46 protein-coding genes and 1 pseudogene (1 of these 47 running past the window's edge) are annotated in these 57,671 nt (G+C 38.0%); 21 read left to right on the forward strand and 26 right to left on the reverse strand.

Going from position 1 to position 57,671, the window contains the following annotated elements; genetic code table 11:
* Positions 1 to 370: 370 nt before the first annotated feature.
* A pseudogene (locus C9J46_RS21960) lies at positions 371 to 579 on the reverse strand (phage integrase N-terminal SAM-like domain-containing protein); the annotation flags it as partial.
* Between the two features lie 149 nt (positions 580 to 728).
* On the opposite strand from C9J46_RS21960, the gene C9J46_RS17620 reads away from it, so the two are divergent.
* From C9J46_RS17620 to C9J46_RS17630, 3 genes are all read left to right on the forward strand, one after another.
* Complete coding sequence (locus tag C9J46_RS17620) at positions 729 to 1,502, forward strand: GNAT family N-acetyltransferase (protein WP_107291293.1); 774 nt, start codon at positions 729 to 731, stop codon at positions 1,500 to 1,502.
* A 123-nt stretch (positions 1,503 to 1,625) separates the two neighbouring features.
* Complete coding sequence (locus C9J46_RS17625) at positions 1,626 to 2,264, forward strand: hypothetical protein (RefSeq protein ID WP_045127031.1); 639 nt, start codon at positions 1,626 to 1,628, stop codon at positions 2,262 to 2,264.
* A gap of 328 nt (positions 2,265 to 2,592) precedes the next feature.
* Positions 2,593 to 2,991, forward strand: a complete 399-nt coding sequence (locus C9J46_RS17630; RefSeq protein ID WP_146147685.1) for a hypothetical protein — start codon at positions 2,593 to 2,595, stop codon at positions 2,989 to 2,991.
* A gap of 294 nt (positions 2,992 to 3,285) precedes the next feature.
* Here C9J46_RS17630 and C9J46_RS17635 read toward each other — a convergent pair whose 3' ends face one another.
* From C9J46_RS17635 to C9J46_RS17645, 3 genes are all read right to left on the reverse strand, one after another.
* The gene (locus C9J46_RS17635) at positions 3,286 to 4,686 is read right to left on the reverse strand and encodes a sensor histidine kinase KdpD (protein WP_107291294.1); all 1,401 of its coding nucleotides are present in this window, start codon (positions 4,684 to 4,686) and stop codon (positions 3,286 to 3,288) included.
* A gap of 2 nt (positions 4,687 to 4,688) precedes the next feature.
* Positions 4,689 to 5,360 carry a response regulator transcription factor gene (locus C9J46_RS17640; RefSeq protein ID WP_107291295.1) on the reverse strand — a complete coding sequence of 224 codons (672 nt, stop codon included), beginning with the start codon at positions 5,358 to 5,360 and terminating at the stop codon, positions 4,689 to 4,691.
* Between the two features lie 77 nt (positions 5,361 to 5,437).
* Entirely contained in the window at positions 5,438 to 7,054 is a 1,617-nt protein-coding gene (locus C9J46_RS17645; protein ID WP_107291296.1) for a phosphoethanolamine transferase, read from the reverse strand.
* 266 nt (positions 7,055 to 7,320) lie between these two features.
* Here C9J46_RS17645 and C9J46_RS17650 point away from each other — a divergent pair, with 266 nt between their 5' ends.
* The 3 genes from C9J46_RS17650 to gpmA all read left to right on the forward strand — a co-directional run bounded on the left by C9J46_RS17650 (position 7,321) and on the right by gpmA (position 11,619).
* Positions 7,321 to 9,219, forward strand: coding sequence for an LTA synthase family protein (locus tag C9J46_RS17650; protein ID WP_107291297.1), 1,899 nt, complete (start codon positions 7,321 to 7,323; stop codon positions 9,217 to 9,219).
* Between the two features lie 115 nt (positions 9,220 to 9,334).
* Positions 9,335 to 10,522, forward strand: coding sequence for a cystathionine beta-lyase (gene metC / locus C9J46_RS17655; protein WP_107208482.1), 1,188 nt, complete (start codon positions 9,335 to 9,337; stop codon positions 10,520 to 10,522).
* A gap of 404 nt (positions 10,523 to 10,926) precedes the next feature.
* Positions 10,927 to 11,619, forward strand: a complete 693-nt coding sequence (gpmA, locus tag C9J46_RS17660; protein WP_107246573.1) for a 2,3-diphosphoglycerate-dependent phosphoglycerate mutase — start codon at positions 10,927 to 10,929, stop codon at positions 11,617 to 11,619.
* Positions 11,620 to 11,695: 76 nt separating this feature from the next.
* Here gpmA and C9J46_RS17665 read toward each other — a convergent pair whose 3' ends face one another.
* A complete protein-coding gene (locus C9J46_RS17665; protein WP_107291298.1) occupies positions 11,696 to 13,159 on the reverse strand; it encodes a YdiU family protein in 1,464 nt (487 codons plus the stop codon).
* Positions 13,160 to 13,346: 187 nt separating this feature from the next.
* Here C9J46_RS17665 and C9J46_RS17670 point away from each other — a divergent pair, with 187 nt between their 5' ends.
* Positions 13,347 to 15,947: a choice-of-anchor L domain-containing protein gene (locus tag C9J46_RS17670; protein ID WP_107291299.1), complete on the forward strand. Its 2,601-nt coding sequence runs from the start codon at positions 13,347 to 13,349 to the stop codon at positions 15,945 to 15,947.
* Positions 15,948 to 15,963: 16 nt separating this feature from the next.
* Positions 15,964 to 16,365, forward strand: coding sequence for a hypothetical protein (locus tag C9J46_RS17675; RefSeq protein ID WP_107208478.1), 402 nt, complete (start codon positions 15,964 to 15,966; stop codon positions 16,363 to 16,365).
* A 77-nt stretch (positions 16,366 to 16,442) separates the two neighbouring features.
* Here the strand turns inward: C9J46_RS17675 and C9J46_RS17680 are convergent, their stop codons facing one another.
* Both C9J46_RS17680 and C9J46_RS17685 read right to left on the reverse strand, forming a co-directional pair.
* Positions 16,443 to 16,688 (reverse strand): hypothetical protein, encoded by a 246-nt coding sequence (locus tag C9J46_RS17680; protein ID WP_233217803.1) that lies wholly within the window; start codon positions 16,686 to 16,688, stop codon positions 16,443 to 16,445.
* A 52-nt stretch (positions 16,689 to 16,740) separates the two neighbouring features.
* A complete protein-coding gene (locus C9J46_RS17685) occupies positions 16,741 to 17,589 on the reverse strand; it encodes a hypothetical protein (protein ID WP_107208477.1) in 849 nt (282 codons plus the stop codon).
* A 264-nt stretch (positions 17,590 to 17,853) separates the two neighbouring features.
* On the opposite strand from C9J46_RS17685, the gene cfa reads away from it, so the two are divergent.
* Positions 17,854 to 18,996, forward strand: a complete 1,143-nt coding sequence (cfa, locus tag C9J46_RS17690) for a cyclopropane fatty acyl phospholipid synthase (RefSeq protein WP_107246581.1) — start codon at positions 17,854 to 17,856, stop codon at positions 18,994 to 18,996.
* Between the two features lie 68 nt (positions 18,997 to 19,064).
* On the opposite strand, the gene C9J46_RS17695 is transcribed toward cfa, so the two are convergent.
* Positions 19,065 to 20,474 (reverse strand): hypothetical protein, encoded by a 1,410-nt coding sequence (locus C9J46_RS17695; RefSeq protein WP_107208475.1) that lies wholly within the window; start codon positions 20,472 to 20,474, stop codon positions 19,065 to 19,067.
* 311 nt (positions 20,475 to 20,785) lie between these two features.
* Here C9J46_RS17695 and C9J46_RS17700 point away from each other — a divergent pair, with 311 nt between their 5' ends.
* The gene (locus C9J46_RS17700) at positions 20,786 to 21,628 is read left to right on the forward strand and encodes a S1 RNA-binding domain-containing protein (protein ID WP_005367598.1); all 843 of its coding nucleotides are present in this window, start codon (positions 20,786 to 20,788) and stop codon (positions 21,626 to 21,628) included.
* Positions 21,629 to 21,729: 101 nt separating this feature from the next.
* Here the strand turns inward: C9J46_RS17700 and C9J46_RS17705 are convergent, their stop codons facing one another.
* Positions 21,730 to 21,963 carry a glutaredoxin family protein gene (locus C9J46_RS17705; RefSeq protein WP_107208474.1) on the reverse strand — a complete coding sequence of 78 codons (234 nt, stop codon included), beginning with the start codon at positions 21,961 to 21,963 and terminating at the stop codon, positions 21,730 to 21,732.
* 477 nt (positions 21,964 to 22,440) lie between these two features.
* Here C9J46_RS17705 and C9J46_RS17710 point away from each other — a divergent pair, with 477 nt between their 5' ends.
* Positions 22,441 to 23,649: a NupC/NupG family nucleoside CNT transporter gene (locus C9J46_RS17710; protein ID WP_105060313.1), complete on the forward strand. Its 1,209-nt coding sequence runs from the start codon at positions 22,441 to 22,443 to the stop codon at positions 23,647 to 23,649.
* Positions 23,650 to 23,742: 93 nt separating this feature from the next.
* Here C9J46_RS17710 and C9J46_RS17715 read toward each other — a convergent pair whose 3' ends face one another.
* The 3 genes from C9J46_RS17715 to moeA all read right to left on the reverse strand — a co-directional run bounded on the left by C9J46_RS17715 (position 23,743) and on the right by moeA (position 26,458).
* On the reverse strand, positions 23,743 to 24,219 hold the full coding sequence (locus tag C9J46_RS17715) for a DUF2059 domain-containing protein (protein WP_233217804.1): 477 nt from the start codon (positions 24,217 to 24,219) through the stop codon (positions 23,743 to 23,745).
* A 216-nt stretch (positions 24,220 to 24,435) separates the two neighbouring features.
* On the reverse strand, positions 24,436 to 25,206 hold the full coding sequence (gene moeB / locus C9J46_RS17720) for a molybdopterin-synthase adenylyltransferase MoeB (RefSeq protein WP_107246584.1): 771 nt from the start codon (positions 25,204 to 25,206) through the stop codon (positions 24,436 to 24,438).
* 16 nt (positions 25,207 to 25,222) lie between these two features.
* Entirely contained in the window at positions 25,223 to 26,458 is a 1,236-nt protein-coding gene (moeA, locus tag C9J46_RS17725; RefSeq protein WP_105060310.1) for a molybdopterin molybdotransferase MoeA, read from the reverse strand.
* A gap of 306 nt (positions 26,459 to 26,764) precedes the next feature.
* On the opposite strand from moeA, the gene folE reads away from it, so the two are divergent.
* Together folE and C9J46_RS17740 are read left to right on the forward strand one after the other, a co-directional pair.
* Complete coding sequence (folE, locus tag C9J46_RS17735) at positions 26,765 to 27,418, forward strand: GTP cyclohydrolase I FolE (RefSeq protein ID WP_107208468.1); 654 nt, start codon at positions 26,765 to 26,767, stop codon at positions 27,416 to 27,418.
* A 151-nt stretch (positions 27,419 to 27,569) separates the two neighbouring features.
* A complete protein-coding gene (locus tag C9J46_RS17740) occupies positions 27,570 to 28,517 on the forward strand; it encodes a LysR family transcriptional regulator (protein ID WP_107208467.1) in 948 nt (315 codons plus the stop codon).
* A gap of 120 nt (positions 28,518 to 28,637) precedes the next feature.
* On the opposite strand, the gene C9J46_RS17745 is transcribed toward C9J46_RS17740, so the two are convergent.
* A complete protein-coding gene (locus tag C9J46_RS17745) occupies positions 28,638 to 29,510 on the reverse strand; it encodes a YjjW family glycine radical enzyme activase (RefSeq protein ID WP_255419032.1) in 873 nt (290 codons plus the stop codon).
* Positions 29,511 to 29,524: 14 nt separating this feature from the next.
* The gene (locus C9J46_RS17750; RefSeq protein WP_107291300.1) at positions 29,525 to 31,069 is read right to left on the reverse strand and encodes a YjjI family glycine radical enzyme; all 1,545 of its coding nucleotides are present in this window, start codon (positions 31,067 to 31,069) and stop codon (positions 29,525 to 29,527) included.
* Between the two features lie 122 nt (positions 31,070 to 31,191).
* Between C9J46_RS17750 and C9J46_RS17755 the strand changes: the two genes are divergently transcribed.
* From C9J46_RS17755 to C9J46_RS17765, 3 genes are all read left to right on the forward strand, one after another.
* Positions 31,192 to 31,449, forward strand: coding sequence for a DUF333 domain-containing protein (locus C9J46_RS17755; protein WP_107208465.1), 258 nt, complete (start codon positions 31,192 to 31,194; stop codon positions 31,447 to 31,449).
* A gap of 377 nt (positions 31,450 to 31,826) precedes the next feature.
* Positions 31,827 to 33,590: a murein L,D-transpeptidase gene (locus tag C9J46_RS17760; RefSeq protein ID WP_107291301.1), complete on the forward strand. Its 1,764-nt coding sequence runs from the start codon at positions 31,827 to 31,829 to the stop codon at positions 33,588 to 33,590.
* 163 nt (positions 33,591 to 33,753) lie between these two features.
* The gene (locus tag C9J46_RS17765) at positions 33,754 to 34,482 is read left to right on the forward strand and encodes an HAD family hydrolase (RefSeq protein WP_107208463.1); all 729 of its coding nucleotides are present in this window, start codon (positions 33,754 to 33,756) and stop codon (positions 34,480 to 34,482) included.
* A gap of 50 nt (positions 34,483 to 34,532) precedes the next feature.
* On the opposite strand, the gene C9J46_RS17770 is transcribed toward C9J46_RS17765, so the two are convergent.
* Positions 34,533 to 35,495, reverse strand: coding sequence for a TerC family protein (locus C9J46_RS17770; RefSeq protein WP_107208462.1), 963 nt, complete (start codon positions 35,493 to 35,495; stop codon positions 34,533 to 34,535).
* 811 nt (positions 35,496 to 36,306) lie between these two features.
* Here C9J46_RS17770 and C9J46_RS17775 point away from each other — a divergent pair.
* A complete protein-coding gene (locus tag C9J46_RS17775) occupies positions 36,307 to 36,705 on the forward strand; it encodes a hypothetical protein (RefSeq protein ID WP_107246590.1) in 399 nt (132 codons plus the stop codon).
* A 58-nt stretch (positions 36,706 to 36,763) separates the two neighbouring features.
* Here the strand turns inward: C9J46_RS17775 and C9J46_RS17780 are convergent, their stop codons facing one another.
* The 4 genes from C9J46_RS17780 to C9J46_RS17795 form a co-directional block, all read right to left on the reverse strand.
* Complete coding sequence (locus C9J46_RS17780) at positions 36,764 to 38,134, reverse strand: DASS family sodium-coupled anion symporter (protein ID WP_107208460.1); 1,371 nt, start codon at positions 38,132 to 38,134, stop codon at positions 36,764 to 36,766.
* Positions 38,135 to 38,618: 484 nt separating this feature from the next.
* Complete coding sequence (locus C9J46_RS17785) at positions 38,619 to 39,365, reverse strand: vancomycin high temperature exclusion protein (protein WP_107208459.1); 747 nt, start codon at positions 39,363 to 39,365, stop codon at positions 38,619 to 38,621.
* 200 nt (positions 39,366 to 39,565) lie between these two features.
* Positions 39,566 to 41,254, reverse strand: coding sequence for an NAD-dependent malic enzyme (locus C9J46_RS17790; RefSeq protein WP_107246592.1), 1,689 nt, complete (start codon positions 41,252 to 41,254; stop codon positions 39,566 to 39,568).
* A gap of 489 nt (positions 41,255 to 41,743) precedes the next feature.
* Positions 41,744 to 42,640 (reverse strand): 1,4-dihydroxy-2-naphthoyl-CoA synthase, encoded by an 897-nt coding sequence (locus C9J46_RS17795; RefSeq protein ID WP_107208457.1) that lies wholly within the window; start codon positions 42,638 to 42,640, stop codon positions 41,744 to 41,746.
* Positions 42,641 to 42,789: 149 nt separating this feature from the next.
* On the opposite strand from C9J46_RS17795, the gene C9J46_RS17800 reads away from it, so the two are divergent.
* Positions 42,790 to 45,273, forward strand: coding sequence for a helicase-related protein (locus C9J46_RS17800; RefSeq protein ID WP_107291302.1), 2,484 nt, complete (start codon positions 42,790 to 42,792; stop codon positions 45,271 to 45,273).
* A gap of 46 nt (positions 45,274 to 45,319) precedes the next feature.
* Here the strand turns inward: C9J46_RS17800 and C9J46_RS21855 are convergent, their stop codons facing one another.
* The 7 genes from C9J46_RS21855 to C9J46_RS17840 all read right to left on the reverse strand — a co-directional run bounded on the left by C9J46_RS21855 (position 45,320) and on the right by C9J46_RS17840 (position 53,586).
* Positions 45,320 to 46,177 (reverse strand): hypothetical protein, encoded by an 858-nt coding sequence (locus C9J46_RS21855; protein ID WP_233217806.1) that lies wholly within the window; start codon positions 46,175 to 46,177, stop codon positions 45,320 to 45,322.
* 87 nt (positions 46,178 to 46,264) lie between these two features.
* Complete coding sequence (locus C9J46_RS17815) at positions 46,265 to 47,836, reverse strand: LruC domain-containing protein (RefSeq protein WP_158259618.1); 1,572 nt, start codon at positions 47,834 to 47,836, stop codon at positions 46,265 to 46,267.
* 34 nt (positions 47,837 to 47,870) lie between these two features.
* A complete protein-coding gene (locus C9J46_RS17820; RefSeq protein ID WP_107261792.1) occupies positions 47,871 to 48,359 on the reverse strand; it encodes a hypothetical protein in 489 nt (162 codons plus the stop codon).
* Between the two features lie 19 nt (positions 48,360 to 48,378).
* Positions 48,379 to 50,553 (reverse strand): LruC domain-containing protein, encoded by a 2,175-nt coding sequence (locus C9J46_RS17825; protein ID WP_107208452.1) that lies wholly within the window; start codon positions 50,551 to 50,553, stop codon positions 48,379 to 48,381.
* A 493-nt stretch (positions 50,554 to 51,046) separates the two neighbouring features.
* Positions 51,047 to 51,502, reverse strand: a complete 456-nt coding sequence (locus C9J46_RS17830) for a TerB family tellurite resistance protein (RefSeq protein WP_107208451.1) — start codon at positions 51,500 to 51,502, stop codon at positions 51,047 to 51,049.
* Positions 51,503 to 51,622: 120 nt separating this feature from the next.
* Positions 51,623 to 52,597, reverse strand: coding sequence for a zinc transporter ZntB (locus C9J46_RS17835; RefSeq protein WP_107208450.1), 975 nt, complete (start codon positions 52,595 to 52,597; stop codon positions 51,623 to 51,625).
* Between the two features lie 128 nt (positions 52,598 to 52,725).
* On the reverse strand, positions 52,726 to 53,586 hold the full coding sequence (locus C9J46_RS17840; protein ID WP_107208449.1) for an AraC family transcriptional regulator: 861 nt from the start codon (positions 53,584 to 53,586) through the stop codon (positions 52,726 to 52,728).
* Between the two features lie 124 nt (positions 53,587 to 53,710).
* On the opposite strand from C9J46_RS17840, the gene C9J46_RS17845 reads away from it, so the two are divergent.
* The 3 genes from C9J46_RS17845 to hrpA all read left to right on the forward strand — a co-directional run.
* A complete protein-coding gene (locus tag C9J46_RS17845; RefSeq protein ID WP_107291305.1) occupies positions 53,711 to 55,105 on the forward strand; it encodes an MATE family efflux transporter in 1,395 nt (464 codons plus the stop codon).
* 261 nt (positions 55,106 to 55,366) lie between these two features.
* The gene (locus C9J46_RS17850) at positions 55,367 to 57,421 is read left to right on the forward strand and encodes a metallophosphoesterase (protein ID WP_107291306.1); all 2,055 of its coding nucleotides are present in this window, start codon (positions 55,367 to 55,369) and stop codon (positions 57,419 to 57,421) included.
* Positions 57,422 to 57,638: 217 nt separating this feature from the next.
* Positions 57,639 to 57,671, forward strand: the start of a protein-coding gene (gene hrpA, locus C9J46_RS17855) for an ATP-dependent RNA helicase HrpA (RefSeq protein WP_107208793.1). 3,882 nt of this gene lie beyond the right edge of the window; only the first 33 of its 3,915 coding nucleotides appear in the window; it begins with the start codon at positions 57,639 to 57,641; its stop codon lies beyond the right edge, outside the window.

Raw genomic sequence — 57,671 nt, forward strand, 5'->3', positions numbered from 1 at the left:
TATCATGAAGGGTGATGACAAAAAGCAGTCGAGCGTTATCCTTGGTGTGAACCAATAATATTAATACCCTGATTTATAATAAAATCCTCTTTAATTCTGAAGCGTGAATGCCATTATCCTTATTATTTAACATCGGTTATCTGGGTCGAAATATTCCCGTTAATTGCATGACATGTTGGCAGCAGGGGCAAAAGGGTTGGGCTTTTATACGTACCGTTTTATTCGGTGAGGGCAACGTCAGTTGTTCTGCGAACATGAACATAAATTGGATAGCTTGAAGCAGCTTCTTTTCATTACCCCGCAGCAAAGCATAATCACGTAGCCGACGAAATCCTTTCGGTAATATATACTGCAATATCCATCTTTAATAACGTTGAAGCACATGCCTAAAGAAAAGCTGTAAGTCATTACGATCAATTTTCACGGTACTCCATGAATGTGTTTTGATCAGTTGTGTAAAATACCGCTTCAAATCGTCGGTAGTTAAATTGTTGCCGATTTATCCAGTTGATGTGTGATGTGACGTAGTGCACGACTATAAGCATCAATCGTAGCGGTACGTTTACCTTGCAAGGTAATAGGGGTAAGTTATTGTTAATAAAGAGAGTCTGAGCGATTTTTCAGTGCTTTATTAATGATGAATACTCCTTTTTAAAAGGTATATTTATTTTAGCCTACAATTTTTCCGCTTAGTGCGGTGTTAGATTTCATTAAAAGACGAGAGATGAATGCAGGACAAAAGAGTACAGGAAGTATACAACTCTTACTTTATCTTCAATAACGAGCGGGCTCTGTCTACTGATACACCAAGTGAGCTTTCCGTTACAGATTTAACTTCTTACGCTACTTATGTAGACAAAACGCGTAGATACGACAATCAAATAATTGTTCGAGATATCTGCAATTTAGAATCATTGGATAATAGCCTTGAGCTATTCGACATTAATTTGCCACTAGAAATCAGTGTTGAACCAAAAGCTATTACACCCGAACTCAATTCATGGCTATCAAGCCACGAATTTACTAATGTGTTTGAACATGAATTTCTTCAACTAACACAAGAGAATTTGCTGGCCTCAAAGGACTCATCAAATGCTATTAATGTAGAAGTATGGGGACATAGTAAAGTTGACGATTTTCTCTCTCTGTTAAAAACGTCTGGGGTAAGTTGTTCAGACGACATTTGGTTAAAAAAGCGTTCGCTATATTGTACTGATAAATTTCGTAGCTATGTAGCATTCGTTAATGGCATGCCTTGCGCATGGGCTACAAGCTTTTTTGAAAGTAAGCATGTAATTTTAGCTAACGCATATACACAAGAAGAGTTTCGAGGCCGAGGTTGCCAAAAAGCATTGCTTGATGCGCGCATAAAGGATGCTTTCGATAACGGTATTGAAGTTGTCCTAACGGATGTGGAATTAAACAGCACTAGCAGTCGTAATTGCAAGTCTTTTGGCTTTACTAGTGTTGGCGTAAGGAACGTTTGGTGTAAGGAAATATAACAGAATAATGAACGTGACATTTACTCGTAGCGCAACTTTTATAGAAACGTAGTGATCCATGCGTTTCAATCAGTTTGGGCTAGTAAATGCCGTTATTGTGACGTTATAAAACAAGAGTGATTTATGGAAAAGTCAGATTCGTTTATTGTTGATTTTTGGGCATTTGTATTCAAAATGCTTGGCAAAATTTCATTTTTCAACTTGGTCAGAAGGCTATGCCCTAAAGCTAGAACTGGTCGTTTTTCTGAAATATGGGCTTTAAGTCATGTGTTTTTATCTATCGTGTCTGTGCCTGCTGTCTTATACATCAATAATCAATATATCGGCTTTGCTATAGCTTCTTATGCATTATTACGGGTTTATGAGGTTGTAATTTATCAAACAAATGTACTTTTGTTTGATGAATATCGAGCGATCAAGGCTGGTAAAGAATACAAATTGCATGGTTATAGACGAATTGTGATCTTGTTAATGCAGAACTATTTCGAGATTATTTTCTGGTTTGCAGCGCAATATATTTTCTTTCAAAACATCTTCTCATTCGCAGTTGATGGATCTCACGAAAGTGTTTTAGGAGCGGTTTACACGAGTTTTGTTGTAATGACTAGCTTCGGGTTTTACAACGTGACACCGTTAGGGGTTTTAGCTTACTCACTAGTTATTGGGCAAGCAATGATAGGTTTGTTCATGACATTGTTGAGTTTAGCGCGATTTATTGGTGTTATACCGACACCTAAGTCTATGGATGTTACGGAGCAGTAATTTGTTTTATGACAAATAAGGATAAGTGTCGTTCAGCCGACACCTATCTGAAGTTTTGAATAAGTCCAAGCCAACTTATATAAGTAAATATTGAAATGATCATCAAGGGTGATGCCAAAAAGAATTCGAGTGTTATCTGTGGCTAAATATTCCTGTTAATTGCATGACGTGTTGGCAGCAAGCAGGAACAAAGGGTTGGCTTTCGCTACGAGCAATTATTGTCAATCCTTTGTAATCGCTTATGGCAGCGTAATACCATCTATTTGAGAAAGAGATTATGAAAAGGTTTAAGAGAGTAAATAATGAGAACAAGCTGTTGGAATATGAGATGGCGCAAAACTCTGCTGAACATCATGATAACTTAGTTTGGTCCGTTTCAACTTTAACTTGGGGTGTTAGCGCTGTACTACTTGGTTTTGTGCTAAATAACATTGTCGAGAACGAATTAGGAATAGTCATACTATTGTTTTGTTTGATTGGTGTATTTTTGATCTTATGCTCTTGGATGTTTGCTCGTCAGTTTAGAAGTATACGCAATCAAAAATACGTTCGTTGTAAAGAGCTAGAAGCAGAACTTGGACTAGTTCAACACACAAATACCAAACATAAAAATGGAAGCCAAAGTGCGCTTTACTCGATAATTATGTTGCTCTTTATCACTACGTGGACTGTTGTTTTTATAAAGGTAGTGGCAGGATTTTTAGGTTTTGAGTTATCGATGATATGACAAGAGTACAAACGGAACGTTTACTCTTAGAGCATTAAATCGTTCAATAGCACAATATCAAGCAGAGAAAGCCACTGCACGTGAGCTTATTGAACAGTAGTATTTAACCTTTACTGTTTAGGACTAGTATTGCTGAAAACGATGCTTTTAAATATGTAGTTAAGCTTTGTTACGGTAATATAGCTTAAAAATAAGTTATCTCAAACAAAAGCCCCATATTCTGATGAATATAAAAAGCAGTAATGAATAATACGCATTGCTGCTTTTTTATATTTAGCCTATCAACTGGTTTATTCACGACAATTCTTTTTTTGGAATCCTTACTAATACCTGAAAATCCCCATGCTCTAACTGGTTTATTGATAACTCGTAATCGTTAATTTTGCAGATGTTATCAACGATAGATAATCCCAAACCATAGCGATTGTTATTAGAACGTGAATCATCATGCTGAAATAACGGTTGCACCAGTTTATCGACTTCCTGCTGCGAGTAATTAATAGAGGATGAGTTGGTGATAGTGAATACCACATCCTGATCATCATTATTAATCGTAATATTAATAGCGGTATTAGGCATGCTGTAAAACAGTGCATTATCTAATAAGTTGGTGATGATAGTTTTTAAACAAAACTCATCAGCGAGAATAGGGTGATGAAGCGTATTATCTAAAACTACACGTTGTTTAATATCGTCATATTTAAAGTTTAAATCATGAATCACGGTACTTAATAAATTTGTGATTTCAATTGGCTGTTTATAAAGAGAAAGTGAATGAGACGTGCGCTGTAGTAATAATAGGTTTTCTACTATTACTTTCATTCGGTTCGATATTTGTAGAATGTCCGAGGTAAAGGTTTTCGCTATACGTTCATCATCTGGAAAGCGTTGATGCACTTCGGTTAGGGTGATGAGTTCTGCAATAGGCGTTTTGATTTCGTGGGCGATATCAGAGGTGATCCGTTTTTCGTTATCGACCATTTTACGGTTAGTTTCGAGGAAGTTATTAAGCTCTTTACGGATTAAATCAATCTCAATATAAGAGGATACATTTTCTTTAAACGCAAAGGTGTGATTTTGTCGTTGCTGTTTATTTTCGTTAAACAGTTTTATTTGATCATTTAAGTTTACGAGAGGATCAAGCCCTTTACTCACAATGATTTTAGCGACTACACGCATAATGATCATCGAGAGTAAAAAGCTACCAACCAGTAAAATATCGAGAATGCCTGTAACTTTATCAAGTCCTGTCGTTGATGCATAAATGGTTAAATAAATAGGGGTTGGCTTTTTATCTTTAGGTTTTGCGAGATAAGAGTATAGAAATGCCTTACCTATTTCATGGTTTGGTAAAGTGACATCGACAATTTGATAGCTATTTAGTGGTAACTTCTTGTGTAGTAAATGGATGTTGGGATAATTATTGAGCGATGTAGAACGATAAATGACATCATCATTTTTCCAGATCTGATAATAGGCATAATCTTTATCGCTTTTAATCGTTTGTGCAAAATCTTGGATATTGGTGATGGTTTTAAACTGTCCGGCTTTTTGTTGGATCTCTAATTCAAATTGTTCTTGAACCCAATTATCTACACTGAAATCGACGAAAGTAAAAACAATAATAATAAAGAAGCCAAATACGGCGCTGATCGCGTTAATTAAATTCTTTTTAATTGAGCGAGGATTTGTCATGTTTAACTCTCTACGTAATACCCAAAACCGCGTTTATTTTTTATTGGCAATACAGCCTCAATATTTTTCGCTTTTTTACGCATCGTAGAGATATGTACTTCAATGGTATTTTTCGAAATATAGTCGAAGTTATTAGTAATATTATCGCTGATCATACTAGCGGTAAGGATTTGACCTCGGTGAGTGAAGAGATAATCGATGATCTTAAATTCATTCGGTGTGAGTTCTAAATCGTTGTTACCATAGAATAACGTTTTTTTATTAAGATCTAACAAAAAGCCATCAATTTCAATGGTATTGGTAATGCTTACAGCTTGGCAACGACGGGAAATTGCTACCACACGAGCATGGAGTTCATCAAATGAAAAAGGTTTAGTAACATAATCATCAGCACCTTGCATTAAGCCATCAATACGATCTTGGCTTTGTGTTTTGGCTGAAAGAATAATAATACGAGTTTCAATGCCTGTTTGACGCAGTTTATTTAAAATCGTCATACCGTCAATGCCAGGGAGCATGAGATCTAAAATAATAATATCGTAATCATTGTCTAATGCTAAGGTGAGTCCTTCATTACCATTTTCTGCTTCATCAGTGGAAAAGCCTAAATTATTAAACCCCACAGCTAAACTACGACGTAATGCCGAGGAATCTTCGATAATCAGTATTTTCATGGAATGAGAGCTCAAATAAAAATGTATACCTGCAATGTCTTACAAGTATACATTAAGTTAATGGGATCATTGAATGGTTATGATTTGGCTCGACAGCTTGCTGTGATATCTAGCTTTGGATTAATCACTTTTGATTTCACACCATATAAGCTCAGTAGGCTAGGGAATAAGTTATCTTGTGAAAGTCCGGGTTGCGATTCTTTAGCAACTAAACATGCTTTGTTAATTCCTTTTTGTTGAGCGTATTGCTCTGGTAGCCATAGTAGCCAAGGCACGTGTTTTTGCTCTTTAGGTGCAATAGAGAAGGGCGCACCATGAAGGTAGAAACCGTTCTCACCTAAAGATTCACCATGATCTGACATATATAACAAAGCAACATTATATTTATTTTCTTTGGCTTTCAGCATTTTTATCATTTGTTCTGTCACGAAGTCGGTGTACAGAATAGTATTGTCGTACACGTTCTTAATTTCTTCGTCAGTGCAATTTTCAATGTCGCTGCGATTACATGATGGCTTAAATTTATCGAACGCTTTAGGGTAGCGTTTGAAATAAGTCGGTCCATGACTACCGATTAAATGCAGTACCAAAAATTTATTTGTATCGCCTTTATCAATAAAACGTTGGGCTTTATCTAGCATTACACTGTCGTAGCAACTGGTACCATTACAGAATTGATTATGCTGGGAAGGATCGATCGCTTGATAGTTAACGCGATCTGCTACGCCTTTTGATCCGCCATCGTTATCAAGCCACAATACTTTCGCCCCTGCGCGATGGATAATATCAACGGCATTATCTTGAGAATATGCACGATCTTGGTTGTAATGTGCTCGTGTTAAATTCGAGAACATACAAGGCACGGAAAGGGCAGTATAGGTACCGCAAGATTCAACGTTTTTGAACGATATTATGCCTTCATTTTTGGTGTATGGATTGGTGTCACGTTTATAACCGTTATAAGCATAGTTATAGGTACGTGCGGTTTCACCTAAGATCATCACAAATAAAGTAGGTTTATGGTTTTTACTTGGGCTTAGTTTTGCGTCTAACCCTTGTTGTTTAAATGGTAGTGGTTTGTAAATAAACTTCTTATAGAGGTACTTACCACCCGCATATACATGACCTGGAATGATCATACGGTTTAAAAAATGGTTATTTCGACCCACAGAAGCATAGCTTTTAAATGTCGTTAATCCGACGAGCAAAATCGCTGTACAAGCGATACCGATTAACGCGACACGAGCAACGATATCTTTAATAAAAGACTCTCGCTTGGTGATTTTTACCATTGCAATCCAAATACTTGGCACAATACCAAATACGATGACGTAGATAATAGAATGGGCATTGACATAAGACAGCGCTTCATCTGAACGTGTTTCGAAAATACTTTCAATTACGGCATTATTAAATAAGGTGTGGTAATTCACTTCTGCATAGAGTGCCATCGATGAAGTAATGGTTAAGAAAATCATTACTGGCTTAAACAGGTATGGCCAACATAACACTGTGAAGATAATCAGAAATGCCGCCATCAATACAATCGGTGCAGTATATGGAAAAAAGACATTAGACACTGAATGGCTTAAATCGAAAATCTTAGCGAGGATCGGATAGTTAAAGCATAGGGTGAAGTATGCTGACATCACCACGATGAAGCTTGTCATCTTAATTTGGAAAATTTGACGCATTACGAGCTCTTATGAATTAGCGAATAGCCATATCATCCATTTTATAACTTAAGGCTTACTTAATATTTGGATTAAAATCACTATTATTTTCAAACATGCTCACCCCTTATTCAACAAAATTGACTATCAATACTGAATTAACTTTCAACAGATGTTAGAAATGAAGAAAATGATATGGTTAATCTAAATCAATACTGCGAATAAATTGGACATAGATGCATTTTCTTGCTTCTCTAAAAGGAATCATTCATTAGCAAGGAATAGCTGTGCTTGCAATAAATACCATTATATCTTTTGCCTTTTTAATCGCAGCGATCTTTATTACTAAGTTGCTCGCTTTATTAAGTTTTGTTGAACTTCCCATCGAACTTAGTTCGCAAGATGGCATCGATGCTTTACTTTTTGGTATTTACTTTGATGCTAGCGCTGCTGTTTTACTGACTATCCCCATTTTCCTTAGCTTAATCATTGCTAGTTTATTTAAACGAGCAACCAATCAATTAACTCGATTCTTACTCTGCATTGCGATTTGTTGGGTTGTTATTACTACCTTTTCTGATGCCATTTATGCCAAAGAAGCCAGTAAACATGTCACATTTGAACTGTTTAATACGCAAGGGATGGAAGTGTCACTTATTCAGACTGCGTTTAAAGGTTACTTTGGAACTGTCGCGCTTGGTATTGCATGTTTATTAGTATCACTGTTTTTCATTTGGAAATATTTGCCATTATCCAATAGAAAGCAAGCAAACTGGTATTTTAATAGTCTGTTTATATTTTTGTGGTTAGTTACTACACTAATCATTGTTCGCGGAGGCTGGAAAGACTCACCTCAGAGTCCGATGAGTGTTTATACTATTGGTGACTTAGATAAAGCCTTCATTGCTTGGAATGCTCCCTATAGCATTGGTTACTATCTCTCTAAAGGCGATCTTGCGCCCATAGAAAAAATCACTAAAAATCCAACGTCACAGCAAGTTAAGTTTTTTGAACATACACAAGAAACAGCTTCTCCTGCCCAGCTTCAATCACTTAAATCGGCCAATGTCATTGTTGTTCTGCTTGAGAGTTGGTTGGCTTTTGATATGCAAAGTTACTCGGGTGTTGTGAATGCCACGCCATTTTTTGATCAACTTAGAGCACGTTCTTTTTCGACGTATTCAACCTATGCCGATGCTTATCGAACAGTACAAGGGACGTTTTCTACATTTTGTTCTTACCCAAATCCTATAAACGGCTTTATGGCAAATAGCCAATTACAAAATGCTTCTTATTCATGTTTACCACATATTTTAGCTGAGCGAGGTTGGCAAACAGCCTTTATTCAGGGAAGTGGAAGAGGGGCGGTTGGGGCTTTTGCACAAACGTTAGGGTTTGAGGAGTCGTACGGTAAGTATGATTACCCATTCAAAGCGGTGCACAATGAATGGGGATTTATGGATGATGATATCTATCGTTTTTCTTTAAACCAAATCGATAAATTCAGCCAAACGGGTAAACCCTTTCTTATGACCATCAATACAGGGACCACTCACGGTTCTTTTTTACCGGATAATGTTGAATATGTTTTTGGTCGCGAAAACATCATTAACGAGCGTAGAAGTGTGATGAAGTTCGCTGATGATGCACTGAAACGTTTTATTCCTAAATTGGATTCGAAGCTTGCTCAACTCGATAAGCCGACCATCGTTATTTTGCTCTCAGATCACACGGCAAAAACGATAACTGGAGGATTAGTTAAAAATTCTATTCCACTTCTCATCTATGCGAGTGATCAATCTATCCCTAATGAAAAGAGGTCGATCACCTCATCTCAGAGAGATATTGCACCCACGATTATTGATTGGCTTGGTGGTTATGTTCCATGGTTTACTGGCAACTCGCTATTTGATGATAGCTATGATGGTCGCTCAAGCTTTTCGTATGGCACGAATTTCTTTTGGCTAACCAAAAATCATGGTGTTGCGATAGATAGTGCGACTGGTGAGCTACATTCTTGTTTTGATATTGATAATGATGTTGTGACTAAAAGACGATTAGAGTGTTCTGAGCAAGCTTGGAGCGAATCTCTTTTTGCCGAGGGAAGTTATTTTAATGCTATTTCACAGCAGTTGTTGTTTGAGGGAAAAACGCAACAATACCGTAAAGTAAACACCAAACTTTAAGGATAATTGTTCATCAGTTTAGTGCTTGATACTTATGATAACTTGCTAGTTTGTTGTGTTTATTCATGTTATACAAGAAACAGAATAGATAGACGAGTAAGGGAATCACGAAGTTATGTCTAGTAAGAAAATTGATACTGCATTAGTGAGTGCAGGAAGAAAGAAAAAATACACTCACGGTGCGGTGAACAGTGTTATTCAACGTGCTTCATCATTAGTTTTCGATACGGTTGCAGATAAAAAACATGCTATTAAGAACCGTGCGAAAGGCGAGTTGTTTTACGGACGTCGTGGCACGTTAACCCACTTTGCGCTTCAAGATGCGATGGTGGAATTAGAAGGCGGTGCTGGTTGTTATTTATATCCATGCGGTGCGGCTGCGGTATCTAACAGTATTTTAGCGTTTGTTGCTTCTGGCGATCATGTATTGATGACAGGTGCCGCCTATGAGCCTACCCAAGAGTTTTGTAATATTGTCCTTAAAGGATTAGGGGTTAGTACTACTTATTATGATCCCTTGATTGGTGAGGGGATTGCTGAACTTGTACAGCCAAATACCAAGGTTGTTTTCTTAGAATCACCAAGCTCTATCACAATGGAAGTGCAAGATATTCCAGCAATTGTGAAAGCTGTGCGTGCTGTTAACCCTGATGCTGTGATTATTATGGATAACACATGGGCGGCAGGGGTGCTATTTAAAGCGCTCGAGCACGGTGTTGATATCTCTGTTCAAGCTGGTACGAAATACATTGTTGGCCACTCTGATGCGATGATAGGTACGGCAGTTAGTAATGAACGTTGCTGGGATCAACTACGTGAACGTTCTTATTTAATGGGGCAAATGGTTGATGCTGATACCGCGTATGTGGCTGCTCGCGGATTGCGCACTATGGGCGTTCGTTTAAAACAACATCATGAAAGCAGTATCAAAGTAGCAGAATGGCTGGCAAAGCGTCCAGAAGTTGCAACCGTTAATCATCCAGCACTACCAAGCTGTAAAGGCCATGAATTCTTTGTGCGTGATTTTTCTGGAAGCTGTGGTTTGTTTTCATTTGTGCTTAATAAACGGTTATCGAGTGAAGAAGTTGCTAATTTCTTAGATAACTTTGAGCATTTTAGTATGGCGTACTCTTGGGGCGGTTATGAATCTCTTATTTTGGCAAGCCAACCTGAAGAGTTAAATCGTATTCGTCCTGTGGGCAAAGTAGATTTTGAGGGCACGCTTATTCGTGTTCATATTGGTTTAGAAGATTGCGACGATCTCATTGAAGATTTAGCCAATGGCTTTAGCCGCATCGCTTAATTAACCTTAAATATATCCTACAAAATAAATCGCTTTTTTCATCTGTTATGGCATTTGAAGAAGCGATTTTTTATTATTCATGTAAATAATACTTTACGAATGAGTTTTTCAATCATCCCCATAAAGTTAAAGTAACTAATTTTATCAACTGGTTAATGTCTATTGTTACTCTGCTCAAACTCTATAATGACGCGATAGATACACATAATGACGGTATGTAGCACTTTTATTTAATAACTTTTCTTTATAGTCAGTATTGTAATCGATGAGGAATGGATTTAATCTACAACTAAAGATGATAATGATTATCAATTAGAAAGTAATTGTTAAATGCCATATGGAAATGACAGCGATTAAAAAGACGAATCTACTTAACTCATGATGTTGAGTTTCAAGGGGCTGTTATGAAAAATACACGTATTGTTTTACTTCGTCATGGTCAAAGTGTTTGGAACAAAGAAAACCGTTTTACTGGCTGGGCGAATGTCTCTCTTTCTGAATTAGGCGAAAACGAAGCGCGTAACGCAGGTATTAAATTGAAAGAGAATGGTTTCAACTTTAATTTTTGCTATACCTCAATGCTTGATCGTGCGATCAAAACATCTAACTTAGCATTAGAACAGCTTGATTCTTTATGGATCCCTGTTGAGCACGACTGGCAATTGAATGAACGTCATTATGGTGATCTTCAAGGATTGAATAAAGCAGAAACCGCAGAGGAGTTTGGCGACGAACAAGTACACATTTGGCGTCGTAGTTATGATATTGAACCACCACAAGTAAGTGAAGATAGCTCTTTTTATCCAGGTAATGATAGACGTTACCAAGAACTACAACATAGCCAACTTCCACATGGTGAATCGTTGAAAGATACTTATGATAGGGTAATACCATTCTGGAATGAAAATATTGTCCCTAATGTTAAACCTGGCTCTGATATTTTAATTGCCGCTCACGGTAACAGCTTACGTGCTTTGATTAAATATTTAGATAATATCCCTGATGACAAAATTACAGAATTAGAAATACCAACAGGTGCACCATTAGTTTATGAATTTAACGAGCAAATGAAACCTGTACAGAGCTATTATTTGTAATGCGTATTAAATGAAATATTGAGAAACATGCCCTATTGAATAGGGCATTTTTTTATTAATAAAACGAGAGAATGACTTAAGAAGAGCAACTAATTTCTAACTCTTTACCCCATTTAGGAGGAAGATCGGCAAGATCTTCAAAGTTAGGATGCTCATCAAAAGGATCATGTAAAACGGTTAATAGATTCTCTATAAATGTGAAATTTCCTTGCTCGGCAGCATCGATAGCAAGCTGTGCCAAATAGTTACGAAGAATATATTTCGGGTTGCTGTTAAGCATTAATGCTAAACGTTGTTGATCATCGATATTTGAAATACGTTTTTTGTAATCAGCTAACCATTCATCGATTGCGGTTGTATTTTCAGTGAGAGATGAAAAATGAGAACTGGTGTTATCGAGTTCGTCTTGGGAAAGCGTCGAAAGCGTGCGGAAGAACTGGGTGTAATCGATCGATTGTTGTTTGAGTAAATTAAATAACTGCTGAAATAACTCAGTGTCTTGTTCTTGGTTATCGAATAAGCCTAATTTTTGACGCATCAGTTTGCTGTAATGCATTTGTAGTTGGTGCTGATAAATTTCTAATGCATGTTCTATGTCTGATTTATCAATGATAGGTGCTAAGGCGTAACCGAGTGCTGATAAGTTCCATAACCCAATGGATGGCTGTTGATTGAAGGCATAACGACCAGAATAATCAGAATGATTACAAATATAACCCGGATTATAATCGTCCAGAAAACCATAAGGGCCATAATCAAACGTTAAGCCTAAAATTGACATGTTGTCGGTATTCATAACGCCATGAGCAAAGCCTACTGCTTGCCAATGGGCGATCATTTTAGCTGTATTTTCACAAACTTGCTCAAACAGGGCGGCGTATGGTTTTTCGACTTGTTGGCACTCAGGGAAATGATGCTGAATAACGTAATCTGCTAATAAACGTAATTGATCGTGTTGTTGGGTATAAAACAGATATTCAAAATGGCCAAATCGGATGTGGCTTTCTGATATTCGGAGCAGGGTTGCGCCAAATTCTTGTTTTTCACGGTACACATGAGTATCACTACCAATAACCGCGAGTGCATGTGAGGTCGGAATACCAAGGCCTGCCATCGCGGCGCTGGCTAAATATTCTCGAATGCTTGAACGAATAACGGCACGGCCATCGCCCATACGCGAATAAGGTGTAAGTCCGGAGCCTTTTAAGTGAATATCCCACTTTTTACCATGACTTGTTTGTACTTCCCCCAATAATAAACCCCGACCATCACCCAGATCGGGGTTGTATTGCCCGAATTGGTGGCCAGTGTATTTCATTGCTATGGGATCAAATCCAGTTAAGGTGTCGTTACCACTGAATATATTAATAAAATCATCAGATTGAATGGCGTTTATATCGAGTTCTAATAATTTCGCAATGTGTGGATTCACACTGATTAAGTAAGGGTTACTCAGCGGTTGCGGACTAACGAAAGTGCCGAAAAGTGAAGGGAGTTGGCTGTAAGTATTATTAAAAACAAGCTGTTGTAATGATTTCATAACAAAGGTATTCGGTGGGTTTAACAAGGATTATAGATCTAACCATATATTATAGTTAAGTACTTACATCCATTACATTTCTAATCATGAAGTGTATCGAGTAGGGGTATCGCTTAATAGAATAGTATTTAGCTTAGCAATATGATCCTTTGTTCATTTCTATTGGTTTGTTATTGAAGGGAATACAATGAACTTAACAAGGAACATACTTTTTGCCAGCACCGCCTTAGCGCTATTGGGTTGTGGTGGCGGTGGAAGTGGTGAGTCAACACCACAAGCTAAAGCTGGTGATGATATTTATACCTATGCTAATAAAAGTGTGGTGATTTCATCTAACAATATTGATCCAAGCGGGACAATTGTGGATGTTTCTTGGACGCAATCAGACGCAGATGCAACAAAAGTCGAACTGATAAAAGTAAACAATAGCGCTACGTTTACTGTTCCTGATATTCAAGACAATGAAGTGTTTAATTTTACCGTTACGGTCACTGATAACGACGGTGACACAGCAACTGATGACATCAGTGTATATGCAAAACCAGCGGAAAAATCCTTATCTCTTTCTTTTGTTGGCTTAGGTGATATCAAGAAAGTAACCAATGAAGCAAAGGTGACTTTAAAAGGAAATGTTGTTTCTGATCATGATATTAAACAGATCTTAGTGACTAACGGTACCACCAAGCTTTCTGTGAATGCTGAAGTCGATGAAATGTGGTCAGCAACAATTGATTTGATAAAAGGTAGAAATCAAATCACCGTAATGGCGTTAACCGCTGATGAAGCGCAGGTTGAGATTGTTTCTACGATTAACTATCACCCAGCGATGGATTTCACTACCCCGTTAACATTAAGCCAGCGCTCTTTTGTGTTAAATGAAGATGCAGTAACGATTTACGCTAATATTGGTACATCAAATAATAAGAATCCTGAAGTTAACTTGATCGGCTCTGGCGGTAGCATTAGTTTTGATGAAGGTGCTGATGGAATCGATGATGATGGTATTTATGCGACCTCTTTCTCTTTTAATCCAACTAAGAAAGGTAAATTTTGTTATCAAGCACAAGTATCTGATAGCGAAAAGAATGTATACCAATCAGAGCCTGCCTGTATTTGGGTAGCTGAAAAATACACCTCAGATCAAGTCACTAAGTCTGTTGATATTGCTGACAGTGTTGAAACATGGTTAACCTCAGAATTAGATAAAGGAAAAGATGTTCATGCTTCAGCCAAGGCGGTGGTTGATCAACTTAACACCCATAAGGATGTAGGTGCTGCTGGGTATACCTATGAAGGTGGTATTTGGTGGGTAAATGAAGATGGTATTTTAGGGCTTCATAACCCTTTCGTTGAAAATTCAAAGTCAGCGGCTCGTAGTGGGACTGTTGCGCCAACACCTGTTGTGAAAGCGGCACGTGAAACGCGTTATTATGATGATGTATTTAAAAAACAGGCCACAACCTACTCATCAGTAGCGCCGGCAAACCGGATTCAAAGCTCTAAAGCCGTGATGATCAGCCCGTATATTAATAATCCTGATGTGTCTGAGTTTAGTAACTTCTTCAAAGCAGATGATTACTATGGTGTTTGGAAAACGATTAAAGATAGTCAATCATGTAAATTATTCCCTGATAGTGAGTTTGTGAATAACGAAACTGTGGGTGTTTCGCTTGATAGCTTTAAAGACTTTACTACTTTTGGATATATTCATTTTTCTACCCACGGTAATAACTATTTCAATGGATTATTTAAAATCTGGGATGAGAAGTGGGGGCCAAGTGACTTCTTAAAAGGGTATTTATCGGTTTCTGGTTTATATACAGGCATAGTTTTACCTAAAAATGAGGATGGCACTTATAACCTTGAAGGTTATGAAAGCGATCTTTATATGAAGCGCCTAGCCATTGGTGCTGGTGGCGCGTTGATTATTCTTCCTTCGTTCTTTGATCATTATCTTTCCACTATGCCTAAGAGCTTAGTCGTACTGTCAGCGTGTCGGTCTGTTTACAATAATTCACTTGCCAATGTGTTTTTATCAAAAGGTGCAGGGGCGGTGATTGGTTATGATGACTATGTCCTTTCTTCTTATGCTCAAGATACGACGAATGCCATTATTAGTGACATGCTTGAAAATGATTCGACATTGAAGGAAGCCTTTGATGTTGCTGTTAATAAACATGGTATCAGTGATAACAGCAGTGATGAAGCATTTATACGTATGAGAGGCGAAGAAGATTTAAAACTATCTAGTGGCTCATTTGATAATCTCAGTTTTGAACAAGGCGAATTGAATGCTTGGGCGAAAAAGGGTGATGGTCGCATCATTACAAATCTTGGTGGAACTAAACCGTTAGATGGTCAATTTGTTGGTGTTGTATCAACAGGATTAGGCTATACCAATGAGCTAGGTAGTATCGAACAATCTGCTTGTTTAGATAAAAACGTAACAACATTAAATTTTGACTGGAAGTTCTATTCAGAGGAATTTTTAGAATATTGTGGTACCGGTTTTGATGATTCATTTACTTTAAACGTGTGCGAGGAAGGCACAACAAATTGCGCATCGTTTGAAACCAGTGTTAATAAACTTTGCGAGAATCAAGAAGTACTGGTGGAGTCTGATGTATCGTTTGATCAAGGAGGTGTGTATAACACCCCTTGGATAAAAGAGCAGTTAGATGTCTCTGCTTTGGCCAACAAACGCGTGAAGCTAACAATAGAGGCTATCGATAAAGGTGATACAGAATACGATAGTGCGATATTGATTGATAACATAGAAGTTAAATAATTAGAGAGGTGCGCATATGCTGAAAATGTTTTCTTCGTGCGCACCATTATTATTTTTATTGATGCTGACTTATGGTTGTAATGTTAAATCTGATGTGGTTTATCAATCAAAAGATTTAGGTAAAGTCTTATATCAACATAAAGATAATAATGGTTGTGATTTAGAAGCAGTAGATAAAAAGATTGCTCAATTCTATCTACAAATTGAAAGAAGAGAGTTGCTGCCATTAAAGGCTATGTATCAAGAAAGTGATGCTTTTATTATGAAGATAAAAACATTGCCTGCATTAGTCATTATTAAAAATGATGCAAAATGGTATATCCCATTAATAAAAGGCAGTGACTGGATTTTCGTTAATGTTAATGACACCGTTAACGTATTTAAATATCCGGAGGTGTTTCGTCAATTATGTGAATAAAGCCCCATAATAGTCACTAGTAATAAACCAATGATTATAGGGCTTATATTTTTATTAATATTACTTTTTCAAAATCTTCATTGAGCTGATAGCGAAGTTGTAAAGCAATTAGCTTCTTGTGCTCGGCAAAACATATCACTTTGCGATTTTAAGCAACGCTGTGAAACTTTATAGCGGGCTGCATCTTCAGTTCTAGCTGCATCTGCAAACATGTCGGTAAACGGAGAAAGGGTGCAGACATAAATTTCATCATTATTATGTTTGGCTGCAAACGCAGGAGAAACAAAACCAATCATAAGAGATAAACACAGTAATTTTTTCATTTTGCACCTTAAATATTAAAAAACTCATATACTTACCAGACCAATAATAGTCTTATAAATTCGATGAGGTTACAAAATTCACACCAATAGATGACATTCTATTCATAAAATCTTTTGCTTGTTGTTCAAATCCAGCAACAGGACTGGTGGTATCGATTAAAATTGTTAGCTTTTTGATCTCTTCGTTTGTGAGCTTTTCGACTATTTGTTCAACCGTACTGGCAACACAGTGGGAAAGAGCTTGGCCTGAAATATAAACCTGATCATTTTGCTTAACGAGCTCGACTAGTTGAGGATCAAATTGGGTCTTTTTATCATCTTCTAACGGATATTCAGCTTCGCAACCACCGTAATGCTCTGTATGTGGGTTCTCGCCTTTAGCAATACTGATATGTTGTGTATTCGCTTGCTGCTCCCAAGCATGAATTGCTGTATGAATAGGCTTAACGATATTGTGTCCAACAGAGCCAATCACACAATGGGTCGGCCAGATAAGAAGGCTATATTTCCCCTCTTTTTCTAATGACTGGGTGTAATTAAGGACATGATTTAAAAGCGTTGGATCAGTAGGCAGCCAGATACCATCCACAATGTCTTGATGGTTAATTAGAGTAAATGGGGCTGGGTGTTCGCCTGCTTCATTTTTCCAATAGGGCGCATGAGCAATATCGTATTCATGATGGCTATCAAGTGTCACAATAATCTGATTAATATTCTTTTGTTGCTTTGTAATAAATGCAGCAAGTTTGTTAGCGTCTTCCCATGCACCAGGAACGGGAAGAGCTGGTGAAATAGTAATCTTCTGAGATGCTGAACCTAATGTGAATTGTTCATTAACGGGAACATCATAAAAGTCATATTGAGGATCAATGATAAGTAAAGACGTCATTGGTAGACGCATTGCATGCTCCTTTATGCTTTGTTAGCTTGACATGATTATGTCGAAATAATGGAAAAAATTTGAGCTAAATATACGTTGATGAGCGTTAATTGAAAAGAAATATCATTCAATTCTTAATTATAAAATTGTTAAACTGTTTTTCTGCAATATTATTATTTTACTTATTGATATTATTAACTAAAAATTAGTTTTTGAATTTTTATATTGTGAATATAAATACAAAAAGGCAATTTGTCATACAAATAAAAAGTAGTGGTATACAGAATGACAAATAATCAATTTTTTCAAGACATTTTAGATTTTGCTGATGTGAAAATTAATGGTAATCGTCCTTGGGATATTAAAATTCATGATGAAGGTGTTTTTGATCGCGTATTAAAAGATGGTTCTTTAGGCTTTGGTGAAAGCTATATGGATGGCATGTGGGACTGTGATGCTATTGATGAAATGATTTCTCGTGTATTACATGCTGGTATCGAAGATAGGCTAACCACCACAACAAAAATACAATTAGGGTTAAAAGCTGGCGCGTCTAAACTTAAGCAATTATTTAACCCTCAAAGTGTTGAGCGTGTAACTCAGGATGTGCCTTTTCATTATGACTTAGGCAATGATTTATTTGAAGCTATGCTCGATCCTCGTATGACTTATACGTGTGCTTATTGGAAAGACAGCGACAACCTGAAAGCAGCGCAAGAAGCAAAGCTAGATTTAGTCTGCCGCAAAATGGGTTTACAACCGGGCATGCGTTTACTTGATATTGGTTGTGGATGGGGCAGCTTTATGATCTTTGCTGCTGAAAAGTATGGTGTTATTTGTGATGGTTTAACCTTATCAAAAGAACAAGCAGCACTTGGTCAGGCGAGAGCAGACGAGAAAGGCTTACCCGTTAACTTTATTCTTCAAGATTACCGCTTATATCACCCAGAGCAGCCTTATGATCGCGTTGTCTCTATTGGCATGATGGAGCACGTTGGCCCTGAAAACTATGAAGACTACTTTAAATCTGCGTACAGTTTTCTTGCTGAAGACGGTATTTTCTTACTTCACACCATTGGTAGTCCGAAATCGAAAACGTCAGTTGACCCATGGATCAATAAGTACATTTTCCCTAACGGTGTGATCCCATCAATGATGCAAATTGGTGCGTCAGCTGAAGATTATTTCAATATTGAAGATGTACAGAACATTGGTCCTGATTACGATACAACACTCGTCGCTTGGAATGATAACTTTGAAGCCGCTTGGCCGACATTAGCAGAGAAGTATGGTGAGCGTTTCTACCGTATGTGGCGTTATTACTTGCTGTCTTGCGCTGGGGCATTCCGTTGTCGTGATTTAAATGTGTGGCAATTTGGTTTAACCAAAAAAGGTGCAGAATTACCAGTTTCTGTTCGTGCAGCATAATTTTCAATGCCACAGTAAAAAGCTCACTATTGCACGATTGTTATCGTCAACAGTGAGCTTTTTGAGTGTTAGGCCGTTTGCGCTTTTTCGCTTTCCTTCGCAGCTTGAGCTTCCGCAACTGGCTTTTTCTCTGGAGGGAGAATAGGCTCAATGTCCACAATTTTGGAACGACTCATAATAATTTTCCAACGCTGAATACGCACTGTTTTATCTTCGTCTGTTTCTTTGGTTATTAAGTTAATCAGGTGACGTTTTTCCACAGACTCTTTTGTTACTTGGCCATCATTCAGTTGGTATAAACGCTGAGAGCCTTTTTCCATTAATGCTGCAACAGTACGTAAATCTAAAATGATCGATTCTCGCGTTTGCTCATAACCACTTAAAAACTTTGTTGGTGACATACGGGTGGTACTTTTATAGTGAAGAATGGTTTCTTCCCGGTGAGACACTTTATGTTTACGCGTTTTACGAATATCGGTTGGTAAACTGTCATAGCTAATATATTCAAGCCATTCGAGCTGTCGACCAATTAAATGAGTGGTATTCGCATCAAAGAATTGCTTCCGCCAACGAGCTTTACCTTTCCGTAACCAACGCCAAAGCATGGTTTTTAAGTCATCTTTAAACACTTCACGTGCGGCATAAATTAGCGATAACACCAAAATGAATGACGCGGTAATATCACCGAGCATACCGCGTGCTTTTATCAGCATCATGGTGACAAAAATCATCACAATGCCGGCAGCTGCGCCTGTCACCACTTTTTTTGTGCTTGCACCCAGCTCAATGGTTTTCTCACTCATCGTAACAGGGTATTCAATCAAACGTCGTAATAGCCGCATTTTATTCGACATACGGGTTGGATCTTCCATCGCTTTAGCCGAGTTATAATTATGCTTTATTCGGTGTTGTGTTTCAGATTCACAGATTTCAAGTAACGTTGTTTTAATGGCGTTGTAATCGTTGCCACGCGGAAGATGAGAAATTAACTGAAGGAAGCGCTGCTCAGTAAACCAAGACAGATAGTTATCAATATTCTCGTAATACTTAAGCAGCTTTTTGTCGGTTGGAATATTTCGACGTAAGCGCTTTAAAATACGCACCGAGATATTGGCAGATTCCTCAACATCTTCAAATGTCGGGTTATCATTTTGATTTAATAAATCATTGGTGGCTTTTTCTAGCGCGAGTGCATACTGATAAGCGTAAAGGCTTAAGCTTAAACGGTATTGTTCGATAGATAATTTTCCACGGCTGGCAAGGCGACTATGAACAAGAGGAAGGTGATTAATATCACTGAAATAAGTACGTTTACCGTGGATAGCGTTATGATAGAACTCTTCTTCAGAAATGATATTGGCATTTAAACCAAGCTCACCGGGAATGAAGATGTACATATCGAGCTGCCGATTGGTTGTTTCTTGAATAACATGGGATATTTTTAATTTATGCCCATCTTTTTTATCGACAGTGATCACTTATTGATATCCTCCAAGATCTACAACAATAACTTACTCTATTAATTTTAGAATAAGTTGGTTTTAAATATTACTGTTAACATATAAGTTTGCGCTGATAGCATGAAAAATCATCAAATAAATGCAGATAGGTCAGGCGTTGCGAACCAACATCACGTATAATGCAGCAATCTAAGCACAACACGTGCATTATAGCCGATTGATTAGCGAGATATAGCTAATTCATCATGCAGCTAATAAATTGATTGATAAAGATATTGAAGCAACATCACCAAACGCGTGTCGTTGCCTACGCAGAGAGTACCTGATACATGATTAGAATTGGAAAATACAACACACTAGAAGTCGTCAAACTAGTAGATTTTGGCGTATTTCTTGATGGTGGTGAAGACTTCGGTAATATCCTGTTACCTAAGAACTCAGTTCCAGCAGGTACCGAGCTAGGCGATAAGTTAAAAGTATTTATTTACTTCGATTCGAATGACGAAGTCATTGCTACAACAACGGAACCTTATGCACAAGTTGGCGATTTCGCAAAACTACGTGTAGTGGGTGTAACCAACATTGGTGCGTTTGTTGATTGGGGTTTAACGAAAGATTTGCTTATTCCATTTAGTGAGCAACGCCGTCGTTTAGAAGAAGGTCAAGAAGTGGTTATTCACGTATACACAGACAAAGCGTCTGGTCGTATTGTGGGTACTACTAAATTTAACCGTTACTTAGATAAGACACCAGCAACTTACCAGATCGGTCAAGAAGTGCAGGTAATTATTGCTGAAGTAACAGATCTTGGTTTTAAAGCCGTGGTTGAAGGTAAACATTGGGGACTTTTCTTTAAAACAGAATCATTTGGTAAGCTATTTATTGGTAAAGCATTAAAAGCCTACATTAAAGAAATTCGTCCAGATGGTAAGTTAAACCTATCACTACAGAAAATGGGTAAAGATCGTGTTGACGATCTAGCGGATAAAATCTTAACCTCGTTAGAGCGTAAAGGTGGCTTTATCCCAGTAAGTGATAAATCAACTCCTGATGAAATCTTCCAAGTTTTCCGTACAAGTAAAGCGACCTTTAAGAAAACGATTGGTGGCTTATACAAGAAAGGGTTAATTGTTATTGAGCGTGAAGGTATCCGCTTAAACGACAACGACTAACAACTTGCTCGATAAATCGAGTAAAAGAAAACCGACACATGCTGTCGGTTTTTTATATCTAAAAAATAATAACTCACTGAAAAGTAGTATTAAATGCTTTCTTAGTCTTTTGACTTTAATGCTTTTTCAAACTTGGTAATATTCCAGCCAATTAACACCTGATCACCCACTTTTAAAACAGGGACAGATCTAGCGCCAGTACTATTAAATTCCTTTCTTCCTTTTGGTGAGCTGATATCAACCAAACGATAACTGTAGTTTTTATTTGTCATGTATTGTTGTGCATCTTTACAGTTTGAGCAGTTTTTCTGGCTAAATAAGACAATACGTTTCATTGGGATGTTTCTTTTATTTTAATATTTGCTGTAACTCTAACATAAATGAAATGAAAGATAGTAATGACAGAACAGTAGTTACAAGTGGTCTAAATCAAACAAGTTTTTAAGCCTGTTTACTTTTTCCTATCAGTAATAAAGAAGTGATACGGTAAAGGCATAGGTGATAACGCTGTAACTTATAGATTGCTTTGCAAATACGTATTTTATTTTGTTGAAAATATCAGCACATACATGCTTGTTAAATACGCTGATATTTTCGATTTTATTGCGTTAAAGCAAATTATTTTTTTTATATGGAAATAATAAAGCAGCATTTACAGCTAATGTTTTGATTTTTATGGGTTCGATTTTGTTTTTGGCTCAATAAGTTTAGGTGTATCACTCTTGGTGTAACAACTAAACAACAATGTGATGTTGCTTGTATTTTTAGTGTAAATACAATGCAACCCTCTTTTGGGTAACAACAAAGATCTCATGATTGCTTTATTAGGTATATTCGTTCTACTTTTACTCGCGTTTCTTATCTCAACGGATAAAAAGCGTATTCCTGTAAAAATGGTGTCTATCGCGTTTGCGTTACAAGTACTGTTTGCTTTAATTGTTTTATATATCCCAGCAGGTAAAACAGCACTTCAAGCTGTCAGCAATGGCGTAACGTACGTCACCGATTATGGTAAAGATGGTTTGTCATTTTTATTTGGTGGTTTGGCAACAGGTAGTATCGGTTTTGTATTTGCCGTTAATGTACTTGGTATTATTATTTTCTTTTCTGCACTGATTTCTATGCTGTATCACGTAGGCATTATGCAGAAAGTCGTTAATATTTTTGGTGGCGCACTGCAACGTATTTTAGGTACGGGTCGTGCTGAATCATTATCTGCTGGTGCCAACATTTTTGTCGGCATGTCTGAAGTCCCACTGGTTATTAAACCGTACTTAAAATCTATGGATGATTCACAACTTTTTGCGGTGATGACATGTGGTTTGGCTTCTGTTGCAGGCTCTACGATGGTGGGTTATGCCGCTGTTGGTGTTGATTTAAATTACTTGATTGCCGCTGCGTTTATGTCTGCGCCTGCTGGTTTATTAATGTCAAAAATCATTATGCCGCCAAGCGAGAATAAGCTATCAGCGAATGAAATTACCAGTGTTGAAATCCCTAAAGCAACCAATGTAGTTGAAGCGTTGGCTGATGGTGCAATGTCTGGCTTGCGTATGGCAGTGACAATTGGTGCAACATTGATTGCTTTTATCAGTGTTATTGCATTATTTAATGGCTTGTTAGGCGATATTGGTGAGTTCTTTGGTATTCATGGCTTAACGTTCCAAATGTTGATTGGTTACCTGTTTGCGCCAGTTGCACTTTTACTGGGTATTCCAATGAGCGAGGCGGTAACTGCGGGTTCGTTAATTGGTCAAAAAGTAGTGATGAACGAGTTTGTTGCTTTCATTGATATGATTAAAGTGCAGGATACCTTATCGCCACACAGCCTTGCTGTTGTTACTTTTGCATTATGTGGCTTTGCTAATATTACAACGCTGGCTATTTTGATTGGTGGTATGGGAAGCTTAATTCCTGAGCGCCGTCCATTTATTGCGAAATACGGTATCCGCGCAGTTGCGGCTGGTGTACTGGCAAACTTAATGAGTGCAGCGATTGTGAGTATTATTTTATTGCTCTAGTAGCAGAGTGAAAAATAGTATTGGATAAGAGAGCCGAATGAGTACTAGAAAAATAGTCACAGTCGGCTTTTTAATACCTGAAGAGTAAACGGTTTACTTTATCCCTTCTTCTTTAAAACGCTTGGTTATACGTTTTTGAATTTTCGGACCTAATTTCTGTCCAAATTCTTGTCCAACTAACATGCCTTCTTGATTGATAAGCGGCATTACTCGAATTAACTTTTTGCCAAATTCGGTATCGTTAATTTCAATCATTTTACGCAGTTCATCTTCAGTGAAATGCTTATTGTAGATTGGGTACATCATGGTTTTGAAGCTGTCGTTGATCACAAACTCTTCATCCATGATGGCACTGATCTCTTCTTCTACAATGTCAAACGCTTTGGGATTAATATCGGGCTTAGATTGCTTTAAGATCAATGTCATTTGCTGGGTGAATAAATCTGAATATTGCCTACCGACAGCAACGGCAGATTGCCCCGTTTGCGCTAATAGTTTATCTATCAGTAGTTTTTTTGAGACTGGAATGTCACCAGTGGCTGCAGAGACATTAAATGACAACGCAAGCAAGGCTGCTGCTAAGATCTTTTTACTAAATATGTTTATCCCGTAATTTATTTTTTGTATTAAGGTGTTTTAGCAAAAAAATGCTCGATATATAAATTTGAGCTTGAGTTGTGTGAAACCGATCGGCTAGGGGATTTAGAGGTAGTCGTTAGTAAAGCAGTGATGGGTGAAAGGAATTACCGCTGTATATTTCATGGATGGCATATACAGCGGATATGATCAATTAGCGCAAACTGAGCAAGTGGGTTGTTTCATTAACTTCATTTCTCGCCAGCTCATTGTGAGCGCATCTAGCATGAGCAGTTTACCTGTTAATGGTGTCCCCATGTTGGCAACCACTTTGATTGCTTCCATCGCTTGAACTGCACCAACGATGCCGACAACGGGCGACATAATGCCTGCTTCAACACAGCTTAATGTTTGTTGACCAAATAGGGCGCTTAAACACTGATAACACGGCTCGTTATCTTGGTACGTGTAAACACTGAGCTGACCTTCCATACGAATTGCTGCGCCGGAGATAAGCGGCGTTTTGGTTCTAAAGCATAGGCGGTTAAGTTGATTACGAGTATCAACGTTATCGCTACAATCTAAAACAATGTCGTGGCTTTCTATGAGTGGTAGTAACGCTTCATCGGTTAAGCGTTTGGCTATGGTCTCTACCGTAAGATATGGGTTAATACGACATAACGCTTCTTTTGCAGAATCGACCTTTAATAGGCCAACCGTAGCATCATGGTGTAACACTTGACGCTGAAGGTTAGAAACTTCAACCTTATCATCATCAATCAGGGTTAGTTTACCCACACCAGCAGCGGCTAAATATTGCGTAGAAGCACAGCCTAAGCCTCCAGCACCAAGGATAAGCATAGAAGAAGACTTTAATGCTTCTTGCCCTTCAAAATCAAACTGACGCAAAATGATTTGGCGGTTATACCGCAGCATTTCATCATCTGTCAGTTCAACGTTATTTGTGTTTTCTGTTGTCATTAGAAATACCGTTTGCTTAGTACAAGGTGTGGTTGAAGATTTCGATAGTCACATCTTCACCCGCTTGAACACGACCACGATCTTGCTCTAGTACCACAAAGCAGTTAGCAAGGTGCATTGAACTAAAGGCACCAGAGCCTTGATTGCCTGTTGTTGCTACTTCTAATTGACCTTCAACGTTAATGCTGTAAATACCACGTTGGAAATCGGTACGACCAGGGCGTTTTTTAAACATTGTTGTCGCTTTTGCTTTTACACGAACAGGCGGTTGGTATTGGCTGTTACCTGCTAGTTTCGCCAGCATAGGTTGTACTAGTTGGTATAAAGTCAGCATTGCTGATACTGGGTTGCCCGGTAGGCCACAGAACCAAGCATTATTGATTTTACCAAACGCGAAAGGTTTACCCGGTTTCATGGCGATTTTCCAAAAACCGATTTGGCCTTCTTGATCCAAAATATCTTTGGTGTAATCCGCTTCACCGACACTAACGCCACCTGATGTGATTAATACGTCGGCTTCTGTTGAGCCTTTTAAAAATGCGTCACGCAGTTTTTCAGGGCAGTCCGGAATAATGCCTAAATCTAACACTTCACAACCAAATTTTTCTAGTAGAGCGCGAATACCGTAGCGATTGCTGTCGTAGATTTGACCAGCTTCTAGTGTTTCGCCTACTGGACGTAATTCGTCACCAGTAGAAAAGAAAGCCACTTTCGGGCGGTGGTACGTTTCAAGCTCTGCAATACCAAGTGATGCAAGTAAAGGCATTTCACGCGCAGTTAAACGTGTACCTGTTACTAGCACAGTTTCACCAAGGCTTACGTCATCACCAATTGGGCGCACGTTATCGTTCGCTTTTGGCTTGATATTAAAAGTGATGTTCTCACCATCAACAGACGTTTCCTCTTGCATAATCACGGTATCTGTACCGGCAGGCATTTCAGCACCCGTCATAATACGGATACATTGACCTTGCTGACATTTACCTTCAAATGGAACACCAGCGAAAGATTTACCCGCTAAAATCAATGTATCTGTATTTGCTAAGTCTTCAGCACGAAGCGCGTAACCATCCATTGCCGAGTTCGCAAATGGTGGTACGTTGATAGGCGAAAGAATATCTTGCGCTAGCACTAATCCCATTGCATCGGCTAATGCTACCGTTGATGTTGTAGTTGTAGAGGAAACTTGCTCAAGAATATTTTCAATGGCAGTTTCAACGGGCATAAGGCCTGGTACGTCGCAGCATCCCATAATGGTATCCATCTCGTTATTGTTTAATTTGAATCATAGTGGCTTTGAAGCAAGAGCATCAGTAAAATGATAAATATTAATAGCCCTTCAAACCACGTATTAAATCGCTTAATTATGATTTTACCCTTTATTGTTAAGGGCTGTAAGGGATTGATTATGCCAAAATTAGGCCAATTGGACTAATCCCTAATAAATGGGAGGTGTAATTATTTTCATTTGGAGGTATTCTGCGTATGTTTTTAGCGCTGGCGAGCGAAAACAGGCTTGTTTTATTGCATTTCAGCCTGTGCCAGTTGGAGGAAAAGAATGACAGCATTAAGTGAATCTGCAGTACTAGTTCGTGATGCATTAGCAGCCCGTGGTCTTGAAACCCCAATGGTTGAACAAGATGTTAGCCGCGAAGAGAAAAAAGAAAAGATTGAATACCACATGCGTGAGATCTTATCGTTACTCGCGCTAGATCTGACTGATGATAGCTTGGTTGAAACCCCACACCGCATTGCGAAAATGTACGTTGATGAAGTGTTTTCAGGTTTAGACTATGCCAATTTCCCTAAAATCACCGTCATTGAAAATAAAATGAAGTGTGATGAAATGGTGCGAGTTAAAGACATCACGTTAACCAGTACGTGTGAGCACCATTTAGTAACGATTGATGGTAAAGCGACGGTTGCTTATATTCCTCGTGGGAAAATTATTGGTTTATCCAAAATTAACCGTATTGTTCGTTTCTTTGCTCAGCGCCCACAAGTTCAAGAGCGTTTAACACAACAAGTGTTAGTCGCACTTCAAACATTATTAGAAAGTGATGATGTCGCAGTTACGATTGATGCAACGCATTATTGCGTAAAAGCGCGTGGTGTTATGGATGCAACCAGTGTAACCACAACCACAGCGCTTGGTGGTATTTTTAAGAAAAATTCAGCGACACGTGCAGAGTTCTTAAACGGTATTCGATAAATAATAGTTTACGCTATTGTTGAAATTTAAAACAAAAACAACGTGCGCTATTAATAAATGAACAGAAATGCTAGTCCTTTATTGACTAGCATTTTTTTTATCTCATACTGCTGAATTATCGATTTTCTGGCTTATATATTAAAGGTCGCAGATGGATTTAATTAAACTTTCTCGTATAAGTATGAAACACTTAATTACCTTGCACGTAATGCTAGATACGCTAAGTGTTACGGCATGTGCAGAGCGATTATGTGTAAGCCCTTCTTCCGTTAGTAAAACACTCAGCCAATTACGTGACAATCTCAATGACGAACTCTTTTATCGTCATGGTAATAAGCTAATTTCTACTCCTTTAGCTCGTAGGCTAGGCCCTACGGTTCACCAAATGATCAGTGATATGAATCAGATCATGACCAAAGAAGCGTTTCAGCCAGAAGAGTATGAAGGGAGTTTTTCACTTGCGATGCGGGAAAGTACTTTTGAATTAATCGCCGGTGGTCTTTATGCCCATGTTCTAAAAAAAGCGCCGAATGTCCGTTTTGATATTTGGTCGAAAGACAGCATTGGTTTTGATGGTTTAACCAAAGGCATATTGGATTTTGTGATTTTGCCACACGATCTTAGCCAGCCACCATTGATGCAAAATAACTTAGTATGGCAGACCTTGTTTACCGATGAGATGGTTTGCTTAATGGCGCATGATCATCCTCTTGCCGATAAAGAGCTGACAATAGAAAATTATTTAAATTGTGGTCATATTGGTATTTTGGATAGTGATTTAAGTGTGCCATTTTTTGAGATGCAATTAACGCAACAGCATCATAAAAGAAAAGTGGTGGTGAATGTCGCAGACTTTGGTGGTGCAGCGACGATGTGTCATAACAGTAATTTGTTATTTACCTGCTCTAAACGTTGGGCAAGTACGGCATTACAGTCTAAAGCACTTGTTGAAAAGCCGTTACCGTTTAATTATGGCAAGGTTGCTTATAGTTTGGTGTGGCATCAACCGAGCATGAATGATCCTGCTCTTCGTTGGTTACATCAGCAAATTTTAATTCTTTGTGGCGTTGAAGATAAAACAGCAGAGATTGATTTATAAAGTCTCACTTCAAAAGATACGTTAAGAAGTGAGGATCTAAAGAAAACGAAACTCCGACTGCTGAACGACTTAATTAATTATGTCGCTATGATCAGCAGACGGAATATCTAAATTTTTGATTTAATAAATAGCAGGAGTCAGTAAGTTTTTCACGCCACGCTCTGATAGTTCGTTAGCTAATTGATTAATCTCTTCTTGGTTACACTCATCCCAGTTGAGTGCATCACCTACCACACCATGATGCCTAAACGCATTGAGCTTTATTTTCACACTGCTTGAAAAGGGACGTAAGTAATACGCTACTTTTTCTATCTGCTCTATAAAATCAGTTGTATTCGGAATATGCAACAGTCTAATTTCGTGTAATTTGTTTTGAGCATGAAGAAAGTTCATCGTTTCAAAAACGCGGTGGTTACTTCGGTTGGTTAACCATTTATGCGTTTCATCGTGCCATGCTTTTAAGTCAATCATCGCACCATCAAGGTAGGGGGTAAGGTGTTTCCAACCCGTTACGCTTAAACTGCCATTACTGTCTATCATGCATGTTAAATGTTTCAGTGAAGCCGTCGTTTTTATTAAACGAAATAGCGAAATAATAAAAGGTAAATTAAGTGATGCCTCGCCACCAGAAACGGTAATACCATTAATAAATAACCTATTTTCATGAATTTTTTCAATTAATTCAGAAACTGACATCGTTATGGTTTTAGGGCTCGCTTGTCGAGGGCAAGCCTCAATACACTTATCACATTCAGTGCATAATGCTTGATTCCATGCCACTTTCGTTTTTTCATTTTCCGTATGAATAGCTTGTAACGCTTGCGTTGGGCAGTGCTTAATGCAGTCTGCACAATGGTTACAAAGACCGATGGTTTGTGGGTTATGGCAATTTTTGCAGTTGTAGTTACATCCTTGAAAAAAAATCACCATTCGGTTGCCGGGTCCATCAACGCACGAAAAATTAAGTATCTTACTAATAGTGGCTGAAATCATTTACTTGTTAACTCTTAATTCTCAATAGAGAGATGTGAATAATGAGGTGTTTGCTCGTGACTTAACACACGAGGTAGACGTTTTAAAATGTCGGTTTGTTCGCTGGCTTCTGAGCCTAACCACGTTGTATTGGTACGTGAACCGGCCTCTTTGAATTTAGCAACATCAGATAGCTTAATCATATAGCCCGTTACTCGAACAAGATCGTTTGAGTGAACGTTTACGGTAAACTCACGAAACCCCATATTTAATGCGCCTTTACATAAGGTAACCATGGCGAGTGGATTTTGTTTGATTGTTTCATCAATGGTTAAAATATCGCTGATACCTGATAGGTAATACTGATGATGTGCAGCCAGCGCTTTAATGTGCAAAACAGGATCAGGCTCTGTACCATAAGGAATACGGATCCCTGGTGTTACGTTTTGATCGCTGCTAATACCACCTTGCGAGTGCAATAGTGCTCGCTGGCTATAACCATATTTCACTGGTGTATTCGTGACAATGTCACTTAATAGTTGAGTGATAGATAATGCTAATGCATTGGCTGAATCACTGTGGCCATATTTTTCTGTTGAGCCTGATTTCTCCAATAATAAATTGACTGCTTCTGCCATACCGTAGATACCAAACATTGGGGCAAAACGGTTTTCATCAATCAATTGTTCTTGTACTAAAAAGCTAGTAAAGAAGTTTGATTCTTCATGAAGAAATGCTGAACGCGCTTCAATAAGTCCGAAAGTCATTTGGCAATAATGCGGTAGCACTTGGTTGATGAAGTTATCTACATCTGTTGCTTTTTCTGCCGCCGCTTTTAAGTTTAAGCGTACAAGTGTATTTGCGCCGCCTGCTAACGGTAGTGAGTTGTAGCAACTAACAATACCAAAGCCTTGTTTACCAAATGTATCTTTAAACATTGGGTAGTTGGCAATATGGGGTTTACTGCATTCACAAATATTTTGGCAAGCTTGTTCGAGTAAAGATATTGGTGATACTTCAGCGTCGTACATAAAAGTGAGATTAGGCGCGACTTGCTTAAGCTCTGCATCAATTTTTAAAATAGTACGGCAAATAATGTTATCAGTTGGACCAATATTGGCATGCATAAACGCATCGGGTAGGGTGCGGTCGAGCATAATCCAAAAACGCTTTAGCTTGTTGTAAATATCAGTTTCAGATTCACTATTTACAAACGGTAACAATAAATCATCAAGTTGACCGATATAAACAGGGTAGTTAGTTACAGATGGTACGTGATGATAAATAATGGTGAGCGCATTGAGCGCGTCATCCAGATTTTTTGCGGGCTCTAGCTCTAAATAGCTTGAACCATTCTGTAAGTATTTAGCATAGTCGGGCAGTATGTAGCGAGGCTTAAAAGGCGCATTACCTTCGAACATATCACAGATAATTCCTTCATTTTTTGCTTCTAAAATTTCGTCACTTACTGGCATATAGTCTACAATTGCTTCAGCTTCGAGAGAGAGAAACAATGTTTTTTGTTTCGGGCTTAATGTAGAAGAAGAAATAATCTGTTTTATTTTGGAATGTAATGACATTGCAAGTACCGTGTATTGTTATAATTTAGTGGCACTTTAGATGAGATTAACAATTTCCAGAAGTGAAAAAGAATTAACGTATGTTTTCCAAAATGGAAAAGCGAATGACATAAGGGATGAATATGAAAAAGTGGACAGTTTTATTCGCTGTTATCGGTTTGGGTATCGCATTAGTTGGGTGTAATAAAGAAGAGCAAAAACAACCAGAACAACCCAAAAAAGAAGCGGTTGGTATGGCGAATCCAGCTTCTGTTTACTGTGAGGAGCAGGGTGGGAAACTTGAAATTAAAAAAGAAGAAAAAGGTGAAGTGGGATATTGTCACTTAGCGGATGGTAAAGTTGTAGAAGAGTGGGCTTTCTATCGCGAAAACAATAAGTAGCTTTATTTTTGAGCATAATTGAGACGAACTCACTATAAAATGCCGATTAACTTGCGCTAATAGATATTTTAGATAAATGGTGTTTTTATGAACACCATTTCAAATAATGTTTTTTTTATCTTTTAAATCAAGGTGATATTTGTATTAAATGTGTGATACTCAGTATAAAAAATCCTGTTAGGGTATATTTAACGTTTAAAGTTACGTTATTTGAATTGTATCGTGATTAAAAATTTGTCTAAATATACCGATATTGGCCTTTATACAGGTTATTTTGTTTGTGTGCCGTATATAAGCGTTACATGGTTGTAAATGAACGTTTAGTTATTTTAATACGGATATCTTTCTTCTTTTATTTGATAAGGATCGCTTTGAAGATGTTTAATTCTCAGCGTGTTGTCACTCAGTGTTTCAGCAAGCTTCTTGTTTTATCTTTGATTCTTCCGAGTAGTGCTTTTGCTATTGAATTAGCACACATTGCACCACATAACTATGTGAACATTACAGGGCCGGATAAAGATACTGTTGTGTTTCCTCCTGTAAATGATAGAGAAGCTCCTGCAACGAGTACAGGTAGTGTGGATTGGTCTTCTTTAAACAATCAAACAGTGTTTAGCACCAAAACACTTTGTGCTGACTCGGTGAATAAGGTTTGTTTTAAGTCTCAAATAGAACAAGCGTATACTGAGAATAAGTTTTATCCTTTTTGGCAAAATAAAGCACTGCGAGATGAGTTTGAACTACAGTTAAAAGCCGTTGTAGATACAAAAATGCTACCGGGTTTATCCCAACGTCTTTCCGAACTGAATAAGCTTAAGAGTGAAAATAACGAGCAAGCTTATGACTTATTAGCGACTGATACCTATTATGTGTATCGCGCATTCCAAAACTACATTACAACTCACCGTGATGTACTGTTCTTGTCTAAGCCTATTAACATGAGTAAGCCGATGAGCAAATATGCCGATGGCGTTAATGTTTATCCGATGACACTTGCGAGACTTGAGCAATTACGTCCTGGTTATATTGCATTTAAACCAACAATGGATGCGATTGCCAAATACCTGAATTTACCCGCGCATACTTTAACATCATCGAACTTTAAGCAGGTTTATCGCAAAGGGGCAACACTGCCTAACGGGCATGAGTTGATTAAAGTATTGTATACCCTTGGTGATATGGATCAGACAGATTACGACCGTTTATCACTTGAACATCAGATCACCAATTCTGGTGCTGTTTTTGAAAGCTTAAAAGCATTCCAAAAACGTCATGGTTTAGCAAGTGATGGTATTATTGGTGAGGCAACTGTTCAGCAACTTGTTATGCCTTATGCGGATATTGCGCGTCGTTTAGCATTGAATACGCTACGTGTGGCTACCTTAAATAAGTATAATGAAAATCGTCCTCATATTTGGGTTAACATTCCTAACTATAAGTTAGAAGTGTTTGATAAAGGTAACATCGTATTTGAATCTAAAGTCATTGTCGGTCGTGATAGCCGTCCTACAAACTTATTCTCATCGGCTATTACGACTATGGTTGTAAACCCATACTGGAACGTACCGATTACAATCAAGCAGCATGATGTTATCCCAAAAGTGAAGCACAATATTGATTATTTAAAGCAGCATAATATGCAGATTTTAAATAGTTGGCGTGATCGTACTGTGATTTCACCAACGAGTATTGACTGGGCGACGGTGAATCCAAAAACATTTCCGCATGAGTTTCAGCAAGGTCCTGGTCCTCGTAATTCACTTGGTCGTGTTAAGTTCCTTATGCCAAATGATTACGCTATTTTCTTGCACGATACTCCTTCACGCGGATTGTTTAGCAAAACTAAGCGTGATTTAAGCTCTGGTTGTGTACGTGTTGAACGTGCTTATGATCTTGCTAATTATGTAATTGAGTACCAAAATCGTGGAAACATTCCAGAATTTAAACAAATGTTAGATGCGAAAAAGCAAAAAACCGTGAGTTTATCTAAGCGGATTGGTGTCGATTTTGTCTATCTCACGGCATGGGTTGATAATAATGGTAAAGTACAAATGCGTGAAGATATCTACGGTTATGACTCGCCAAGTGCAAATAAGATTAAAAATAAATTTATTACGATGAAAGATTTTGTTAAAAATTAAGTCGTAATTAAAGATAAAAACCAGCACTAGGTTGCTGGTTTTTTTATACTTAAAATACGTGATACTCATCAGTTTGGGTAATGAAATCATGATAAATACTAGGTTAAGCGCACCATACTCGTTACTATAAGTGTGCCTGTAATCACTAATAAAGAAGGTTAACGTGTTAAAAGCTATTTTTCTCGATATGGACGAAACCTTGTGTGCAACGTCTTTAGCTGACAAACATGCCGCGAACGAGCTGAAATTATATGTCAGTAATTTGTACCCACAATTAAATGTAGACATGTTTTTAGAACGCTATATTGCAGGTGTATATAAAAAACTCAATGATGAATTACCTGAGCTAGTGCCACTAATATCCGATGAGCTTCTCTTCCGCCAAAACCTTATTTTAGTTTTATTTAAAGAGCAGGGCATTGAGTTATCTTTTGATGCTGCAGTCGCTATTCAAGCATGCTTTGATCAATCTCGTATGGCTAGCTTTGATTTTTTTCCTCAGATGAAAGAAACGCTGTTGGCATTGCGCAAATCATATCAATTGGTTGTTATTACCAATGGTCCGGTTTTTTCACAACATCCAAAGTTGGCCGCAACAGAAATGCAGCAATATGTTGATCATATTATTGTGGGTGGGGAAGAGCCTGAGGAAAAACCGGCAGTAAGTATTTTTGAAAAAGCACTAAACTTGGTGAACTGTAAACCTGAAGAAGTCATCCATATGGGGGATTCATTGGCGGCAGATATTATAGGTGCTAAAAATGCAGGTATTAAGAGCGTATGGGTTGATACCCAAAAAGACAGCGATCATCAGCAATTAGCGCTGATTAAACCTGACTATATTGTTACTAACCCTGTTGATATTCAAACTATTGTTGCTAAATTGGCTTAGACAATAAAGATAAAAAACGCCACAGACACCTGTGGCGTTTTTTTTACTTTTTATTCATGATTGATAGGCGTTTGTTCGTCGTTACGTGTTTTCCATAGCGATGCGCCAATGGCGATGGAAATAGTAAGAACAATGACACACAGTGATACCGCTGTTGGGATAGCCCAAGCGGTACCGACTAAAAGCATCTTCAAGCCAATGAAGCTTAGAATAAATGCCAGTGCGACACGTAGGTAGCAGAAACGCGTTAACATACCCTCAAGTACGAAATACAGTGAGCGTAAGCCTAGTAATGCAAATACGTTAGCAGTAAGCACCAAGAACGGTTCACGTGTTACCGCAAAGATCGCAGGAATAGAATCGAGTGCAAACATGACATCGGTAAGCGCGATCACTGCAACCACAACAAGTAATGGTGTCGCTAACCAACCATGCTCTCCTTTAACGAACATTTTATGGTCGTGATAATCATCTGTAACTTTAAAGAAGCGTTTTACAATACGTACCGGTAACGCATCTGAGAAGTCTTCTTGTTCTTCTTCATCTTCTTTCCAGAGTTTGAAGCCAGTGTAAAGAAGGAAAACGGCAAAGATGTACATAACCCAATGGAAGTCATCCAAGAGTTGAGCACCGACTGCGATCATACCACCACGTAAAAAAAGCGCACCGACAATGCCGAGCATTAATACGCGCGGGCGTAAACGCTCAGGTACCATAAATTGGCCAAAAATTAGGGCGAAAACAAATAAGTTATCAACACTTAATGATTTTTCTAATAAGTAGCCCGTGACAAAAGCAGTTGCTGCTTTTGAATTACTGTAGGTACTTTCTGGTGCCATCAACTGCCAATTGAAGTAGATAAACACCGCAAATAAGAAAGCGAGAAAAACCCAGAATACACTCCAGATAGCTGCTTTCTTGATGGAAATCTTACCACCACGTGTTTGATACAAATCCAACGCAAACATTAACACTGTTAATACAGCGAACCCTTCATAGCTAAAAAGGCTCATAGAGTCTCTCCTAAAAATCGACCTTAAAGCGATAACGTATTGTTATTTTATAAACTAAATAATAAATATTAGTTTTTTATAAGTATAAAGTTATATGCCTATAAAAAGGCAATATAGTTTGGCAACAATATGTTATCGCATAAAGATTAAAAACGCGGAAGGCAGGGTAAAAGGGTGTTTCACAATCAACCTTACGCGCATTAAAAACTCAAACCTCTGAGTGTTTGAGTATGACTGCACCAATGTGCAAGCGATAATGGCATTGGTCTCGTCAAAATGGTGCATGAATAATAATGCAAATCCATTCACGGCTGCCGGAAGTGTAAACTTCGAGATGACGACAGACGAACAATTGTGACTACTCCCCAAAACAAGGCGATTTTAGTCTTGTATTGACAAATTTTCCAGTCGTTTTTCAAAATGATTACCATATAAAGCAGTTATATAATGGCACAGCGTTTTTAAAGGTAAAATTACGCGCTTAAATATATCGATTGATTGTTATTCTCAATAACCTGATCGAATGGTTAAGCATTTTTTTTTGTGTATTAAAGGAGATCTTGGGGTATTGCTACCACAGAATATATGGTCACGTAACATGCTTAATCATAAATGAGTAGTGATAATAAAAGGTTTCTTGTTGTTAAATCTTTGTTTTGAAAGTGTTTTTTGTAATGTTAAATCAAATGTTTTATGTGACGATAATCACAAATCAAGGTTGGGTGATTTAGTTTGTTATTCTACTAGTCGTATAGTGATAAGGACATTAAGTTAATGCTAGAAGATGTTATGTTTCTACCTAAGGATAGTTATGGAAACAATGTTGAACACATCAGAAAAAGAGCAAATCATATTTGATTACACGCATTTCCTCTCGCTTCTTTGTAATCAAAAATGGACATTTATTGATGTTGTAAAAAACATCATTTCATCTTTTGAATTAAATATTAAAACAGGCACATATTCACAAATAAGCCCCGCAGAAAAGTTACATCAACAGGCGTTAAAAGTATTATCAAGCAGTGCCAGTGATACGCAGAATATTATTCGATTATTATTATTATCACGAAATGAAGGTATAAAAAGTATTTTATTATTATTACCTTTTGCTTTAGAAGAAGAGCAATTAAAAAAAATAGAACAAAAAGGAAAGTGTAAATTAGAAAAAGAAAATGGAAACAATGAAAGGTTACTCATAACCTTATTATGAAATAATAGATAAAGAAGGTGTTGGCAGGCACCTTCTTTATATGTATTTTTTATTAAAATTACCAGAATAGCCAAGTAAATATTGTTAGAAATGCAATACATAAGATATTGAGATAAATACCAACACGCATCATTTCTTGTTGTTTTATATAGCCTGTACTAAATACGATCGCATTAGGTGGTGTCGCAACAGGCAGCATAAAGGCACAAGAAGCCGCGATAGCAATAAGAGCTGATAACACAACAGGCGATACACCTAATGCTTCTGCAACGGTTGCAAATACAGGGATTAACAGCGCTGCGCTGGCAGTATTACTTGCAAACTCGGTGAGAAAAACAACAAAGATAGCAACAACTAAAATAGTAAGGAATAAACCCGCTTGGTTTAAAAACGTACTTAACTCTTGTGCTAAGAAGACACTTGTTCCCGTGGCTTTTAATATATTGCTCAAACAGATACCGCCACCAAATAGAATAAGTACACCCCAGTCTGTTGATTTTTGAATATCTTTCCAGCTAACCACGCGTGATACACATAATAATACGATGGCGCTTAAGGCAACCAGCGTATCAAATTTAGCGAACCCACCTAAAAATGCGTTAATAGGTTTGCTGAAAATCCAACAGCTAACTGTGAGAAGGAAAATAGCTAGAGTAAGAAATTTTCCTTTTGTCCAAGTGACAGGAGTGTGGTCAATCTCAAAGGTGTGATTTAAATTTGGTTTTAGAAGAATATATAACAGACCAACGGTTAGCGGTAACAAAAAAAGACTCACAGGTATGCCAAAGTACATCCACTCGGTAAAGTTTAATCCTGCTTCTGCGGCTGCAATGGCATTAGGAGGGCTGCCGACAATCGTGGCAATGCCGCCAATACTGGCACAATAAGCAATACCAAGCAGGGTAAAGACATAAGTGTTATGACCTGTTTTACTATTAACCTTATTTAATACCCCTAGTACTAATGGCAGCATCATTGCGGTAGTGGCTGTATTACTTATCCACATTGATAGCCCTGCTGTTACACCAAATAGCATTAATACGGCAACAGACATTTTACCTTTTGCAGCTACTAGCACTTTATCTGCAATGACTTGATCGAGTTGCTGTTTATGCAATGCTGCAGCTAACGCGAAGCCTCCAAGAAAGAGAAATATAATTGGATTAGAGAAGTTTGCTAATGCTTGCTGAGTTTGAAAAACACCAAAGAATACGGCGAGTAAGGGAACGAGAATGGCAGTGACACTGACATGTAATGCTTCAGTTAACCAGAGCACAGCGATAAAGCTTAATATACTAAGCCCTAATGTGATATTAGCTTCAAATGGTAGCGTGTTTAGTAGCGTTAAAAACAAAAGTATATCTGCAATGATAATTAGACTATTACGATTCAATATCCATTGTTTAATCGTGAGTGTGAGCGCTGTCATAGCGTTTCTCCAATAGCAAGGCCAGTAGTTAATGCATCTAGTTGCGCTGCTAATATAAGGCTTGTTAACGAAAGAATTTGAGACTTATGTATATAATCGGTTAATTTTTGGTGATAATTAAGTGATTTTGTTATTTCTAGACGATTGAAATAAAAAGATATTTTATTGTTTATTCGAAGGTTAAGAAAATAGAGCAATATCATTCTATCAATGACTAATAATTTAGGTGTTGATCACAAAGAATCGCCGCTATAACTTTTGTAGCCTGTGCTAATATGTTTTCCGACAAATTATTGACGCAAAGATGGGCAGTAAAATGGCAGGGATGCAGAGACAGACTAAACGTACAGAGTTAAAAAAGAAGATGAAAACCGACGTTTTTCATCATATGAAAGATGTAAAGCATAGGTTTATGAAGATGATGAGAGATAAAAGCTAAAGACAGGTTAAAAATATAAGCCAGTGAAATCACTGGCTTTATGTTTTACTTTGAAGTGTTACTTTTTGTCACTGCTAAATTATCTAACTGCTTTTGACTATTAATAGCTGAAGATGGTGCTGTATCATCACTGATAACAGTGGAAGGTGCGGGTTTTATAATAGGTTCTTTAGGGCCTAGAAACTTAGGCTGAACATTCAGTATAAACAGATCACTCAATGCTTTAACACGAGCAAGTACTTCTCGAATACGGATTTTAAGTTGTGCCGTACCATTTGGCTCATGTACCGCCAAACATGTAGCTTTTATGTTATAACTGTCAGCAATAAATAGGGCGCGCTCGCAGTGGAATTGTTGGGTAATAATTGTAAAGTTATCCGTTTCAAACACTTCTTTTGCGCGGACGATAGAATCAAGCGTTCGAAACCCAGCATAATCTAAAACAATTTTGTCATCAGGAACACCTGCTTTTAATAAATCTCGTTTCATCGTCCAAGGTTCATTATATGAGCGGTGTGCATTGTCACCACTGAGTAAAAAATAATCTATTTTACCTTGTTTAAATAAATCTAATGCTGCTGTAATACGATATTCATAATATGGGTTTAGTGTCTTAGCTATATATTTACTTGTTCCAAGAACTAATCCCACAGAATGTTTGGGTACTGTAGAGATATCATGATAAATGCGATCAGATGTACGAGCTGAAACCCAACGATCAAATAACAATAATGTTGAAACAAATAAGATACAGATAACTGCAGAAATACGGATGAAGTTGAGCAGTTTCATAATTATCCACGAAAGTACAAAGTTCTTATCTTATATCTTACCCTAATCATTTAATAAAATGTTTATTAATTAAGAGGTAAATGTCTGCGTATTGTCATTTTACCTTATGACTGCTGAAATAATATTCAATAACGAGTAAAGGCGCAGTATTACTTACATCAAAAAAAGGTGCCAGATTGGCACCTTTTTTAAACTGAGGTTTAGAACGAAGTTCGTTTGTAACGACGATATTCTGATTTCCAGAAGTTAGCATCGATTTTTTCACGGATACGTTCATCGGAGTTTTTCGGTGCTTTATGTTGTTCTACCGCTTTCTTCGCAACGGCAAAAGCAATTTTACGTGAGACTTTCTGAATATCTTCTAATGGCGGTAATAGTGGGCCATGTCCATGAATAGCAAGTGGAGAACACTCCGCTAAGGCCTGACTACTTTCCATTAGCATTTCATTGGTAACACGGCGAGCATTAATGGCTAATACCCCTAAACCAATACCTGGGAAAATGTAACTGTTATTACATTGTGCGATTGGATAAGTTTTACCTTCATAAATCACAGGCTCAAATGGTGAACCTGTTGCAACAAGTGCATTACCATCCGTCCAACGGATCAAATCAAACGGTGTTGCTTCAACGCGGCTGGTTGGGTTGGAAAGTGGGAAAATGATAGGGCGTTCGCAGTGCGCGTACATTTCACGGATCACGTCTTCACTAAACAGTCCCGGAACACCAGATACACCGATTAAAATCGTTGGTTTTGCATTACGCATAACATCAAGGAGTGAGATGTTATTATCTGCCACATCCCAATCTGCTAATTGTGCATTTTTCTGAACAAGAGCTTGTTGGAAGTTGAGTAGATTTGGCATGCCATCAATGAGTAGGCCCCAACGGTCAACCATGAATACTTGACTGCGCGCTTGTGCATCAGAAATACCTTCAGACACCATTTGTGCAATAATCGCTTCTGCAATCCCACAACCTGCCGAGCCTGCACCAAGGAAGGTTACACGCTGCTCAGACAGTTTATTGCCTGCTGCTTTACATGCCGCAAGTAAAGAGCCAACAGTTACCGCTGCTGTGCCTTGAATATCATCGTTAAAGCAACAAACTTTATCTTTGTAACGCTCAAGTAAAGGCATTGCATTTTTTTGTGCGAAATCTTCAAATTGAATTAATGCTTCAGGCCAACGTTGTTTTACGGCTTGGATAAATTCATCAACAAACGCATCGTACTCTTTTCCGGTAATGCGGGTATGGCGCCAACCCATGTACATGGGATCAGATAAACGTTGTGGGTTATTGGTACCAACATCAAGAACAACAGGTAAAGTATAAGCTGGGCTGATACCACCACATGCGGTATATAAAGAAAGCTTACCAATTGGAATGCCCATACCACCGATACCTTGATCACCTAAACCAAGGATACGCTCACCATCGGTTACAACAATCACTTTAACGTTCTGACGAGACGCGTTGTTCAGCATGTCTTCAATACGATCACGGTTTGGGTATGAAATGAATAGACCACGACCACGACGGTAAATATTTGAGAAATCCTCACACGCAGATCCCACTGTAGGGGTATAGATGATTGGCATCATTTCTGTTACGTGATTTTCTACCAAACGGTAAAACAAGGTTTCATTGGTGTCTTGGATATTTCGCAGATAAATGTGCTTATCCATATCGTTATCAAACTTTAGGTATTGCTGATAAGCACGTTCTGTTTGTTCTTCAATAGATTCAATAGCTTCAGGAAGAAGCCCTTCAAGGTTAAAGAACATACGTTCTTCGACAGAGAATGCACTACCTTTGTTAAGAAGAGGTGTTTCAAGTAGTGCAGGACCTGCATAGGGGATATATAAAGGTCTTTTATCGTTGTTCATGCAAATAGACTCTGTAGCTAGAAGATTAAAATTGAAAACAAGTGCAAGTTTTCAGTTGGTCACTAATGCTAGAACGTCAAAGATAAGAATACAAAGGGTATGATCACTTATTTTGAAAGTTGAGCCATATTATTTGTGAAAATGCTGTTTTTTAAATTGATACTTGGTTTTAGTGACGTTTTTTGGCGAGTTAATGATGTAATTAGTTTATATGCGTGAACGCGTGCAATATTTTATAAATCATTTTTTTGAACAATATCGTCTCGTCACAACGGTATACTCAATTTAAAAATATTGACCAACGATGGGGGAGATTAACAAGACATTTACGCAAGGAGATGTGTCATAAATCACTATTTAGCGAAGGCTTCAGTGTTGTTTCGATTGATTATTCTACGTTAGGATTCATAGCAAAATAAATGAGTAAAGCAGTATAGCCACTTATTGATAATCAGTAAGTGGCTTTTATCTATCTAGAAATTGAGTCGATCAGTAATGCCAAGGGAAGCGGCTAAAATCTTGATCGCGTTTTTCTAGGAACGCATCACGACCTTCTTGTGCTTCTTCTGTACCGTAAGCAAGACGCGTTGCTTCACCAGCAAACAGTTGCTGACCGACTAAACCATCATCTGGAAGGTTGAAACCGTATTTTAGCATACGCATTGCTGTTGGTGATTTACTTGTGATTTCTTTACCCCAACGAAGCGCTTCTTCTTCTAGTTCAAAGTGATCAACAACCTTGTTCACCATGCCCATTTCATAGGCTTCTTGTGCGCTGTAATTAAAACCACAGAAGAAGATTTCACGGGCACGTTTTTGACCGATCATTTTAGCCAGATACGCAGAGCCGTAACCAGAATCGAACGACGCAACATCAGGATCGGTTTGCTTGAATATGGCATGTTCTTTAGATGCCAGCGTTAAATCACAAACAACGTGTAAGCTATGACCGCCGCCAACAGCCCAACCGGGAACAACCGCGATAACGACTTTTGGCATAAAGCGGATCATGCGTTGTACTTCTAGAATATGAAGTCGACCCATACGCGCAACGTCAGCAGTACCCGCTTCTTCGCCTTCATATTTATAGCCATCTTTACCACGAATACGTTGATCGCCACCCGATGAGAATGACCACTGGCCTTTATGAGATGGGCCATTACCCGTTAGTAATACACAGCCTACATCAGACCATTGACGAGCGTGATCGAGTGCGGTGAAAAGCTCATCAACTGTTTTGGGACGAAATGCATTAAGGCAATCAGGACGATTAATTGCGATACGAACAGTACCCTGATCTTTGGCGCGATGATAAGTAATATCTTCAAAATCAAAGCCTTCAACTTCGTTCCAAAGCTCAGGATTAAATATGGTTTTCGTTGTCATGTGGCGTTGCCTCCATAAGTTGATGCTGTAAGGCTAGGGAGTTACAAAAAAAAGTCAATTTTTCGATGAAATTAGTAGTACTTACATAAAATAATGAAACGTAATTGATGATGGAATAAACAATTAGCCTGATACGAATAGCAAGTTTAATGAATATTATGATTCTCACTGACAAGGTAGGTAATAATTGCGAAAATAGCGTTGAATTCATTAAAGATATATTAGATATGCAGAACAACTTACCTATAGATAGCATTGAGCAACAATTTAAAGCCTTGTTACGTGATGAACATATTGTTGTTGAAGCAGAAACGGGGTCGGGTAAATCAACCCGTCTACCACTATGGGCTGCTATTTATGGAAAAGTGCTGGTGGTTGAGCCTCGACGGGTTGCTTGTACATCGCTAGCTGAATATTTATTAACAGAAGAAGCAAATCCTGATCAGTTATCCGTTGGTTATGCGATCCGTTTTGAGCATCACTTTGATGAAAATACGGATATTATTTATGCGACTCCCGGTGTTGCATTACGTTGGTTAAGTGAAGGTAATTTAGATCAGTTCTCAACAATTATTATTGATGAGTTCCATGAAAGACGTTGGGATACTGATCTTCTGCTTGCGTTACTCAAACAGCAACAATCTCATCGTTTAGTTATTACTTCTGCAACGATTGATAGCCAACGATTAGTTAACTATTTATCCGCACAGCACTTACAAGCTAAAGGGCGTAATTTTGCGGTGAATGTGTTGCATCATACCTCTGATAGTCGAGATATGCCCGATGTGATGAATATCGATAAGCGGATAACTAGCTTGGTTCAAACGCATATTGATAGCCACCAAGACATTTTGATCTTTTTACCCGGAAGAAAAGAGATAGCGTCAACGCAAAATGCACTAACGCAACAGTTTAGTGAGCAAATACAAGCAGGATTAATGGATATTATTCCATTACACGCTTCAGTTACCGATGATGAAAGAAAGCGGGCTCTAACACAAAGTGATAAGCAACGCATTATTGTTGCGACAAATGTGGCTGAAACCTCGGTAACTATCCCAGGGGTTACGTTGATCATTGATTCTGGTTTAGAGCGTCGTACCCACCAGCGAAACGGTCGAACAGTATTATCATTACACGCTATTTCCAAAGCAAGCTCAGAGCAGCGGAAAGGGCGTGCAGGGCGCGTAACAGATGGTGTTTGTATTCGCTTGTATGGTAAAGCCGCAGCGCTAGAGTTATTAACACCGCCAGAGTTGCAACGCGAAGAATTGGTAGAAGCCTATTTGGCTGCTTTATGTTGTAACGCAAAACTCAGCCAACTTTCGTTTATTGATCCTCTACCTGAAAAAACCTTTGTTGCAGCGCAGCAGGCTTTGTTGTCGATGGGAGCTATGGCTGAAAATGAAGTTATTACTGATTATGGCCGTTGTTTATATCAACTACCTATCGATACTTTATTTGCCCACTTAATAACAGCGATGGATACCCGAGCAAATAAAGAAGCAATGGTCGATCTTGCTGCTGCATTGTCTATTCCGCAACGGTTATGGCAGCCACCGCGATCAGAAGAAAATATTGAACAACTGTATCGATGGCTGGGTAACGTATTTTGTGATGCGACGGCATTAATAAAAATGGTGCGTATGGATGAGTGTCCAGAATGGCTTGTGGTAGATGACAATATGCTAGCAGAAGCGCGTTTGTTGTCAGTTCAAATGCGAGAGTTACTTGAACTTCCAGAGCTGTCTGTTGCTAGCCGATTTAAACGAGAGTTATGGCAAGATGCTGTAATCAAGGCGGTACCTGAATTGGTTTTTCTTCGTCGAGAAAAACGTCAGCAGGCAATGAGTAACGGTATTATTGAAGTCAGTAGTGCGAAAGATTCATTAATTGATAACCCGCCGATAGATGGATCATTATCTCAAGCAGTGATCGTATTTGATCAATTTGCCTTACCAGGAAGAGGGGTTAAACAAAACCGCATTTTGGCAACGTGTAGCTCTCCCGTTACCTTGTCACAAATAAATAATGCTGAGTTAGGTGAGTTGGTTCAAGGTGATACCATCGAGCAACAGGATGGCAGTTTTAAAACGGCTGTCCAGCGGATTTATGCTGGACGGGTTATTGATACTCAATGGATTGAACCTGAAGGGCAATCAGCACGCTCTGCTATTGTCGATATGCTACTTGCAGGTGAAGTAATGCCAGATCTTGCACCTCGAATTATCTCAGATATCTCGCAGTGGAATTTATATCTCGCATTGGGTTTATATAATGCAGATTTTGTTAAACGTGCACCTGAGCAGGTTGATGCTATTGAATGGCTATCGCAACAAATTGAAGATTTAGGGATTGAACATATTGATGATCTTGAACTCTTTGAACCTTCAGACTTCACCTTTGAGGGGATCCCTGAATGGGAACGGCAAGAGTTTGATGAGCGTTACCCGCGTGAAGTTAAACTCACTGATCTTGTGTTGGCTATAGAATATGATATTCATCGTAAACTTGTTGTTGCAAATTATCAGTCTGGCAACCGTAAACCAGATCCAAAACGATGGGAATTACCACGATGGCAAGGGTGGCGAGTGCAATATAAAAAAGCCAGTCGAACAATTGATATTAAGTAATAGAGGGTGACTCATAGTATCTATATACATTGGTTTATATACATGGCTATTCAACAATAGTAATGCCGCTTGGTGATGTTTCTTTTACTGCCTGATAGAAGAGCTGGTTGGCATTACTGTCGTAAAGTTGAATTAGTATAAATTCCATAGAATGAGTAACGCGGATTGTGCCATTAAAATCACCATTCACAATTGTACCGGAAGTAAGCAGACTCGATGAGATTGGCAATACTGATCCACTCGTCATAACATTAAAGTCTTGGTAAATACTAATTCTTAACGTTTTTACCGTATTGAAATCAAGTTTTATTGTCATATCATAAGATCTGTTTAAATTGAAATCATTAGGAAAGAAAAGTTCGCTAAAGTCACTTGCTGTTACATCATTTTCATTATTTGATGCTGGTTCTGCTGGTTCTGCTGGTTCTGCTGGTTCTGCTGGTTCTGCTGGTTCTGCTGGTTCTGCTGGTTCTGCTGGTTCTGCTGGTTCTGCTGGTTCTGCTGGTTCTGCTGGTTCTAAATCTGAAATATTCTCTCCTAATAAGATAGGCTCTGAACTATTACCGCTATCATTTTGCGATGAAGGCGCTTCTTCGCTGTGCTGCTCACTTTCAACTTTTATTTCATCAGGTAAAGAAGGAGTTAACAATTGATGATTACTTTGCTCAGTTGCCCCAGTTGCCCCAGTTGTTGAAGAGTCATTTAGAATATCTTGGGGGGGACTATTATCAATTACTTGTGTGTCTATAGATGAATTATTCTGAGGGGCACTGGGTTCATCGATATTTTGTTGAACACTCAAATCTGAAGCTTCATTGTAACTAATATTTTCCTCAGCTTCAGGAGAAGTGTCACTTCTACAACCAAAAAGAAAAGTTACAACTAATAGAATTAATAATTTCATTTATTAGACTTAAATAATTATCAAAAAATTATAGAGAGATATGTTCAGTTATTTATTAACGCAAGTTAGGTGCCAAAAAATATTGAATTATTCATAAATCTTCTCTAAGTTAGCGTTACTTCTTATATACCAGTCAGTATTTTCACCGCCTCCCGAAATTGCGAAGTTTGTAAGCTCTGGATATGCCTGTAATATATTGGAACCTTCACTAGGATGATTCCAAATCGATTCAACGAGTATTGCCCAAGGTAATCCACTTGAATTGTGATAGGTATCGCAACCAATACCTGGACATCTATTTTTAATAAAAATAGATGTGTCATCTTGCGTTGAAAAATAAGATATATTTGCTTTTGATGAGACATCATGATTTTTTAAATGAATTTCAATTTCTCTACCGTTTATACCTCTTATATTTGAGCCATGATTTATATCAGGAGTACCGAAAATAAATGGATTAAGTGGCATTTTTGGAACATCAGAAGGGGGAATAGGCGTGATAAATGGAATGCTGGCAATGAAAATATATTGGTTAGGAGCGTCATCAAAACATCCTTTCCAGACTCGATAAAAAGCACCAAGTTCTCCTGTACAGGTAGGCTGTTCTATCTCATCTTTAAGGTTATTGCTGATAATAATAACCGCATCAATGGTTCCTTGTTCTAACGTTTGGACATTATGTAAGGTTGTATTATTAACAACAAGTTTTGTTAACAAGCCATCTACTTTTTCTGAAGGAATGCCGTCAAGTTTTACTGCAAAGCCATTGGCTAAGTTAGCGCCATAAGCTTTAAGGCTGCCGTAAATATCATAGCGTACAATATCACCTTGATTATTAGTGATTTTGTCTACACGGTAAAGTAAAGCGACATCATTAAAGTCGAAATCACCAATAAATGGCCAACTATCTTCAAAGGCTAAAGTAACCCATTTATTTTCAGATGGATAAACATTATGTATTAAGTTTTGAGCTTCAATAGTAACGTTATGCTCTTCTTCTATGTCCGTTATAGGGGGGGTGTTTTTATCTATAGTGCTGTTATTTTGAAGCTCAGATAATTGAAATTTTGTCCATATCTGACCTGTAGATGATTTTTCTGGTACTCTAATTTTTAATTTATGAAAAGGCTTATCTTTTTCATATATTAATTGTTCATTCACTAAGACATATTCATTATTATTTTCATAAATTCCATTGTTATTCCAGTCAAACCAAGCATTAAGAAAAAAGTTAATATCTTTTTGAGTTTGAATTTCAATGAGAGCATCAGAACCTTGTTTAAAATGGGTACTGAATGTAACGATATTATTTACAGAATGGATTTCTTCTGAACTATTTGTTGATGTTTCAGTGTTTTGATTATTTACTATTTCTTGCGAATTCATCTCATTTTCTTGACTATTATCGATAGATTCAAAAATCTCGTCATCGTTTAATGGAGAGGTGTTTTGAGGGAGAAAATTATCGGTTACGACACCTTCAAGATAAATATCATTTACGACTTCATCTTGAATTGATGAACTTTCAATTAGATTTGAAGTATTTTCAGATGGCGATGTGGTAGCTTGTTGGTCATTATCACCTTTACAAGCGAGAAATATAAATAGGAATAATAATAAAGCTGTTTTTCTTACGTTCATTTTGAAAAAAATGGCCAACTTTCCTCCGTTGTAAAAGTTGGCCTTATTTGAATTAATTAGAGATGGTAACTCCGTTAACATCTGCATTAACTACAGTTTGGAATGGTGCTTTAGTCGTATCTTGATACCAAGCCTCAATAAGTAGAGATTTTACTGAACTCGTTGCAGCAATAACGCCATTAAAATCACCATTTTCGATTTGACCTGAAATAATGCGACTACTTGCAATTGGAGTCAGTGTTCCATCGTCAGCAACATTATAATCACAGTAAACACTCAAACTCATTGGTTCAGAAGTGTTTAGGTCTATCTTAATTGGCATATCATAGGTAGTAATCAAATCATAATTATCTGGAATAACAAGATCCTCAAACTTCGAAACAGTTACTGGTGCTGCACCACTAACAGAATCGCTTACTTCAGGTGCTGCTGGAGATGCTTCTGGTGATGCAGCACTTGTTGAGCCGCCATCATCACCACCACCGCCACCACAACCAAATAGTAGAGCAGCAGTAAAAAGAGTCACATATAAATTTTTCATCGTTAAATACTCCCTACCATTATTCAAAGAGCTGAGTTACATCAGCGTTAGCACGAAGGTACCAATCTGTATTAGTTGCACCACCTGATGTTGAAAATGCTTGTAGATCTGGATATGCGGTTAGTACATTAATACCTTCACTTGGGTGATCCCAAGTGCCATCAACTAAAATAGCCCAAGGTATACCGTTTGAAGTTTGGTAAGTGTTACAGCTAGGTCCAGGGCAATCTGCATCAACATAAACCGATGCATCTTGTTCTGTAGCAAAGTAAGCAGTACTTGCCTTACTTGTTACATCAGCATTTTTCAAATGAATTTCGATTGCACGACCGTCGGTTGCACGAGTACCGTCACCATGATCAATACCAGGGGTACCGAATAAGAATGGATTTAGTGGCATGCTAGGGGCACTAGAGGCTGCAATAGGTGACGAGAACGGAATACTCATTTCAAATTCGAATAAATCTGCAGCGTCATCCGTACAACCTGCCCATACTCGATAATAAGTCCCTAATGGACCAGAACAAGTAGGACCTGGAATTTCCGTTTTAAGATTATTCGTAGCAATAGCGACAGCATCTGTTGTACCAGACTCTAGAACTTGTGTCGCATGTTGAGTAGCGCCATTAATGACAAGTTTGGTTCTGTCTGAATCGACTGCTGTGGCTGCAATACCATCAAGCTTAACAGCGAAGCCATTAGCAAAGTCTGCACCGTAAGAACGTAGGTTTCCGTAGATATCATAGCGAAGAATGTCGCCAGACGAATTAGTCACTTTGTCTACACGGTAGTACATTACTATATCGTTGAAGTCAAAGTCACCTTCTTGCGGCCAATCATCCTCAAATGCCAGTGTTACCCATGAACCTGCTGAAGGGTACCAATTGTGAGTAACAGTTTGTGAATCGACAGTAACTTGATGATCCTCTACTTCACCATAGGAAGCACCGCCGTATGAGAGAACTCCTGAATCTCGTGAAATACGGAAACGAGCCCATATCTGACCAGTCGCAGCATCATCAGGAACTCTCACTTTAAGAACATGGCTGGCAGGTGTTGTACCATCACCACCGATAAGCACCTCATCAGTAACAGCATGCTCAGTTGCTTCGTCAAACACACCATTATTATTCCAGTCAAACCATGCATTTACGAAACCTGAAGCAGAACCACCGATAGTTACATTGACTAAACCATCAGATCCTTGCTTAAAGTTCGCAGGGAATGAGATACCGTCTTCATCCGCAATGTTATCGGCATCATCAGAGTTAGGGGAAAGAATGGCATCTGGCTCTGTATCTACAGTAGGGCCAAAGAAGTAATTAACACTTGATACATTATAGTGTCGAGCACCATTACTAGTGAGTAAGGTTTTATAGGTGTCCGGTGCATCACCAAAGTCTGTATTTTCCGAGGTAATAGCTGCACTAACACATCGTGCACCATCGTTTATATTGGTAGAAGGACCGTTAGAGTAGAACACTGCTGTTGGGCTGATAGAGGATAAATCAGTCAAATCAATTTGATAAACATGTCCGTTTCCGTTGGTGCTTAGATAGAGAAAGCCAGCTGAATCAAAATATTGAGCTCCATAAGTACCAGATGGTAAGCCTATATCACCGAGATCATTGAAGGTTGCGTTGCCTGTGTTGAGGTCAACAATTTCATATAAATGTTGGTTACTATTATTCACAGCAAACAGACGCCCACCTGGGTGGAAAGCCATGTCAGTCAAACCAAGCGTTGCCGTCGATGAGGCCATGATATTTGTCGCTGCTAAAGTGACTAAATCAATTTCATATAATCCAGCCCCATTTTTGTACAAGTACAATTTGTTGTTAATCACATCACCTGTAATGTAAGTTGTCGCTGGTAAGCCTGTTACAGCTAAACTTTCATGTTGATAAAGTTGATTAATTCTAACTACTGTCTGTGAAGTTTTATCATGACCGTAAACATAGTCATCGGATTCGTTATAACCAGATGCAGTGATAGTCGCTGTCATTGGATCAGAGTTTTGATAGAAGCCTGTCGACAAATCAAGTTTGTGAACGACACTTGGATCGCCTTGGAATAAGATGGCTTCTTGTGGACACCCCCCATCATCTGTAAAAGGGTGGGGAATGATGCTGTAAGCTGGACTTGCGAACAAAGCCAGCGAACTAACTAGCAGGGAGTGTTTCAAACACTTCATATCTTGCCTCACTCAGTTAAAAATACTTATGGACATGCATTGTTTTGTTCATCATTGAAAAAATGTACAAGTTTCAAGCCAACAAATATTTAATAAGGCAGTAATTTCAGTGTTTCTATCTATATGATTATAAATGGAAAGTATTTTTTAAACTTTTCCATTGTACGTTGCATATAGCGAAGTTATTAAAATAAGTATCAATATAAAAATATAAATTAGGCAGGAGTGTCTATATATTCAAACCTGTCTTTCTTTCTAAATAAAAAGCATAAATGGTTATATTATCCATCAATGCCGCTATGTTAATAACATAATAGTGTTATTAAAATTTGCCTATTAAATGATTGCTTTAATTGTCTAGTAAAATATATAAAGGTGCATAAAAATTAGTATATGTTTAACTTTGCACTCTATACATAGGATAGGTCTTGATATTAAAACTATCAAGAAAGGGGTAATAAAAAAAGAGCTATAGTTATAGCTCTTAAATAGGTTAGCTTGCAGTATTTTTAGCGCTGATTTTGGCTTTTATAAATGCAGAATGATCTAAATATATTAAATCAGAAACTTGGCGAATGACAGCCTCTTCTTGTGGGTCTATCACACCATCAGCGTAGGCAACTTGCCACATTGCTTCAACTAATTGATAGCGTTCTGGTTGCTCAAGTGAACGTAATTTATTAGTAAAATCATAAAGAGAAACAGACGCCTCTGCTTGTAGTTGAGCTTTATCAAGTAGTTGTTTTGATGTGATTTCATCAACTTCAAGTAATTTCATTAGAAGCTGAATTTTAGCTTGCTCTTCTCTTGGATCCTTCTCATGGTCGGCAATAGCTACTTCACATAATAAAGAAGCCATAGCTAAATGAAGCGTTGGAGTATCAACGGCTTTATTACTATTAGGATCATTCGTCAGTTGTCGAAATAGTGTACGTAGCGATTTGAACATTATTGTCCTTATTATTTTTTCAGTTTAAGTTAATAATATTAATAATACCTATAATAAATCAACATTAAAAATAAAAATATTGGATTACACATATGTAACCAATTTATCTATTTTAGTTTTTTATATCCATTTTCTACGATAAAAAAGGATAAGTTGAAGTATTAATACACCGAATAACAGGCTACAGAATATATAAAATGCCCAATGATTTTGTGAGCCAGGAATACCTCCTAAATTAACACCCAGTAAACCGGTTAAAAAACCGAGTGGTAAAAAGATAGTGGTAATTAAAGACAGAAAATATAAACGTTGGTTTAATGCTTCAGATTGTAAGCTCATTAATTCTTCTTGTGTCACATTAGCACGTTCACGAATGGCGTTTAAGTCATCGATTACATGGAGTAGCTTTTCATTTACTTCATGTATTTTTTGTTTGTCTGATAGCGAGAGCAGTGGGGTATCAATAGTGAGTAATTTAGCGATGGCATCACGTTGTGGAGTGACATAGCGACGAAGATAAACGGTCTCTCGTCTTAATTGTGCAATATTATTACGGAGGTCGTCATCACTATTATTCATCACCTGATCTTCAAGCTGGGTTAACTTGTCATCGAGGGAATCAATTACTTCTATTTTATGGCTCGTAAGGTGATCGCAAAGACAGAGAATGAATGCACCAATGGTTTTGGGCCCAAAGCCGCCATTTATATGTGCCGCGACACGATCAAGTGCTCTGACAGGACGATCTGAGGTGGTAACAATGGTGTTGTGTGTATAGTAACCTCGAATAGAGACCATTTCTGATGGAGGATCAGACTGATTATCAGAATCTAAATCTATTCCTCGTAATGATAGGAAAAAACCTTCTTTCGTTTGATTTAATCGAGGGCGAATACGCTGAGTCGTAAGGGCTTCTTTTTCTACATCTGGCAAATGACTATTTTTTATCCATGCTAGTGCTTCTTCATCGGTATAGTTTAAATGCACCCACATTAGCCCATCATTACTGCTCCAGTTATTTATTTGATCAAGTGAGAGAGGCGAAGCGCCATTACTTGCATCAAGTTGATAACTATATGTAAAGCAGTTTTGCATCTGGTGATCCTTTCATCGTTAAAGGTATATTATCTAACAAGCTTTATTATCACTTTATTTATTTACTAGCTTAACTGATATCGCCTTCGAGAGAAAAATTATTTAATCACGACAAAGGAATAGGGGTTTTAAAGCTGAGGCTGAAACTGCGTTCGAAATTGTCGAGGGGTAAAACTACTCCAATTTTTAAATCGGGTACTAAAATTGGTTGGGTTTGGATAACCGCATAAATCACTAATATGTTGAATTGGCCAATTGGTGGTAGTCAGTAGCCCAGCAGCATGTTCCATTCGAATTTGAGTTAAATAGGCAATGGGAGATTGTTGGTAATACTGTTGACATAATCGATGAAAATGCGGCTCAGAGCATGGATATAAGGCGGCCAGATCGGAGACTTGCCATGGGTGATGTAACTGACTTTTCGTTTGCTGGTAAACATGTTCTAAACGGGTAAGTGCTTTAGGAGAGTGAGAGGCGGTTTGGGTATTCACTAATAAACAAATCTGTTCGGTAATACTTTTACATAGCGCATCGCCCAATGGATAGTTGAAACTTAAAGATTCGCTTAAGCAAATGATAGTCTTAAATAGTAATGAGCCTGATTGTGAATCTTGATAGGTAATATCATGAGGTAAGCTCTCATCCCAACGCTTATGTTTTTCAAGCATGACCCATGCGACATCCCAAATAAGATCAGGATTATCATCTGGGTGGATGACAAAGCCATTCTCATAACTGGGCGGTACATAAATAACACTGCCGGTTTCTAATGCCCATTCACTGTCTGGTGTTTTCAATAACCCTTTTCCACCCGTTGTGTATAGCAGCATATACATGTCTGGGTTTCTTCGATAAATACTGAATGCCTCTTTGCCATAATTGATGCCACATTGAAGAATTTTTTGCTTTTCAAGTTCAATCGATTGTACTTGATCAATAATAATAGATTGGCATTTTGGCGAAATAGTAAAAGTATCAATATACCCCATTCAGAGCTCCGAAATTAAAAAATGATAGTCTAGCAAAGCTTTTTGATTGCTTAGAATAAACGTGTTTGAGTAAACATAGGTATGATCAGCTTCACAGTAAGATAACATTAATTAGGTGGCGGTCATGCAACACTGGCGATACTCAGCAGATAAAACTTTTTGGCAAAAAACATGGCGTCTAGCGTTGCCAGTATCAATGCAATCTATGTTGTTTTCATTACTTGGTTTAGTCGATGTCATCATGGTCTCTAAACTCGGTGAGTCACAAGTTGCCGCTGTTGGTATTGGTAACCGCATATTTTTCTTTAATTTATTGCTTGTTGTTGGCGTCAGTGGAGCTGTTGGTGTTCTCGCGGCTCAATATTTTGGCGCAGGGAAAATGGAAGGGGTGAGACGTACGTTATTGCAATCTTGGGTATGTGCAATCTTTTTAACATTGCCTTTTGCTGTTGCATACCGTGTTTTTCCAGAGCAAATTGTTTCTTTGGTTAATGATCAAGCCGACTTTATTCACTATGCACGAGATTATTTATATGTCTGCGGCTGGAGCATTATTTTTACAGCCATTGTCGTACCGCTTGAATCTGCTTTACGTGCAGTAGGCGAAGCTAAAATGCCTACGTATGTTGGGCTGGTGGCTGTCATTATTAATGGCGTACTTAATGCGCTATTAATTTTTGGATTATATGGTTTTCCTGAAATGGGGGTTGCTGGTGCCGCGCTGGGGACAACGATTTCGCGTGGTGCACAAACAGCTATTTTGCTGTTTATTACTTATAAAACCTATAAAAAAGTATTACCTACACAGGAAGATATAGAGCCAGCAAGTAATGCCAAAGCAAGGAAACGTTATTTTAATGTCGCCTGGCCTATGATTGTTCATGACGGGGCATGGGCGATGGGAATACTGGTTTATAGTGTTATTTTTGCCAAATTAGGTGTGACAGAACTTGCCATCATTAGCTTATTATCGCCGATAGAAGCGGTATTAATTTCAGCCTTTATTGGTTTTGCTGTTGCTGCCTCAACGATTTTGGGACACGAATTAGGCGCTGAAAATTATCAACGAGCGTTTCATCAGTCGTGGTTCTTTCTAGCTTTGAGTGTGTCTATTGCTTTTGTGTTAGGTGTGTCTATTTGGCTATCGAGTGGGCTTGTTGGAGAGTGGTTGGCAAAGGCTCAAGCACCGAACCTTGAAATGTCGCTGAATGTTACCTTAGTGATGGCGTTAGGTATGTTCCTAAAAGTGTTCAATATGGTGGGTATTGGTGGGGTATTACGTAGCGGTGGCGACATTAAATACAGCATTTTTATTGATTTATTTGGCCAATGGGCAATAGGTATTCCTTTAGCCATACTCACGGGTATTGTTTTAGGCTGGCCATTACACTGGGTGCTTGTTGCTATATTGGCAGAAGAAGTCGTGAAAGTTGGACTCACAACTTATCGGATTTATGGTCGTAAGTGGTTAAAAAACCTTATTAATGATGACGTAGAATCCTCTTCTATGACAGCATAAAAATAAAACAATACATAGCGATGGATTTAAGTCTGCATAAAAAGGGTTAGACAGAGATTGTCTAGCTTTTTTTATTTGTAATCAACTCGCCTAAGAATATCAATATTAAACATATTTTGTTGCTTATTACACAAGTAAAATTTGCAGGTAGAATATTGCCACGTGTAAGTATTTAATAAATCTGTCATTTTTAAATAATAGAAATGAAATAACAGCTTCTTAATATCCATCCATTTTTTAGGGTATTAACCAAGGTTGTATATGAGTTACCAATTATCAAGACGTCAGTTTTTATTAAATTCAGCAAGTGTTGCTGCGACATCAGCAACGGTATTACCTGGTTGTAAAATGCAAAGTAATAATAACCAGACTGATCAAACACATAGAATTGCTTTACTTGGTGATGTCCATTTTCATGATATTCATGGTGATTTTGACTTCAACAATAACGAAGTTTGTATTAGAACGATGCAAGACTCAGTTGGTTCTACTCGTATGTTTAATGAAAACTACTTTGTCTTCAAAGCGACATTAGATGACATTGTTGCAGAGGGCATTAAGTTCGTTATTCTTGTTGGCGATTTTTCTGATGATGGACAAGAAGCCCATGTTGATGGCTTGAAAAAAGTACTTGAACAATATAGTGACGAATATGGATTGGAGTTCTTCTTAACTCATGGCAATCACGATCCTACTACACCCTATGGTGAAAATTGTGATAAGACCTTCTTACGATCAGATGGTGCTGGTGTAAAAGTAACCAGCAATCAGGGCGATGTTGAAAGCTTTATTCCTAGTGATGAAGTTGACGATGTACTCTATAGCCCGAAAATGCAATCTCTAGGTTTCACACCATTAATGGAAAAATTAGGTCGATTTGGTTTTCAATCTCAGCCGCATTATCACTATTATGAAACGCCATGGAAATCGAACAAACTTGAAGATCGTGTATATCAAGCAATATCTGCTGATGGAGCTTATACAGTAGAATGTCCTGACTCTAGTTATCTCGTCGAACCAATAGAAGGTTTTTGGATTTGCTCTGTAGACATGAACACTCATGTACCTTTGGATCCGCTGGGAAGTCAGTGGGATCATGATGCAAAAGGGTATGAAGATGGTAAAGTTCAAAAACCGCAGGTATTAACTTGGTTAAAAGATGTTATTAAGCGAGCAGATGAGCAAGGAAAAACATTACTCGTTTTTTCACATTACCCTGCTATTGAATATTTAAACTACAGCGCTGACGATTTTTATTATTTGTTCGCTGACTCATCGTATAACCACAAGCGAGTCCCAACATCAGAAACTACTGAAGAGCTCATTGATTGTGGTTTAAAGCTGCATTTTGCTGGGCATATTCATATTAACGATACCGCTAAATATGTTGGTCGTAATGGACAAACCTTAGTTAATGTTCAGGCACCGTCATTAGCTGCTTATATTCCAGCGTATAAAAAAATCACCTGTTATGGTCCCGACGACTTCGAAATAGAAACCAAAGTCATTGAAGATGTGCCTGAATTTGATTCTTTATTTAATCATTATGAAAATGAAATAAGCTGGCGTACAGCTAAAGGTTTAGATACACATTGGAAATCGATGCTTGAGGTGTCTTCTTACCGAGAGTTAATGTATCAACACCTGATTTGCTTAACTGTTAATGATAAGTCTGATGATTGGGGCTGGGATATGCGCCATCTTTACCAGTCAACGTTTCCAATATATTGGCTAATGGTTTTAAGCGTGATTGATGATGATTTATCAGGAACGGTACTTTCAACGCTTGTAGACAACATCAACCCAGATACCAATGATACTAAAGTTATTGATTTATTGGTGGGAGCGGGGCTAGAACAAGTGAGTGTTAATAACGCAATTGAAGACGTCAATCAGCACTTAATCAATATGAACTACAGCCGTCAGCAATTAAATCAGGCTATTTTTACAGATTACTGTAATGCAATGCTACATATTCGAAACGGTGATGAGCTTGCATTACAAGACATTGGTTTAGATAAGGTTGTTGGCTACAGCGTTGTTGCAGAGCTTTTTGGTCGTTGTGATATCGACAATAACCTCGAAAATCATGATTATTCTCAAGACTATATTGAGGCTGATCCTGAAGCAGGTTCTCATGAAGAGTTTGATGAGAATAAAGATAATTTATCAAACTTAAAATTACGTTTGGCGGCACTGGCTAGAATTTTCCACATGTTCAGAATTACAGAGCCAACAACGCACTTCAGGGTTTTCCCATCGCGAGGGGAAGTGTTGGATTTATCAAATGAGAATCCACTTAGAATTAAAGCGTAATCAATAGCCGACCTTTAGAGTCGGCTTTATTTTTTTATTCATTACACATCATGTTCTATATCGCATCATTACATCCCAGTAATTGTCTTTTAACCTGCTCTCACGCCGCTTTAATTGTGATAGAATTAACAAAAATTTCGAATCGCCAAGTGATACTAAGCGAGTTGTCATCATGATGTTCTCGGTATCCATTAGTCATTGAAAGACAGGAATTAAATTGAGTCAGTCGAATCAAACTCAAGCAGACGTG

Origin of the sequence: Photobacterium sp. GB-36, assembly GCF_003026135.1 — a bacterium.
Taxonomy (GTDB): Bacteria; Pseudomonadota; Gammaproteobacteria; order Enterobacterales; family Vibrionaceae; genus Photobacterium.

What these genes read in the sequence shown, in the direction of transcription:
- folE (WP_107208468.1), top strand. Translation starts at nt 26,765, where the DNA reads ATGACAGCATTAAGTGAATCTGCAGTACTAGTTCGTGATGCATTAGCA.
- C9J46_RS17835 (WP_107208450.1), bottom strand. Translation starts at nt 52,597, where the DNA reads ATGCAAAACTGCTTTACATATAGTTATCAACTTGATGCAAGTAATGGC.
- C9J46_RS17630 (WP_146147685.1), top strand. Translation starts at nt 2,593, where the DNA reads ATGGCGCAAAACTCTGCTGAACATCATGATAACTTAGTTTGGTCCGTT.
- gpmA (WP_107246573.1), top strand. Translation starts at nt 10,927, where the DNA reads ATGAAAAATACACGTATTGTTTTACTTCGTCATGGTCAAAGTGTTTGG.
- C9J46_RS17850 (WP_107291306.1), top strand. Translation starts at nt 55,367, where the DNA reads ATGAGTTACCAATTATCAAGACGTCAGTTTTTATTAAATTCAGCAAGT.
- C9J46_RS17755 (WP_107208465.1), top strand. Translation starts at nt 31,192, where the DNA reads ATGAAAAAGTGGACAGTTTTATTCGCTGTTATCGGTTTGGGTATCGCA.
- C9J46_RS17680 (WP_233217803.1), bottom strand. Translation starts at nt 16,688, where the DNA reads ATGAAAAAATTACTGTGTTTATCTCTTATGATTGGTTTTGTTTCTCCT.
- C9J46_RS17645 (WP_107291296.1), bottom strand. Translation starts at nt 7,054, where the DNA reads ATGCGTCAAATTTTCCAAATTAAGATGACAAGCTTCATCGTGGTGATG.
- C9J46_RS17780 (WP_107208460.1), bottom strand. Translation starts at nt 38,134, where the DNA reads ATGACAGCGCTCACACTCACGATTAAACAATGGATATTGAATCGTAAT.
- C9J46_RS17785 (WP_107208459.1), bottom strand. Translation starts at nt 39,365, where the DNA reads ATGAAACTGCTCAACTTCATCCGTATTTCTGCAGTTATCTGTATCTTA.
- C9J46_RS17670 (WP_107291299.1), top strand. Translation starts at nt 13,347, where the DNA reads ATGAACTTAACAAGGAACATACTTTTTGCCAGCACCGCCTTAGCGCTA.
- C9J46_RS17760 (WP_107291301.1), top strand. Translation starts at nt 31,827, where the DNA reads ATGTTTAATTCTCAGCGTGTTGTCACTCAGTGTTTCAGCAAGCTTCTT.
- C9J46_RS17795 (WP_107208457.1), bottom strand. Translation starts at nt 42,640, where the DNA reads ATGACAACGAAAACCATATTTAATCCTGAGCTTTGGAACGAAGTTGAA.
- C9J46_RS17665 (WP_107291298.1), bottom strand. Translation starts at nt 13,159, where the DNA reads ATGAAATCATTACAACAGCTTGTTTTTAATAATACTTACAGCCAACTC.
- C9J46_RS17840 (WP_107208449.1), bottom strand. Translation starts at nt 53,586, where the DNA reads ATGGGGTATATTGATACTTTTACTATTTCGCCAAAATGCCAATCTATT.
- C9J46_RS17820 (WP_107261792.1), bottom strand. Translation starts at nt 48,359, where the DNA reads ATGAAAAATTTATATGTGACTCTTTTTACTGCTGCTCTACTATTTGGT.
- C9J46_RS17775 (WP_107246590.1), top strand. Translation starts at nt 36,307, where the DNA reads ATGGAAACAATGTTGAACACATCAGAAAAAGAGCAAATCATATTTGAT.
- C9J46_RS17770 (WP_107208462.1), bottom strand. Translation starts at nt 35,495, where the DNA reads ATGAGCCTTTTTAGCTATGAAGGGTTCGCTGTATTAACAGTGTTAATG.
- C9J46_RS17740 (WP_107208467.1), top strand. Translation starts at nt 27,570, where the DNA reads ATGGATTTAATTAAACTTTCTCGTATAAGTATGAAACACTTAATTACC.
- C9J46_RS17790 (WP_107246592.1), bottom strand. Translation starts at nt 41,254, where the DNA reads ATGAACAACGATAAAAGACCTTTATATATCCCCTATGCAGGTCCTGCA.
- C9J46_RS17685 (WP_107208477.1), bottom strand. Translation starts at nt 17,589, where the DNA reads ATGCGTCTACCAATGACGTCTTTACTTATCATTGATCCTCAATATGAC.
- C9J46_RS17800 (WP_107291302.1), top strand. Translation starts at nt 42,790, where the DNA reads ATGAATATTATGATTCTCACTGACAAGGTAGGTAATAATTGCGAAAAT.
- C9J46_RS17825 (WP_107208452.1), bottom strand. Translation starts at nt 50,553, where the DNA reads ATGAAGTGTTTGAAACACTCCCTGCTAGTTAGTTCGCTGGCTTTGTTC.
- C9J46_RS17625 (WP_045127031.1), top strand. Translation starts at nt 1,626, where the DNA reads ATGGAAAAGTCAGATTCGTTTATTGTTGATTTTTGGGCATTTGTATTC.
- C9J46_RS17845 (WP_107291305.1), top strand. Translation starts at nt 53,711, where the DNA reads ATGCAACACTGGCGATACTCAGCAGATAAAACTTTTTGGCAAAAAACA.
- C9J46_RS17750 (WP_107291300.1), bottom strand. Translation starts at nt 31,069, where the DNA reads ATGTCATTACATTCCAAAATAAAACAGATTATTTCTTCTTCTACATTA.
- cfa (WP_107246581.1), top strand. Translation starts at nt 17,854, where the DNA reads ATGACAAATAATCAATTTTTTCAAGACATTTTAGATTTTGCTGATGTG.
- C9J46_RS17830 (WP_107208451.1), bottom strand. Translation starts at nt 51,502, where the DNA reads ATGTTCAAATCGCTACGTACACTATTTCGACAACTGACGAATGATCCT.
- C9J46_RS17710 (WP_105060313.1), top strand. Translation starts at nt 22,441, where the DNA reads ATGATTGCTTTATTAGGTATATTCGTTCTACTTTTACTCGCGTTTCTT.
- C9J46_RS21855 (WP_233217806.1), bottom strand. Translation starts at nt 46,177, where the DNA reads ATGAAATTATTAATTCTATTAGTTGTAACTTTTCTTTTTGGTTGTAGA.
- C9J46_RS17700 (WP_005367598.1), top strand. Translation starts at nt 20,786, where the DNA reads ATGATTAGAATTGGAAAATACAACACACTAGAAGTCGTCAAACTAGTA.
- C9J46_RS17635 (WP_107291294.1), bottom strand. Translation starts at nt 4,686, where the DNA reads ATGACAAATCCTCGCTCAATTAAAAAGAATTTAATTAACGCGATCAGC.
- C9J46_RS17640 (WP_107291295.1), bottom strand. Translation starts at nt 5,360, where the DNA reads ATGAAAATACTGATTATCGAAGATTCCTCGGCATTACGTCGTAGTTTA.
- C9J46_RS17705 (WP_107208474.1), bottom strand. Translation starts at nt 21,963, where the DNA reads ATGAAACGTATTGTCTTATTTAGCCAGAAAAACTGCTCAAACTGTAAA.
- C9J46_RS17745 (WP_255419032.1), bottom strand. Translation starts at nt 29,510, where the DNA reads ATGATTTCAGCCACTATTAGTAAGATACTTAATTTTTCGTGCGTTGAT.
- C9J46_RS17675 (WP_107208478.1), top strand. Translation starts at nt 15,964, where the DNA reads ATGCTGAAAATGTTTTCTTCGTGCGCACCATTATTATTTTTATTGATG.
- moeA (WP_105060310.1), bottom strand. Translation starts at nt 26,458, where the DNA reads ATGGGATGCTGCGACGTACCAGGCCTTATGCCCGTTGAAACTGCCATT.
- metC (WP_107208482.1), top strand. Translation starts at nt 9,335, where the DNA reads ATGTCTAGTAAGAAAATTGATACTGCATTAGTGAGTGCAGGAAGAAAG.
- C9J46_RS17620 (WP_107291293.1), top strand. Translation starts at nt 729, where the DNA reads ATGCAGGACAAAAGAGTACAGGAAGTATACAACTCTTACTTTATCTTC.
- moeB (WP_107246584.1), bottom strand. Translation starts at nt 25,206, where the DNA reads ATGACAACAGAAAACACAAATAACGTTGAACTGACAGATGATGAAATG.